General features: G+C 39.2%; 23 protein-coding genes (2 of these 23 running past the window's edge). 1 reads left to right on the forward strand and 22 read right to left on the reverse strand.

The annotated features are described in order from the left end of the window. The 3 genes from H6G69_RS03475 to H6G69_RS03485 form a co-directional block, all read right to left on the reverse strand. Positions 1–1079: the 5' portion of a diflavin flavoprotein gene (locus tag H6G69_RS03475; protein ID WP_190681627.1), read on the reverse strand. 658 nt of this gene lie to the left of the window's left edge; 1079 of the gene's 1737 nt are visible here — the first part of the coding sequence; the start codon lies at positions 1077–1079; its stop codon lies off the left edge, out of view. A gap of 89 nt (positions 1080–1168) precedes the next feature. Beyond that, positions 1169–1690 (reverse strand): phosphate-starvation-inducible PsiE family protein, encoded by a 522-nt coding sequence (locus H6G69_RS03480; RefSeq protein WP_190681630.1) that lies wholly within the window; start codon positions 1688–1690, stop codon positions 1169–1171. A 184-nt stretch (positions 1691–1874) separates the two neighbouring features. After that, positions 1875–3605 carry a diflavin flavoprotein gene (locus H6G69_RS03485; protein WP_190681633.1) on the reverse strand — a complete coding sequence of 577 codons (1731 nt, stop codon included), beginning with the start codon at positions 3603–3605 and terminating at the stop codon, positions 1875–1877. 287 nt (positions 3606–3892) lie between these two features. Here H6G69_RS03485 and H6G69_RS03490 point away from each other — a divergent pair, with 287 nt between their 5' ends. Then, positions 3893–4849 (forward strand): 1-aminocyclopropane-1-carboxylate deaminase/D-cysteine desulfhydrase, encoded by a 957-nt coding sequence (locus H6G69_RS03490; RefSeq protein ID WP_190681637.1) that lies wholly within the window; start codon positions 3893–3895, stop codon positions 4847–4849. Between the two features lie 40 nt (positions 4850–4889). Here the strand turns inward: H6G69_RS03490 and H6G69_RS03495 are convergent, their stop codons facing one another. From H6G69_RS03495 to H6G69_RS03595, 19 genes are all read right to left on the reverse strand, one after another. Then, entirely contained in the window at positions 4890–5624 is a 735-nt protein-coding gene (locus H6G69_RS03495; protein ID WP_190681639.1) for a hypothetical protein, read from the reverse strand. Positions 5625–5956: 332 nt separating this feature from the next. After that, positions 5957–6181 carry an MbtH family protein gene (locus tag H6G69_RS03500; protein WP_190681640.1) on the reverse strand — a complete coding sequence of 75 codons (225 nt, stop codon included), beginning with the start codon at positions 6179–6181 and terminating at the stop codon, positions 5957–5959. 93 nt (positions 6182–6274) lie between these two features. Then, positions 6275–7030: a class I SAM-dependent methyltransferase gene (locus tag H6G69_RS03505; RefSeq protein WP_190681642.1), complete on the reverse strand. Its 756-nt coding sequence runs from the start codon at positions 7028–7030 to the stop codon at positions 6275–6277. Positions 7031–7104: 74 nt separating this feature from the next. After that, positions 7105–8553, reverse strand: coding sequence for an aspartate aminotransferase family protein (locus H6G69_RS03510; protein ID WP_190681645.1), 1449 nt, complete (start codon positions 8551–8553; stop codon positions 7105–7107). A 44-nt stretch (positions 8554–8597) separates the two neighbouring features. Then, the gene (locus H6G69_RS33745) at positions 8598–14105 is read right to left on the reverse strand and encodes a type I polyketide synthase (protein ID WP_242071963.1); all 5508 of its coding nucleotides are present in this window, start codon (positions 14103–14105) and stop codon (positions 8598–8600) included. Between the two features lie 27 nt (positions 14106–14132). After that, positions 14133–17321 (reverse strand): non-ribosomal peptide synthetase, encoded by a 3189-nt coding sequence (locus H6G69_RS03530; RefSeq protein WP_190681648.1) that lies wholly within the window; start codon positions 17319–17321, stop codon positions 14133–14135. 15 nt (positions 17322–17336) lie between these two features. Further along, complete coding sequence (locus H6G69_RS03535; RefSeq protein WP_190681652.1) at positions 17337–18362, reverse strand: TauD/TfdA family dioxygenase; 1026 nt, start codon at positions 18360–18362, stop codon at positions 17337–17339. Then, positions 18359–19930: a condensation domain-containing protein gene (locus H6G69_RS03540; RefSeq protein ID WP_190681655.1), complete on the reverse strand. Its 1572-nt coding sequence runs from the start codon at positions 19928–19930 to the stop codon at positions 18359–18361. Before H6G69_RS03540 ends, H6G69_RS03535 begins: the two co-directional genes overlap by 4 nt. Before the next feature lie 48 nt (positions 19931–19978). Then, the gene (locus H6G69_RS03545) at positions 19979–25765 is read right to left on the reverse strand and encodes a type I polyketide synthase (RefSeq protein ID WP_190681658.1); all 5787 of its coding nucleotides are present in this window, start codon (positions 25763–25765) and stop codon (positions 19979–19981) included. A 13-nt stretch (positions 25766–25778) separates the two neighbouring features. Continuing rightward, positions 25779–30893: a non-ribosomal peptide synthetase gene (locus H6G69_RS03550; RefSeq protein ID WP_190681660.1), complete on the reverse strand. Its 5115-nt coding sequence runs from the start codon at positions 30891–30893 to the stop codon at positions 25779–25781. A 74-nt stretch (positions 30894–30967) separates the two neighbouring features. Further along, a complete protein-coding gene (locus tag H6G69_RS03555) occupies positions 30968–33778 on the reverse strand; it encodes a type I polyketide synthase (RefSeq protein ID WP_190681663.1) in 2811 nt (936 codons plus the stop codon). A 27-nt stretch (positions 33779–33805) separates the two neighbouring features. Further along, a complete protein-coding gene (locus H6G69_RS03560) occupies positions 33806–37030 on the reverse strand; it encodes a non-ribosomal peptide synthetase (protein ID WP_190681666.1) in 3225 nt (1074 codons plus the stop codon). A 31-nt stretch (positions 37031–37061) separates the two neighbouring features. Continuing rightward, positions 37062–37811, reverse strand: a complete 750-nt coding sequence (locus tag H6G69_RS03565; protein ID WP_190681670.1) for a trans-aconitate 2-methyltransferase — start codon at positions 37809–37811, stop codon at positions 37062–37064. Positions 37812–37834: 23 nt separating this feature from the next. After that, positions 37835–44713 (reverse strand): non-ribosomal peptide synthetase, encoded by a 6879-nt coding sequence (locus tag H6G69_RS33750; protein ID WP_242071964.1) that lies wholly within the window; start codon positions 44711–44713, stop codon positions 37835–37837. Between the two features lie 129 nt (positions 44714–44842). Continuing rightward, the gene (locus H6G69_RS03575; protein WP_190681675.1) at positions 44843–46288 is read right to left on the reverse strand and encodes a condensation domain-containing protein; all 1446 of its coding nucleotides are present in this window, start codon (positions 46286–46288) and stop codon (positions 44843–44845) included. An 87-nt stretch (positions 46289–46375) separates the two neighbouring features. Next, entirely contained in the window at positions 46376–52345 is a 5970-nt protein-coding gene (locus H6G69_RS03580; protein WP_190681678.1) for a type I polyketide synthase, read from the reverse strand. 63 nt (positions 52346–52408) lie between these two features. Beyond that, the gene (locus H6G69_RS03585; protein ID WP_190681681.1) at positions 52409–53281 is read right to left on the reverse strand and encodes a TauD/TfdA family dioxygenase; all 873 of its coding nucleotides are present in this window, start codon (positions 53279–53281) and stop codon (positions 52409–52411) included. 74 nt (positions 53282–53355) lie between these two features. Next, positions 53356–54612: a glycosyltransferase gene (locus tag H6G69_RS03590; RefSeq protein WP_190681684.1), complete on the reverse strand. Its 1257-nt coding sequence runs from the start codon at positions 54610–54612 to the stop codon at positions 53356–53358. Positions 54613–54664: 52 nt separating this feature from the next. Continuing rightward, on the reverse strand, positions 54665–57671 hold the 3' portion of the coding sequence (locus H6G69_RS03595) for a non-ribosomal peptide synthetase (RefSeq protein ID WP_190682035.1). The gene runs 2315 nt beyond the window's last position; only the last 3007 of its 5322 coding nucleotides appear in the window; the start codon falls outside the window, past its right edge — the gene reads right to left on this strand; its stop codon occupies positions 54665–54667.

The raw sequence follows: 57671 nt of genomic DNA on the forward strand, positions 1-57671 counted from the left end.
TCACCACTCCAGCCGTAGGAACCAAAAACACCTGCTAATTTGGTTTTGGCGGCTGTTGACAGCACTATCCCCAAGGCGGTTTGAATTTGGGTGGGTGCATGACCACCTAAGGTGGGGGAACCGATAATAAAGCCATCGCAAGCTTCGATAAGGCGAGTGATTTGGGCCGTGTCTGCTAGTTCGCAGTCAATTGATTCTACATTAACGCCATTTTGAATTAATCCTTGAGCGATCGCATTTGCGACAATTGCCGTATTCCCATAGGCCGAAGCATACAGCAAAGCAACGCTAAATTCTTGGGATTTTTGCCCTTGACACCATTGGCGATAATCGTAGGTAAAACGACTCAGGCTATAACGCACAACCGGGCCATGTGCTGGTGCATAATATCTTGCGTTTAAAGCTGTTAATTTATCTAAAGCAACTTCAACTTGTTTGGCTTGGGCTGCATGAATACACTCAAAATAGTAACGGCGTTCTGCATCTAACTTTTTCCAGTCTTCATCAAAAAGGGTGTCTTCGCAGATATGTGCGCCAAAAAATTTGTCTGTGTAGAGAATTTTGCTGGCAGGATCGTAAGTACAGAGTCCATCTGCCCAACGGGGCGTTGGTACAGTCATAAATGATAGATGATGTCCCTGTCCCAAATCTAGAGTATCTTCGGAACGTACGGCTTGAATGTGTGAGTCCCATTCGGGGAAGGTTGATTTTAAAGCATTGGCCGCTGGACGAGAACAAATTACTGTCGCTTGTGGTGCATAAGACAACAATACTTTGAGTGTGGCGCGGCGGTTGGGGTTGACGTGGTTGAGAATGATGTAATCTAGCGTTGTTAAATCTAGATGTTGTTTTAATTCGTGAATGTAGATTTCGGTAAAAGATTCACCAGGAGGGTCAATTAAAGCTTTTTTATCGGCTTGAATTAAATAAGAATTAGCTGTAGTGCCTTTTTGACGGGAATATTCAACTTCAAATTTCAGCCTTTCCCAAGTACGCGATCGCAAAATGATTGTATCTTGTCCAATTTCGGCAATCTGAACATCTCTAGGCCGACTGGGTGTGATAGTAGCAATTGACATAATAACCTCTACCAATTTTGGATTGAGAATACTAATTTCTAAGTCATTCTAGACATTTGCAAAAAGGCTATGAGCAAGTAAAAAACCTGTCACTCTTGATAACTATTTGTCTGGGTTAAATTTTGATGTGGGCGATTTTTTTTGTAGAATAAAGAGATTTTTTGTTCGGGATCGATCCCTTCAAATGTCGGTGGTAGCCAGACTCGGACGATTAAAAGAATTCCTAAAACTAATAAGAAGGCACAAGTCGCTAAAACTTGAGTCCAATTAGTTTCGAGTACACCTTTAACAATTACTTCGCGCAAGGCAGATACAATTGAAACTTCTACCGCTACCCCAATAGATATGCGTTGTTCTTGTAAGTAAATAATCAATAGTCGGAACAACTCAACTAAAATCAACAAAAACAAAATATCGGCGGTGACAACTTGGAAGTTGAGAGGAGGAAGCAAAGAGAGAAACATATCTCTCACTTGAATTGCCATGAAGCTAAATAAGCCAATACACAGAGAAATTACAATCACATCTTGAATCATCTCCAGGCTGCGCACAATCCGAATGCGATTAACTTCGTAAATGGTAACTGGGTTATTATCAACAGGCTTAAACATAGGAAGTGTGAAGTATGAAGTATGAAGTGTGAAGTGTGAAGTGTGAAGTGTGAAGTATGAAGTGTGAAGTGTGAAGAGCGTTATTAAATTAATGATTGAGGTAAATGAAACGAGATTTTATTAATTAGTAACGCTAAATGAAATCTTGCATTTGAGACTTCATACTTCACACTTCATACTTTATTTAGTAGTGATTACCAATTTTGCGGTGATGAACGGCGGTGAGTGCATTGATTTTGGCGACTCTTCCGGTTTGGACGGTGCTATAAATCACCCAATGATCGCCACAATCCATGCGGCTGGTGATTTCACATTCCATGTAAGCTAAAGCGTCAGCCAGAATGGGACAATCATTGCTAGCTGGATAGGTTTTGATCCCTGCAAAGCGATCGCCTCCTGGCGGAAAACGCTTGAGGAAGTGTTTCATATAGCTTTGGTAGTTTCCTTCTTCTAGGACGTTTAAAATAAAGCGATCGCCTATGTGCATTAAAGATTCAATGGCGCGTTCTTTCGCTACCGCAATGGCGACTCCTAAAGGACTGACGCTGGCTTGTGTCACCCAAGAAGCAAACATGGCACTTTGGATTTCGGCTTTTTTGGCGGTGATAATATATAAGCCTGTGCTAATGCGTCCAAGGGCTTTTTCTAAATCAGTGTTGATGGATTTGATTTGTTTAATGGTGCGATCGCGGTTTAACCATAATCCGATATCTGTTCCGGCTTCATCACACAATTGTTCTGTGGCTCTGGAGGGAGTTTCTTTAATTAAAATTGGGGGAAAGGCTTCTGTTAATCCAATCTCTTGAAACTTGTTACGTAAAGGATACACTGGTTCATCTTCACCACCACCTGACTCAAATAAACCAATCGCTTGTTTATGATGAGCCGCAGCTAATATGGTATTCAATGCTGTTTGTGCGGCTATAGCAGATTGTGGTGGCATTCCGATAGCTAAACCCGCAGCTTGTGAGACTAATTCTCGGATTTCTTGCGGTTCAGTGTTATTTAAAGGAACTAATTCAACTACTACTTCAGTTCTAGTAATACCATGTGCAATGTAACGCGCTATAGTCTCACTGTAACCGTAATCTTCTGTATAAAATAAAGCAACAAATTGCTCTGTTTTTGTTTGTTCTAAACTCCAAGTTTGATAGCGGTCTAGCCATTCGGCAAGATGATGCTTTAATAATGGCCCGTGACCTGTAGCAACTGTAGAAATTTCTAACTTTTCGATACGTTTTAAAGCGGCTAAAACAGAGCGAGCATTTGGCCCCATTAAGCAGTCATAGTAATAATGAAAATCTTCTTCGATGATGTCTAAATTTTCATCGAATGTATGGTCATCACAATAGTGCATCCCAAATACATCACAGGTGAAGAGAGTACCTGTTTTGTGGTCGTAAGTAAAGATTGTATCTGGCCAGTGGAGGTTAGGAGCCGAGATAAATTCTAACTCATGCCCATGACCTAAATCTAAGCGATCGCCACTTTTTACTGTAATCGATTTAAATGGCTGGTGAACCATATTCTCCAAAAATTGAATCGCCACCTTTGCACCCACAACAGTAATATCTGGTGCTAATCGCAAGATATCTTTGACTAATCCACTGTGGTCTGGTTCTGTGTGACTGATAATTAAATAATCTATATTTGTTGGCTCAATTAATCCTATTAATATCTCCAAGTACAATTGCTCGAACTTACGGTGTGAAGTGTCAATTAAAGCAATTTTTTCACCTTGAATTAAAAAAGAATTATATGTTGTGCCATTACGTAACCCAAATTCGACATCAAAACGCTCTCTGTCCCAATCAAGGCAACGAATAGCCGTAGTTTGTGTGGCAATTTCAATAGTTTGGATAGTTAAACGTGATGGATTAGAAAGAATTGAAGTATTTTCTGTAAGTGTAACCATTGGGTTTCTCCAAAAATAAATTTATCTGGAGCGAATCTGCTTACTCCTATATTGGACTGTTATCTTGATTTGGTAAAATGCCAATTTCTAAAGCCAATCATCAGAAAGATTTATTTATTATTAAGCTTGCTTTACCATTGCAATGAATCAATGTTTATCATTATGTTTATGCTGATTAATTAAAACAGTTGAGATAAAATATAGCAGGACTAAATAATTGGTTAAAAAACGTACCCCCACTTCCACAACTAGTTTATAAATCAAATAAGATTGGTATATAAGTCTTCATGACCTCAATTTTTCTTCCCCCCCCAACACAGCAAATTGATAACAACATTACTCAAAATGCTGGGGTCAAACTATCTGTGCTACGTCTCGACCTCATGCACCCGTGGGTTAACGGTAATAAGTGGTATAAGCTGAAATACAATCTGTTGGAGGCGCAAGAAAAACATTTCACAACATTGCTGACATTTGGCGGTGCTTATTCTAATCACATCTTTGCCACCGCCGCCGCAAGTAAACTATTTGGATTTAAGACAATTGGTGTCATCCGTGGTGAACAGACAAGTCCATTGAATTCAACTTTGAGTTTTGCTGTCCAACAAGGTATGCAACTGGTGTATCTTGACCGAACAACTTACAGACAACGCCACACTCAAAAATTACAAGCAGATTTGCGTGAACGTTTTGGTGATGTATTTATTATTCCTGAGGGTGGATGTAACTTAAATGGTGTGCTTGGTTGTACAGAAATACTTCAACAAGCAGAGGATTTTGACGTTGTTTGCGTTGCTTGTGGAACTGGTACTACTTTTGCGGGAATTTTACTGTCACTCACTCAAAAACAAAGAGCAATCGCTTTTCCTGTTCTCAAACATGGTGAATTTCTCAAACAAGAAATTGCCACTCTATTGCAAAATTATTTAGATGCTGATTTACCTGTACCAAATCAACCTGCGTGTGCGTGGGAATTAATTTGTGATTATCACTTTGGTGGTTATGCCAAGGTAAACAATGAATTACTAAATTTTAGCCAGCAATTTCAACAAGCACATGGTGTATCGTTAGATTATGTATACACTGCCAAAATGTTTTATGGCGTGATAGATTTATTAAAGCAGGGATTTTTTAGTAAAGGCGATCGCATTCTCCTAATACACACAGGCGGCTTACAAGGTAATATAGGTATAGAGAATCCCCAGAGAATAAAAATAGGCCCTATACCTAGCTTTAAGGATTAAATTTTATACTTGAATTAGTTGAAATATGCTGTATTTTCAATTAGTTGTTATTCATAATATTCATCATGGCTGATGTCGATAAACCGACACAAGCCGCTAATTCTTCCAAAGCTATTTGTTCTCGTGCATTACTATTAAGCATTTCGGTTGCTGCTGCTACATACTCAACATTAGCAAGACTTTGGAGCTTTTCAGGAGTTTGAGCATTAAGACTTGCTATCTGCTCATTATTAGTAAAATTTTGCATTCTATAAGCTGCGATTTGCACAGCTTGACGAGCCTGGATATAAGCCAAATATTGGCGAATAACCGTTAGTCTTTTTTGTTGTTTAGCTTCATTTAAACGAGCTTGGAATATTGGTTTTTGTTCAAAAGCACTAATTAACTTGATGGGGTCAAGGGTAATGCTTAAATACAAACTATTTTCTCTTTCTTCAGATGTATGCTCAAGCGCGTTGTAATTTGTAGTAGTTAAAGAAGGAGATAATTCTATAGATACAACGTCCTGAAAAGCACGCCATCCAGTAGCTGATTTTGCATCTAGTACTTCAGAAGAATTACGCTCGGCAATAGTTACTAATCGTTCAATAATTTTGATATCATTTTGTGTAAGATGAGTTTGGAGTAATTCTAAATTTTCTCCTGGGTTTGGTTGCTGCTCAGATGCAACTATCGGTAAACAATAACCAACAATTAATATAGAAACGAAAAAGGTAAAGTAGTAACTAAAAAAGTAATCATATTTTATATTGAATACTGCTAAAGATTGCCTCATTAATGCAGATATTTGCGTGAAATTTTTCCTGGATATGTTTTTACAAAGCATCGACCTATTTAGGTTATCGAAATAGAATACAGGAGTCAGGAGGCAGAATTTAGTATGTATTCTGTGCGAGTAGCAGATGAATAACTAGTACAACAAGGCAAAAGGAAAAAGGCAAAAGGAAAAAGAAAGAATAACGATGCCACAAGCCTTTTAGCAATCTCTTATGGTCTATAGTCTGTTTATTTACGCCGACCTGTACTAGGTTGACAACACCCAGCACATTTACAATTTATTTGTATTCAATCAGTCGGGGAAAAAGACCCCCGACTGATTGATGCTGATTAATCTTGGTTTGATGATTCTTCCATTTTCTTCCTTAAACTTAAAGGTCTCATATCAGTCCAAATTTCTTTAATGTATTCTAAACATTCTGATTTGCTGCCAGTTTTACCTGCATCTTTCCAACCAAGGGCATTTTCTCGGTAAGCAGGCCAAATGGAATATTGTTCTTCGTCATTCACGACAACTTTGTAAATTGTTGTATCTTCACTATGTTCTCTATTCATTGTTATTTACCATTAGTCAGTTAAAAAGTTTTCGGTTGTTTCTCTTGAGGAATAAGTTTTTACATCAAATAGGTTTGCTACATGCTGCTTGTTTTATCTTTTACGCGCAACAAAGTACACAAAATCATCAGATTCTGTTAACTCTAAATCCCCGTGACAATTATAGACATTGATTTCGGTAAATCCTACCTTTTCGAGAATATATTCAATTTCTGGTTGGGAGTAACCTTTAACTGGGCAAATAAGGTTTGAACGTTGCCAACCTGTTTCCAATAGATAAAATATGGCTAATTTTAAACAACTGGTGTTACTTTCATGATTGTGACTTCTAGATATGGCTAAAGCGTAGTCATCTTCAATGTAGCCTTCAACAAGAGTACCTTGCTCATCGTGTATCTGATAAGCTTTATCCAAATTTAAATCGAATAAAAACCAGCTATTTTCCTGCAAGGCTGCATACACATTTTCAAAAACTTTTTTCAGTTCGTCAATATTCAAAATATGGTTTAAGCCTGCACTTGTAGAAATCACTGCATCGAAAGTAGATGGTAATTGAAATGAACGTGCATCATCTACAATAAATTTCCCACTAGGTGCAGTCTTTCGGGCATAGTCTATCATCTTTTGCGAGTTATCTATGCCAGTTAGTTCATAGCCTTTAGCTATGAGATGTTGTGCTACTTGCCCTGTACCACAACATAGGTCTAGTATATTTGCTTGATGAGGTAGATGTTTTAATAGTAGTTTTTCTAAAATTTGTAATCTCGGACTGCAATATCTAACACCTAATGTTTTGTGATAAATCCAAGCCCAAGCATCATATTCAGAATATGTATTTAATAAAGTCATGAAAATTTTCTCCTTGTTCTCTGAGGATCGTTGCAGAATTAAACTTAAGCTGTACTATTTACATAACTACAAAGTTAAGTATTTAAAAAGCCACCTTCTCTAAGAGCATTTACACTATCTTTTACAGTTTGAACAATGAAGTCAATATCTTGTGGTGTATGTGCTTGCGAGAAAAAACCATCACCTTTGGGCATGAGAACTCCTCGAGAAATCATGTGTTTAAATATGAGTTGCAGACCTATAAAAAAGGTAGGGTCTTGAAGAAACTCCGAAGTTTCTAACAAATTAACATTGAAAAATGAGCCAAAATTTGACAATTGAATAGGTAAATTTTCTTTGTCAAAGTAAATATTCATTCTGTCTATAAATTGGGAAGTAGTTTGGTTTAACTTGTCTTGTAAGGTTGAGCCTTGAACTTTTAAATATTGCAATAAAGCACGCGCCGCAGCTAAAGAGAAAGAATGTCTACAGTAACTTGTTCCAGACCAGGTAGTTGGTACATCGGGAGAAGACATATCACCATAATTCCACATACCCCCATCAATGGTATCCAGATAAATAGCTTTACCTGCTACTGCGGCTAAGGGCATACCACCACCAACGATTTTTCCGTAGGTGGCGATGTCGGCGGTAACGCCAAACCATGCTTGCGCGCCACCTGGATGAATGCGGAAGCCAGTATTCATTTCATCGAAAATTAATGCTATGCCTAATGTTTGCGTTAATTGTCGCAGTTGGTGAATAAAGACTGTGGGTTGAAAACCTAGGCGGTGTTGCTGTACAGGTTCGACAAGAACAGCAGCTAATTCTTGCTGATAGATTTTAATGATTTCTAACGACTCAGGACTGCCATATTCTAAAACCAAGACATCTTCGGCGGTATTGGGTGTGACTCCTGGATACTCGGGAATTCCTGTAGGATGATTACTATCTGAGGTTTGGGCTTTTACTAAAGTTCCATCAAAAATGCCATGATACGAACCAGAAAATAGAGCAATTTTGTGACGATTTGTTGCGGCTCTGGCTGTGCGTAGTGCGAGCATGATTGCTTCTGTACCTACACTACAAAAAGCTACTCGTTCCATTCCCGTTAGTTCTGAGATTAACTCTGCAACTTCACCTGCTAAGGCTGCTTGTGGGCCGCTTTGTATGCCATGTTCTAGTTGCTGGGCGATCGCTTTTTTGATAAATGGTGGATTATAACCGCATAAGTGTATGCCATATCCACCAGTCAGGTCTATATATTCATTACCATCAACATCCCACATTCTGGAGCCTAGAGAACGTTCGGTCAAAATAGGATAAAACATTTCTTTTAAAAGAAGATTAAATCCTACAGCACCCCTATTATTGGCAAAAACATGACGATATTTTTGAGCCAGTTGTTTTGATGTTTTGGTGCGTTGAGTGTAACGCGTAATTAATGTTTCTAAATGCTGTTGTTGACGAGGATTAAATTCTATTTCTACAGCTTGATGTGTGGTTGCAGCAGTTGGATGATTTTTAGTTTGGGTGGTATCCATAACATCTGAATTTGTAGTGAATGTGAGGAGAATTTATAGTTGTGTTATTTAACAATTAATCCAGGCTCTAACTGACTTAGACAGTTGTTTAATTGCTCCGCTAAAATCTGCACATGAGGTTGAATCAGCATTGTGTAATGATTACCGGGAATTGTATATATTGCTAGTGGTTCAGAAGATAATTTACTCCAGCCCCAACTAGGATCATGAGGATAATCAAACCCTTCATTACTCTCGCTAGCTTGCAAGAGAATCATCCGATTTGAATATACTTTTGGTGTGTAGTTCCAAACTGCTTGCAAGTTGTTTTGATAAACTTGCAGAAACAGGTAAAAATTATCAAAACTAAAATTAGCAGGAATTACATGAGCTAGACGCAACTGCTCAAAAACATAATGCAATTGCTCTTCATAGTGCATTTGTGGAAACTGCTCGGATGATACTGATAAATTTTTACCAGCAGAACTGGCCAAATCATAGGCAAAATTAGCTAAAATCCGAGAGTTATCTGGCGGCTGCATAATTATATGTTGACTGCAAACAGTCGGTGCGGCATTATCTAATAAAAATAGTCCCGGTACTTGTTGAACTTGCTGTTGCAGTTGTTGAGCCATTTCAAAAGCAATGATGCTTCCTAGTGACCATCCGCCTAGATAGTATGGCCCTTGTGACTGTACAGTACGGATAGCGGCAATATAATGAGCCGCCATATCTTCTATTTGGTTATAGGTTTGACATTCGCCAAATAAACTTGGGGCTTGCAGTCCATAAAAAGGTTGCTCGGAACCTAAGCAACGGGCTAATTCTTTGTAGCAAAAAACATTTCCACCGATAGGATGAATAAAAAATAAAGGTTGTTTAGAGCCTTGTGGCTGAATTTTCACTAAGGCTGATTCCAGTTCTTTTTGATTAAATTTGCGAGGGAGAAAAGCGGAACTTTTTAATGGTGCAGGGGGCAAAAACTCTCCTGCTTGCATTTCTACTATACTGGCTTTGACGGCTTGGATAATATATTCTATATCTTCTTCAGTATGTGCTGTAGATAAATAAAGTGTTCTGCCTTCCCAAACATAAATGCCTTTTTCTAATAAATAGTAATAGAACAAATTAGAGAGTAAAGAATTATTCTGAAAATTAAATCGGAAAAGAGAACCAAAATTAATTACTCGAATTGGTACTTGTTGTTCGGTAAAGAATGTATTTAGTGTATGGGCTAAATTGGCTGTTTTTTGAGTTAATTCTTCTTGAAGTTTTGTCCCGGAATTTTTAATATGAGTTAAGGCAGCAAAAGCGGCAGCCATCGCTAGAGGATGTTTGAAAAAAGTACCTGCGAATAAGGTATTTTTTGCTTGGGGATAGGATTCATCACCGTAGTTCCACATCCCCCCATCTAAGGCATCCATCAAAGCGGCTTTACCCGCGATCGCACCAATTGGTAAACCAGCCGCAATTGCTTTACCATAGGTAGTAATATCTGCTTTTATACCCCACAAGCTTTGAATACCACCAGGGTGCATCCGAAAGCCTGTAATGACTTCATCAAAGATTAAGACAATTCCTGTTGTTTGGGTTAGCTGTCTCAATTTATAAAGAAATTCTTTGGGTTGTAAATCTGGGTGGCTACTTTGTACTGGTTCAACTAAGACGGCGGCTAATTCATGGGCATGAGCTTGAATTATTTCTAAGGATTCAGGAGTACCATAGTTGAGAATCATCACATTCTCTGCCATATATTGAGGAATCCCTAAAGCCTTCGGTACAGCAGAGACATTTTCATTAGTATTTATAGCAGCTTTCATCAGAACTTCGTCTAAATTGCCATGATATGAACCAGCAAATAAAGCTATTTTGGTGCGTCCTGTGGCGGTGCGGGCTAGGCGTATGGCTCCCATCACGGCTTCTGAGCCTGTGTTACATAAAGCGGCTCGTTCTGCACCTGTGAGTTCGCAGATTAATTTGGCTACTTGGCCAGCCAGGCGCGATTGGGGGCCATGTAATATACCATTTTGAATCTGTTGTTGAATAGCTTCAATCACAAAGGATGGGGAATGACCAAATAACAGTGTCCCAAATCCCATTGAGATGTCTACATATTCGTTACCATCCACATCCCAAAGTCTGGCTCCGACTCCACGCTGTCCGTGAATTGGATAAATCATCTCTTTAATATCAGGAAAAAAGCCGGTAACGGCTCGGCTATTGGCATGATAGGAACGATATTCTTGTGAGAGTCGTTTGGATTCTTGGGTTTTGTGGACAAACCGAGTAATTAATCTATCTAAATGAATTTGTTGATGGGGAGTTAATAAATTTGTGGATGCTGGCGGTGTGGGTGGGGAGGGAAAAGTAGGTTGAGGAGGTTGAGAAGTTAAGTTGGAATTTTGACTATTAGTAGAAATTTGATTAATTTGGAGTGAATTTTTCTCTGGTAATAAGTCTACTAATTTAGACATTACTTGAAGATGTTGTAAAAGAATCTGCTCAATATGATGATTGACAGGTTGTGCTAATTGCTGATTTGCTGTGGATGGGATTTGCGGTGCAATGCTGGTGAGTTCTATTGGCGGTGCTTGTGGGGCGATATATTCGGCGAGAGAAGCAATGGTGAGTGAATCTTGCAAAAAGATGTGAAAAGGAACTTGGATTTTTAATTGTTCTTGAATGGCGCGGTTGATTTGTAGTAATAAAAGAGAGTCTACACCCATTTCAATAAAAGGTGTATTTATATTAATTGCTGATAATTTTATCCCCAAAGAATGACTAAAAATTTCTTTTAATATTGATAAAGTCTGATTAGTTGGTGTAGGTTGATTGATAAGTGTTGGTTGTGACACGATAATTTCTGGCTCAGGTGATGAGGTAAAATTGCGATCGCCTAATGGATCAATCCAGTATCTTTGGCGTTCAAAGGGATATGTCGGTAAGGGAATCCGATAAGGTTGTTGATGACGATAAAATTCTGACCAATCAATGGCGATTCCTGCTAACCACAGTTGCGCAAGTGTATTGAGCAAAAATGCTCGATCTGATTGTTGGTTTTGTGGATGTCGCAGGGAAGGAAGGACTATTTGTTCTGTGAGCTTTTGCTTGTTAACTAAGGTAGTTAAAGCCTTGGAAGGGCCGACTTCTAAGAGAATTTGCGCTGGCTGTTGCCGCAATTTGGCAATTCCTTCGCTAAACCGTACTGTTTGACGCAGATGTTTTACCCAATATTTCGCGTCTGTGGCTTGTGCTGCGGTTATCCAATTACCTGTGACGTTAGAAATAAAAGGAATTTTGGGCGAATTTAGGTTAATTTTGCTCAGTACCTCCTCAAATGGCTCTAAAATTGCGTCCATCATTTGAGAATGAAACGCATGGGAGGTATGCAGACGGCGGCAGTCAATGCCTTTAGCTGAGAATTGGTTTTGTAATTCTGTAATTGCTGTTTCTGTTCCCGAAACCACACACAAATTAGGGCTATTAATTGCCGCTAAAGAAAGTTGTTCATCCAACAAAGGTTGAATTTCTGCTGCTGATATTGGCACAGCTAACATTGCGCCTGAAGGCAGTGGCTGGATTAATTTGCCGCGAGTTGCTATTAATATCAGTGCCTCTTCTAAGGAGAAGACACCAGCGATAGTAGCGGCGACATATTCGCCAATGCTATGACCAATCATGGCACTAGGTTTGATGCCCCAAGACATCCACAACTGCGCTAACGCATATTCAATGACAAATAATGCTGGCTGGGTGATGTAGGTTTGCTGTAGTTGTAAAGTTGCTGTTTCTTGCTGTTGTGGTTGCGGGTAGATGACATTGCGTAAATCTAGCTCTAGCAAAGGTTTGAGTAATTCACAGCAGTAGTCTACTTGTTCTCGGAAGATTGGCTCAGTTTGGTATAGTTCTTTACCCATATCTACATACTGAGTACCTTGCCCGGGAAACATAAACCCAATTTGTCGAGTAGATTGTGCGTGATAACGAGTTAAAACTCGTGGCGATGCTTTTACTTGTAACACTTGCACTGCATCGTCTAGGGTTTGGCAAACTACGGCGCGGCGATGGTCAAAAGTTCGTCTACCCACGCTCAAGGTATAAGCAACATCAGCTATATTCAGTTCGGGATTTTGCTGTAAATGTTGAATTAAATTGGTGGTGGCAGTTTCTAAAGCTGTACTAGTTTTGGCAGAGAGTAATAATAACTCAAATCTCCCTTGCTCCCCTGCTCCCCTACTCGATGGCAGTTGTTCCTGGGGGAACTCTTCTAAAATCACATGAGCATTAGTACCACCAATACCAAAGGAACTGACTCCGGCATAGCGGGGTGTTGTATCAGACTGCCATTGTGATAACTGGCTATTGACGTAGAAGGGGCTATTGGCAAAGTCAATTTTGGAGTTAGGTTGTTGGAAATGCAGACTAGGAGGGATTTGTTTGTGCTTTAGGGCTAAAACGGTTTTGATTAAACCTGTGACACCTGCGGCTGTATCTAGGTGTCCGACGTTGGTTTTGACTGAACCAATGGCACAGTAAGATTTTTTATTTGTCTTGGTGCGAAAAGCTTGTGTGAGTGCGGCAATTTCTATAGGATCGCCGAGAACTGTGCCTGTACCATGAGCTTCTAGATAACTTATTTTCTCTGGTGATATTCTGGCAACAGCCAGTGCTTCGGCTATGACTTTGGCTTGACCTGTGATGCTGGGTGCAGTGTAGCCAATTTTTGCTGAACCATCGTTATTAATAGCGGAGGCTTTGACTATAGCGTGAATAGTATCATGATCGGCGATCGCATCTTCTAAGCGTTTGAGAACTACAAGACCCACACCGTTACCGCTAACTGTTCCTTGGGCTTGGGCATCAAAAGCCCGGCAGTGTCCATCAGGAGATAAAATACTGCCTTCTTGATAAGCATAACCAGTTTTGTGTGGTACGGAGATGGAAACTCCACCTGCCAAGGCTATATCACTTTCGCCGTTGAGTAAGCTTTGGCAAGCGAAATGCACCGCAACTAAGGATGTAGAGCAGGAGGTTTGCACATTCACACTCGGCCCTTGCAAGTTTAGTTTATAAGAAATTAAGGTAGGGAGAAAATCTTGACTGTTGGCGATCGCAATTTGTTTACCACCTACTGATTGTATCAGCTGGCGGTTTGTATAGAGATTAGACAAAAAATAACTACTCATACTTGCGCCAGCAAAAACCCCAATTCGGCCTGAATAAGTTTCACTGTCGTAACCAGCATTTTCTAGGGCATTCCAGGCACACTCTAGCAAAAAACGGTGTTGCGGGTCAGTAATTTCAGCTTCTCTGGGATGAAAGTTAAAAAACGAGGCATCAAATAAATCTATATCAGTTAATATACCGCCAGCTTTAACATAATTAGGTTGATTTAATAAATTTGGTTCTACGCCAGCATTAATTAACTCTGCATCAGAAAAAACAGCTATTGACTCTATACCATCTCGGAGATTTTGCCAAAATTCATCAATATTTTTCGCACCAGGAAAACAACCTGCCATGCCAATTATGGCTATTGCATCGAGGTAATCAGATGGGGGGGAGTTATTCATAGTTTGAAATTGCTGAGTGATGCGTTATTAATTATTTGTTGCTCTATGTTCTTGCCTAAGTTGTCGGCGTTGTTGGCGAGATTCTCGTTGATTTTCATTGATTCCGTAATTTGGTAAATCAGATTTATTATCTGATTTTTGAGTGAGATATTTAGCAAATTTACTAATAGTTGGATACTGAAATAAGTCTAGCATTGATATCTCTCTATTTAATGCTGTTTGCAGTTTATTGTGAACCTGAACCATGAGTAAAGAATGACCGCCAATATCAAAGAAATTATGATGAATCCCAACTTTTTCGATATGCAATAATTCTTGCCAGATATTGGTAATAATTTGCTCTAGTTCAGATGCGGGAGCAACGTAGGTTTGGGTTAAATCCAGTTGTCCTTGTTCTGGTAAGGCTCGATAATCTACTTTACCGTTAGGTGTTAATGGCAAAGCATCTAATTTTATCAAAGCCGGAGGAACCATATAATCTGGTAGTTTTTCTAATAAATAATGGCGCAGTTGACTAATAGAAATATCTGATTTTTCATTAACCACAAAATACGCCACTAAATGCTTTTGTTTATCTACGTCTTCACGGGCAATTACGACAACTTCTTTTATTTCTGGATGTTGCTCTAATACTGCGGCTATTTCTCCTAGTTCAATTCTAAAACCACGAATCTTCACTTGGTTGTCGATACGTCCGAGAAATTCGAGAGTCCCGTCTGGACGATAACGGGCTAAATCACCTGTTCGATAAAGGCGTTCTCCAGGTTTGTGAGTGAAGGGGTGAGGAATAAATTTTTGGGCAGTTAATTCTGGTTGATTTAAGTAACCACGAGCCAGTCCTAAACCAGCTATATATAATTCACCAACTACACCAATAGGAACAGGTTGCCAATGTTTATCTAATACATAATGTTGGGTATTAGCAATGGGTTGACCAATCGGAATTGACCCAGAATCGCGGGGATTATTTGGTACTTGATAAATACAACAACCCACTACGGTTTCTGTAGGGCCATATTCGTTAATTAGTATCGTTTCGGGAGCAAAATCTTGCCAAAAAGTTAATTTTTCTGCTAACAAGTTTTCGCCACCGATAATAAAAGCTTTTGTCCGACCAACTATTTCTGTTGGTGATAGTTGTCCTTTAAGTAAATCTAAATGTGCAGGGGTAATTTTGACTAGGCTTAAATTATGACTGCGACGTAAAGCCAAAGCGAGTGCATCAATTCCTTGATTTTCTGGTAAAAGTTCTACTGGAGTACCTACGAGTAAAGGCGAAAACAAACTCGTAACTGTCAAGTCAAAGCCTAAAGGAGAGTGGACTATTGTACCTGTTCCTTGCTCAACATTGTAGGCTTGGGTACACCAACTTAGATAATTAACTAGTCCTTGATGAGTAATTAAGGTTCCTTTGGGTTGACCTGTGGAACCGGAAGTATAAATAACGTAGGCGAGGTTTTGAGAGTTTGTCTGAGTCAGGAGATTTTTGGTGGTTTCTTGGGCGATAACTGACCAGTCTCTATCAATACAAAGCAGTTGTACTTTATCTGTAGCTAAACCATTGGCTAGATGTTGCTGTGTGATAACTAAAGGTGTTTGAGTATCAGCAATAATATAAGTTTGACGTTCTGCGGGATAAGCAGGGTCTAAAGGTACGTAAGCTGCGCCGGCTTTGAGGATAGCTAATAAACCAATGACCATCCATAAAGAACGCTCTAGACAAATTCCTACTAATACATCGGGCCCTATACCTAATTTTTGCAGGTAATGAGCTAATTGATTAGCACGGCTATTTAATTGTTGATAAGTTAGTTTTTGGTCTTGAAAGACAACAGCAATATTATCGGGTGTGGAATGACACTGTTGTTCAAACCAGTGATGAATGCACTCGTATTGCAGTTGTGTGGTTTGAGTATTGTTGAAGTCAACTAAAATTTGCTGACGTTCTTGGTTGCTGAGAATATTTAATTGTGAGATGGTTGCTGTAGGGTTTGCAATAGCACTAATTAATAATGTGTAGTATTGATTGGCTAACCGTTGAATATCTGCGCTAGCAAAGAGATGAGCATCGTAATGAAATTCTGCGTTGATGCTTTGGTTGGGGGTACAATCGCAAATTAGTTTAACTTTAAATCGGTCAACGCAAGCAGATTTTTGATAAATCGCAAATTTGATATCACTAGCTTGATACTGATGAGTAGCTTCTGTAAATTCAAAACAGAAGGGAAAAAATAAATTTTCTGTAATTTGTTCCCAAGCAAAACTCTCTTGCCATTCGGTTAATTCGGTTGTAGAGTTGCTCAGTTTATTTAAGATATCACTGAAGCGATCGCTTTGGTTAACGTCGCGACTCAAAGGCAAATATTTAGCCAATAAACCGATTGCTGATTTGAGTTCTTCATAATTACGACCATCGCAACCTAGCCCAATAATTGGCTTTGCTTCGTCGGTCAGCCGCCACAATAAAATTAACCAACAAGTTAGTAAAAATACACTTAGAGAACATTGATAATTTTGAACAATCTCCGCGATTTTATTAATTAGCTCACTAGCAATTGACAACTTAAAATATTCAGGTTTAAATTCTGATTCTGGAGAAATTGGAGATTCAAAAGCTAATTTACAACTCTCCAGATGAGAAATATCTAGTTGTTGCCAATTCTTTCTGTTAGCCAGTGTCTCTTCTGATGTTAATAGTTCATTTTGCCAAGCAGCAATATCAGCATATTGTAAATGTGCATCAGCTAATTTATCACCACTATAACAACTGCTAATTTCAGCAACTAAGTTATTTAACGATGCAGCATCAGCACACATAGCAGGGAGATTTATCAGGAGAATGTGCTTTTCATCTGATAGCTTAATCAAAGTTGTCTGTAATAAAGAATTTTGTTCCCAGTTGATATTCTGCCAAGGAAATTCTTGCAAAAGATTCTCAATATTTGCTGCTAAAAAATTGCTTTCATCCCAAGCTAAAGAAACATGATCTTCGACAACTTGAACGGGAATTTTTAAACCTCTGGCTTGATGAAAACTAGTGCGGAGTATTTCATGCCTGTCAAGCACTTTTTGTAAAGCGGCTTTTAAAATATTCACTTGTAAATTCCCTTCAAGGAGAATGGCACATTTAGTTAAGTAAACTGAGCTATTTTGTTGTAACATCCATAGCCGCTTTTGTTGGGGAGAAAGTTGAAATCCTTGTATTTGTTGAGGCATTTTTATTTATTACCTTTAATTATTAATATCTGCAAAGCTTGTCATTTCGCCCATAGCTACTAATAACTTTCTTTCACCAATAAAGGAATTACGTGCATGAGCCGTCAACAAGTTATCTAGGAGTAACACATCTCCTTGCTGCCAGGGGAAGCTTACTTCTAATTCTTGATAAAGTTCACAAATTTCTGCCATGATTGCATCTTCAATGACAGTACCATCACCGTAATAGCAATTACGGGGTAAATCTGATGCTGCAAATGAAGAAAACAGTGATTCTCTAGTTTGCTTATCTAAACAAGCCGGATGCCAATGTTGAGCCTGATTAAACCAAGTCAGTTCCCCTGTTTGCGGATGTTTTGCTATTGCTGGACGAATAGAAAAAGTTCTTAAACTGCCATCTGGCTTCCAGGTAAAATTTACAAAATTTTGTTGACAAATTGCTTCAACTTCTGCTTTATTTTCACTTTGAAAAACTGTTTGCCAGTTTAGCCCTAAACCGTTACCATAATTACGGACATACATCACTTGTTTTTCAATAAATGTTTCCCTAATTTGGGGATTTAGGCGTTGAAAAACTTGGCGACTATCAACTATCGGGGTTTCGCCTCCTTGTTGGGCTGGTTGACGACAACCAAATAAAATCTTTTTAGGCCAGCGATGATTAAAAGAGTTTTCATTGTGCCATAATAACTTGCGATCGCTAGGATAAAAAACTGGTGTATAAACATTCCCGCTCACGCTATTCCGGGGATGTTCGCCATTTTCGTGAAAAAGTTCTGAGCAAATTGCTAAACTAAAACGTTCAAATTCTGCAGCACTAGTAATATTAAAGCCTCGAAATAGTATAGCTCCATTGAGCAGTAATTTTTCTTCAATTAATTGACGATTAGCCTCAACCCAATCAGTAATATCAATATCATTAATATAGGGACTAATGACTAGCGGTAGTGTATTATTTTTGCTGAGATATTCTAGTTTAATTAATTCATTGTGGGCTAATTGTACTGTTTGGCGTTTAATAACTTTATCTAATTTCTTCATAAGGAATCCTCTGTTGTAGGGGCAGGATGAATAATCTGACGCTTAATAGTTTTTAGTTTTGCTTTATAGGTTGCTTTGGTATTTTGATTTTGGATCGATTCTGCTTGTTTATCTGCTGCTATTAACACTTCAATTAATTCGCTTAACCTGGCTGTTGGGTTAGCAGCAACTTGATTTAATAGCATTTCAAAATGTTTGAGCATTCGCGCTATGCTAGTGCGATAAAATAAATCGGTGTTATACTCTAATGCTGCGACTATTCCCTGTGGTGTTTCTGTAATTTCCCATAATAAATCAAGCTGGGTTGTCTTTTTTTCAACAGTTAAAGGTGTGATAGTCAAATTGGAAAGTTTTAAAGCTGGAGTTTGAGTATTTTCTAAAATTAACTTGACTTGAAATAAAGGTGAACGAGCCATATGTCTGACTGGGTTTAGCACATCTACAAGTTTGTCAAAAGGCAAATCTTGATGAGCATAGGCATCTAAAGTTACCTCACGGACTCGTTCAAGTAATTCACGAAAAGAAGGGTTTCCTGATAAATTAGTGCGTAAAACTATTTGGTTAACAAAAAAACCAATTAAACCTCTAACTTCTACTTGGTTACGGTTAGCAATATCAGTACCGATAATTATATCTGCTTGCCCTGTATACCAATAAAGTAGTGTTTTAAATACTGCCAACAGAATCATAAATAAGGTAATACCTTCTCGTTGATACAACGTTTTCAATTGTTCTGAGAAAGTTTGAGATAAAACAAGACATTGCCTAGCACCATTGAAAGTTGGTAATTTTGGTCTTGGCATATCTGTAGGCAATTCAACTACAGGAAGTTGACCACCTAATTTTTGCTGCCAGTAACTCAGCAAAGTTGCTAATTTTTCTCCTTGCAAATATTGACGTTGCCAAACTGCAAAGTCTACATACTGTATTGGTAGTTCAGGAAGTTGTGCTGCATAACCACGAGAAAAGTTTTCATAAAGCTTTGTAATTTCATTAATTAATACACCTATTGACCAAGCATCAGCAGCAATATGGTGGATGGTTAACAATAAAATATGCTCAGTTTCGCTCAGTTGCAATAAACTCACACGTAGTAAACAATCTTTGCTTAAATCAAAAGATTTTTGAGTTTCTTGATTAGCTAAAGATAGAACTTCTGCCTCTCTTTGTTCTAGAGGTAGTGCTTGTAAATTGACTACTTGTAATTTAAATACAGTAGCAGGCGAAATTACTTGAACAGGTTGTCCATCAACTAAGCTAAATGTAGTGCGTAAAGTTTGATGACGGTTGACAAGTGCTTGAAAACTCTGTTCTAAGGCTGCCACATTTAGCCAACCTGACAAGCGCATAAATTGGCAGATGTTAAATGCTGGGTTCCCAGGTTCTAATTGGTCGAGGAACCATAAACGCTGTTGCGAAAATGATAGGGGGAAAGTGTTTGATTTTTGATGATGAGGTTGAATTTGGGTTTTTGATAAGGTATCTCCTTTTTTTTGGTTTAATTTTTGGGTGAGTAGTTTTAGCTTTTCTGGAGATAAACCAGCAATTCTTTGAGAAAGGTCACTCATTTGCAAATAGCCTAAACAATATATATAAATCAGTATTTTTTTAACAATTTAGTTACTGATATTTGGCGTAGTGAGGAGATTGTTGACCTCTTGATCTGATAGGTTTTCAATATCTGCTAAAGCTTGAGCTAAATCGGCTAAATCTGCTTGCGCTGCAATATTTTGAACAATCAGTTCAGCTAATTCAGCAATAGTTGGCGAATTGAAAAAGCCCTTATAAGAAAGTTCGACTTGGAAGGTTTTGCAAAGTTGAGAAACAAGCTGAGTAGCAAATAAAGAATCGCCTCCTAATTCAAAAAAGTTATCATGAACACCAATTTGATTAATGCCCAGAAGTTGTTGCCAAATTTCAGCTAAATTAATTTCGATTTCGTTGCGAGGAGCAACATAGATATTATCTAAGTTGGGACGGGGATAAGTTACTCTAGTTTGGTTGATTTGGGCTAATTGTTGTTCTAGTGATTTATCAGATTTTTGGGGTTGAATTTGACTGATTAAATCTTGAGTGGAAACAATTATTTGTGGCAAGTTAATATTAGCTAAAATACAATTAAATACCTCAATTCCCTCTGCCGCAGTCATTCCGGCTGTTAATGCTTCGCCTGTGATTTCTTGATGTCTTTGTTCGACTGCAACAGCCATTCCGACACTTTGCCATCTATCCCAATTAATCGAGGTGATGAAGTTGCTATGTTGTGCAGCATGATAGTGGGCAAAGGCATCTAAAAAGGCATTTTCGGCAGTATAATCTACCATGCCTGATGTACCTGCAAAGGAAGATAGGGAAGAACAAAGTACAAAGAAATCTAGCTGTTTGTTTTGAAAAATTTTATTTAATACTCTTGTTCCTTGGACTTTTGGTGCTAATGCTTCAGCAGCAATTTCTTGGGTTTTGAGTTGAATCATTCCACCGCCTAAAACTGCGGCTGCATGAATGACTCCATTGATTTGACCAAATTGCAAATTAGCTTTTTTAACTACTGCTGACATTTGTTGATAATCAGCAACGTCAGCACTGAATACCATGATTTCTGCACCAACAGCTTGCAGATTTTGTAATTTCTGAATTTTCTGGCTCATGACATCTTCTGTATCATGAGTTGTTAGCCATTGCGCCCATTCATCTGCTTGAGGAAAAGGCGATCGCCCGATTAAAATTAATTTAGCTGCTACTGTCTTAGCTAGGTATTCGGCTAAAACTAGCCCGACACCACCCAAACCACCAGTAATTAAATATACTCCGTTTTGTTTTAAACGCTGATTTTTCGGAATCGAGGTGTCTAATTTAACAGCTTCAAAATCTTGCACCCAACGATGATGTCCTCGGTAAGCAATCACTTGTGCAGATGGTTGCAGAGAAATTTCTGTGATTAATTGCTGAATAAGTTGCTGTTCTTGCCAACTGTTGGCTATGGGTAGCACTATATCAATACTGCTACAAGTAAGGTTAGAATATTCTTGCGGAATTACTTGACAAGGCCCCATAATTAAAGCTTTTTCGGGACACAATTGTTCAGAACCTGTGACTATTTGCAGATGGTTGCTAATCACTCGAATGTCTAAGTTAGCTTTTTGATAAAATTCTGCGATCGCTTGAGTCAAAAACAGTAAGCTGTAAAAGCCAAAATATTCATAATCTTGAGATGTGTAGTATCCTAACTGATCTGGAGTGACGCTCCATAGATGCAGAATATTATTAGGAGTTTTACCCAATGTGCGAAGTTCTTGACACAAAAATTTGTAGTCTTGTGGTTGCTTTGGGTTAATTGTATATGCGCCACTGCGACTAATATATGTTTCGCCAACTTTGACGGTAATTACATCCTCACCTGCTAATTTTAATTGCGTGGCTATTTTTTCACCCAAACCGCATTCATCTACAAACACTAACCAAGAATTTGCTTGATTTGTTTTGACTTGATTTGCTAAATTCTGGGGTAAAGCAGCACGTTTCCAAGTAGGGAGATAAAACCACTCAGCAATGTTAGGTTTTTTACCTAATAAAACTGTATCAGATTCAGGTTGTTTGCTGTCAATATACTCGCTAAATGCCCTAGCTTCAGCATCATTTTTAGTAGCTTGAGCGATGAAAATTTCTTCCCCAAATACTTCTGTTTGGGAAACTACTGCGACTTCACCAAATCCATGCGCTTTTAAAGCAGCACACCACTGATTTTGAGATAAAAATGGATTACCACGACTGCGTTGTGCATCCTCTAAAGGATTCATCAACAAACCATCGGTGATATCAAAATTTAATTGCGCTTGTGTAATTTCCCATAATAATAATAAACCGCCTGGCGCTAATAAAGAACGCACATGAGTGATAGTTTTATCAATATTACTAGTAACGTGTAAAACGTTTACAGCAATCACTAAATCAAAATCATGCAAAGCATAACCTTGTTCAGTCGGAGATTTTTCAATATCCAAAAAACGATATTCAACAAATGGATAATTACTAAATTTTTCTTGGGCTTTTTTGAGTAATAAACCACCGACATCAGTAAAGGTGTAGCTTGCTCTTTCTCTAGGTAATATAGGTAATATATCTGTGGTAGCAATGCCTTGTCCGCCACCAATTTCTAAAATTCTCAGGTTGACATTTGGTGGTAATAACTTTACTATCGCTGCCACCTTGGTCTGCATAATACCTTTTAGATAGGTATTTAAGGGAACTTCTGATTTTACAGTTGCTGTATTTTTATTGGCGGCTGTAAAATACAACTCTAAAGGTTCTCTTTCACCTGTAACAACAGATGTTAAATTAGCTCCACATTCAGCCACAATATCTAATATATGTGGTGTATTTGCTAATTTTAATCTTGCTGTTTCTAAAAAGGAGTTAAGTGCATCAATAGACAAAGGCTGAAAGTTGCTAAACAGTCCTTTTTCTTGCTGTAAATACCCATTTTCTACTAATACATCTAACCAGCGATGTAATAATTGATGGTAGCGTGGGATGATGCGGCTTTGCTCTGATAATTCGGCAAAAGTATACTTAGCTTTAGCATCGGTGAAAATATTTAAATCTTGCAAAGCCAAGTTAATATAAGCAAGGCATAAGTTATCCAAACACTGTTTATTACTTAAATAAATTTCTCTATCAAGTAATTGTGTTTGAGACTGATGATTGCCAATTTCAATCACAGATTGCCAAATTTCATCAGTGGTAATTTGTGCTTTAATTTTTTGTGGTTGCGCTTCTAGCCAATAACGTTGACCTTCAAAAGGATAACTAGGCAAAGGGATATGATAGGGCTTTTTATGGCTATAAAAACTTGACCAATCAATTTTTATCCCTTGCAACCACAAACGCCCCAAAGTATTAAATATAAATGCTACATCTGATTTTTGCTCTTGGGTATGACGGAGTGTGGTAAGCGTAACTACCTCTGGTTGTTGATGTTGTTTAACCAAGGTACTTAAAGTTTTTCCTGGCCCGACTTCTAAAAATATGCGTTCTGGTTGCTGGAGTAGTTCAAGAATTCCATGACTAAATAGCACAGTTTGACGCAGATGTTTTGCCCAATAGTTGGGTTCTGTTGCTGCTGTATCTATCCATGTACCGCTCAGGTTGGAGATGAAGGGAATTTGGGGAGGATGGAGGGGAATTTGCTGCAACAGCTTAGTAAATGGTGCAATCATTCCATCCATCATGAATGAGTGAAAAGCACCAGATGTGTGCAGTCTGCGACAATTGATAGCTTGCTGTTGTAACTGTTGTTCTAATTGAGCGATCGCATCTATTGTACCGGAAACTACACAGCTTGATGGTGAATTACTTGCCGCTAGTGCCAAGTCTACACCCAAAAACGGCTGCATGTCCGACTCTCCCATCTGCACCGAAAGCATCGCACCAGTGGGTAGCTCTTGCATTAAGCGTCCGCGATGAGCAACTAATTTTAAAGCATCCTCTAAACTAAAAACTCCTGCCAAGGTGGCGGCTACATATTCCCCAATGCTATGACCAATCATCGCTTCTGGGCGTACACCCCAACTCATCCATAATTTTGCTAAAGCATACTCAATTACAAATAAAGCAGGCTGGGTGATAGCAGTTTGAGAAAGTTCTAGAGTCGGCGTTGCCTTGGGGTAAATCACATCACGCAAATCAAAACCTAAATGAGGCTTAAGCAGTTTCGCACAATTATCAACTTGTTCTCTAAAATATGCTTCAGTTTCATACAGTTCTCGCCCCATATTCACATACTGAGAACCTTGTCCAGGAAACATAAAAACTACCGGACGATGACAGGGTTTTTGATAATGGGTAAAAACTTCTGGACTATCTAAAGATGTTAGATTTGTAATAGCATTTTCCAGATTTTGACAAACCAAAATTCGCCGATAATCAAAAGCTTTACGACCTACCGCCAGAGTGTAAGCAACATCAGTCAAATTTAACTTTCTATTTTGCTGCAAGTAATTCGCCAAATTTTGCGTCGCCGTCTCCAAGGCTGTAGCAGTTTTAGCTGATAGGCACAATAGTAAATATTCACTTTTGATTTTTGACTTTTGACTTTTAACTTGTAATGGTGCTTCTTCCAAAATCACATGAGCATTCGTTCCCCCAATGCCAAAGGAACTCACCCCCGCGCGTCGAGGAGTACCGTTACTTTGCCAGTTAGTGAGTTGCGTATTGACGTAGAAGGGGCTATTGGCAAAATCAATTTGGGGATTAGGTTGCTTAAAGTGTAAGCTGGCGGGAATTTTTTGATGCTGGAGAGCTAATACAGTTTTAATTAAACCTGCTATCCCCGCCGCCGCATCTAAATGACCAGTATTGGTTTTTAAAGAACCTATGGCACAAAAACCTGTTTTGTCGGTATTGGCGCGAAAAGCCTGGGTTAAAGCGGCAATTTCGATAGGATCGCCTAAAGATGTGCCTGTTCCGTGGGCTTCAATATAGGTGATGGTTTCGGCTGCAACTTCCGCGACAGCTTGAGCAGTTTTAATGACTTTTGCTTGACTATCAATACTAGGGGCGGTGTAACTGACTTTTTGTGAGCCATCGTTGTTAATGGCTGAACCTTTGATGACTGCATAAATGGTATCTTGATCAGCGATCGCATCTTCTAATCTCTTTAACACTACAATGCCCACACCTTCACCGCCGACAGTTCCCTGGGCTTGGGCATCAAAAGCGCGGCAATGTCCATCAGGTGAACCGATACTGCCTTCTTTATAAAAATAGCCTTGTTTTCGCATGGCGCTGATAGAAACACCACCAGCTAAAGCCATGTCACATTCGCCATTCAACAGACTTTGACAAGCTAAATGCACTGCAACTAACGAAGTTGAACAAGCAGTTTGAACGGTATAACTTGGCCCAGTTAAATTTAATTTGTAAGCAACGCGAGTACTTAAATAATCTTTGTCACCACCGATAACTATTTGGTGTAAATCAACAGAGTTGCGAATCTGCTCATTTGTATAAACATTAAATAAATAGCCGCTTAAACCACTGCCAGCATAGACACCAATTGCACCAGGATAATTTTCACAACTGTAACCAGCATTTTCTAATGCTGACCAAGCACATTCTAAAAATAGCCGATGTTGTGGATCAGTTATTTCTGCTTCTTTGGGATTAACACCAAAAAAAGCTGCATCAAATAATTCTACATCGGCTAATACACCTCTAGCTTTGACATAATTAGGGCTATTAACTACATCTGCATCTATGCCAGAGGCTATCAATTCCTCATTGCTAAAAAAAGTGATTGTCTCTACACCTGCTTGTAGATTATGCCAAAACTCTACAATATTTTTTGCCCCAGGGAATCTGCCTGCTAAACCAATAATTGCTATTTCTGAGCCTGTATTATCCATTTTCTCTAATTCCTTAAATATTTCTGATGGCTTTCATTTTTTGTAGCCGTTTTTGTTGTTGTTCCTTGGCGATTGTTATTTTTTCAGCTTGATTGTCTGGCTTTTGGATATTACTTACTTGGTGTTGTAATTGATTTAGATACTCTGCTAAAGAACTGATAGTGGGGTATCTAAATAAATCCAGCATGAATAAATCAGTTTTAAATATTTCCTGCAATTCCCCATGAATTTTAATTAACAGTAATGAATGCCCACCAAGTTCAAAAAAGTTATCGTGAATGCCAATTTGGGCAATATTTAAAGCCTTTTGCCAAATATTTGCGATCGTTTGTTCTACTTTGGTTTGCGGTAATACATAATTCGCTGCTAATTCTGGGCGAAATTTCTCTGGCGCAGGTAACACCAACTTATCTATTTTGCCGTTAGGTGTGAGAGGTAAAGCTGCTAAAATCACAAAAGCAGCAGGTATCATATATTCTGGCAATTTTTCTGTTAAAAAGCTTCGCAGTTGAGTAGTTGTAAGTGGTGATTGAGAACTGACATATCCTACTAAACGTTTATCACCCTCATCTTCCCAAACTTTAACTACTGCTTGATTAACATCAGGATGTTGATGTAATTTGGCTGCTATTTCGCCTAATTCAATCCGAAAACCGCGAATTTTAACTTGCTCGTCTATTCGTCCGATAATTTCAATTTCACCATTAGCTAAATAACGAGCTAAGTCACCCGTTTTATAGAGACGTTTTCCTATTTGCTGGCTAAAAGGATGAGGAATAAATTTTTCGGCTGTTAATTGCGGCTGGTTGAGATAGCCTCTAGCAATACCCATACCACCTATATATAATTCACCAGGAACACCAATTGGAGTAGGTTGTAAATCAGCATCTAATATATAAACTTGTACGTTATCTAGTGCTTGACCAATTGGTACTTCTTGGAATGTCAGATTCAATTTTGCTAAATTCGCTAGATTGCTGATAGTTGTACCAATAGTTGCTTCTGTGGGGCCATAAGAATTAATTAATTGGACTTTTTCACCTACACGCTGTAGCCAGCTAGCTAATCGTTGCGGTAATGCTTTTTCGCCACCAATAATCACTAAACGCAGTGATTCAGGTAAAGATAAATTATCAGCAAATTCAGCAGTGATTTGATGCCAAAAAGCAGTCGGTAAAGCTAAGACAGTTATTTTTAACTGCTGACATTTTGCTAAAAATGCTGGCGTTGAATTCAACATAGAATCATTTCGCAGCACTAATTTAGCCCCAACTACTAAACTAGTAAATATTTCTTCTGCGGCTACATCAAAACAAATCGAGGCAAATTGTAATATATAGTCGCTTGGGTTCAGCGCATATTTCACAATCGCTGTTTTTGTATAATTAACTAAAGAATCATGTTGAATCATCACTCCTTTTGGTTTACCTGTAGAGCCTGAAGTGTAAATTACATAAGCCAAGTTTGTAGCTGTAATTTTTATCTTCAGATTCTCCTGGCTTTCTTGACTAATTAACTGCCAATCAGTATCTAAATAAATATTTTGCTGCTGATTTTGAGGTAGCCATGATTGTAATTTCTGTTGAGTTAACACCAAAGCTAAATTAGCATCTGCTAACATGAAACTCAAACGTTCTTGGGGATATCCAGGGTCGAGTGGCACATAAGCTCCGCCAGCTTTTAATATACCTAAAATCCCCACAATCATTTCTAAAGAACGCTCTACACAAATCCCTACCAATACCTCTGGTTTGACTCCCTGTTTTTGTAGGTAATGTGCAAGTTGATTAGCGCGCTGGTTTAATTCTCGATAGGTGAATTGCTCATTCTCCAATACTACAGCAACCGCATCAGGTGTTTTTTCAACTTGAACTTCAAATAAGTGATGAATACACTGGTTTTGTCGATAAGCAATTGTCGGATTATTCCACTCTTCTAATAGTTGATGTTGTTCATTGGTGGTTAATAATGGTAAATTCCGCAGATGTTGTTCTGGTTGTTTAACTAAACCTGTGAGTAAGGTGACATAATGACCAATCCAACGCTGAATGGTTTGGGCATCAAAAAGGTCAGTATTGTATTCCAACTCTAACAAAAGTTGCTGTTCTGTTTGAGCAACATTTAAACTAATATCTAGCTTGGTCGTATGAGGAGAATTTTTAACGATTTCAAATTCTTTATTAAACGAAGTGGCATCAGATTCAGCTTTATCTAAATTAAACCCTACAGTAAATAGTGGTGTGCGGCTTGGGTCTCTGGGTAATTTTAATTCTTCAATTAGTTTAATAAAAGGATAATTTTGATTTTCATAGGCATCTAACAATGTCTTTTGAACTAAATTTAAATACTCTATAAATGTAGGATTTGGAATAACTGGAGTACGTATGGCTAATAAATTGACACAATGACCAACAAGATGATTACCTGCAAAAGAAGACTGTCCGGCCGCCGCAATACCAACCACCACATCTTGCTGATTAGCTAATCTTTGTAAGAACGCCATAAATGAAGCTAGCAAGATGGTAAATAGAGTATAACCATGTTGCCCACTCAAGCTTTTTAAAGCTTTATATAACGACGTACTCAGGATAATATTTTCCCTTGCACCAGTGTAACTAAATGTGGATGGTCGCGGGCGATCGCTTGGTAATTCCAAAACTGGCACTGTAGCAAATTGCTCTAGCCAATAAGCCCTGGCTTTTGTCATTTCTGGGCTTTGCTGCATCTGGAGTTGCGACAGCGCATAATCACTAAATTTTGGCGGTTGTGGCAATTGCCAAGCTACACCTTGACACTGTGCTGCATATATAGTGGCTAATTCTTTTAATAAAATACCAATTGACCAACCATCAGCAACAATATGATGATTAGTCATCACTAAAATATGGTGTTGTGCTGCTAACTTAATTAGATGAAAACGCAGTAATGGTGCTTGCTCAAGCTCGAAAGTTTGTTGAGCTTCTTGTGCTAATAAATCTGCTAGCTGTGCTTGTTTTTGACGCGGCTCTAAAATCGACAAGTCACTAATAGGAACATCTATAGTTAAGCTGGGATGAATAATTTGCTCATCCCCTTTTGAACTAAAAGTAGTTCGTAATGCTTCGTGACGATGAATAATTGCTTGAATAGCTTGCTGTACTGCCGATAAATTGAAAACTCCTCGCAGGTGGATATATCGAGATTCGTTATAGGCGCGGGAGGCTTTATCTCCCATCTGTGCTAAAAACCAAAGTTCTTTTTGTGCTGCTGTCAGAGGAAGTTTGATAATTTCTTGGGGGTTGGGCAATAACTCCCCTTGTTGCATTTCTCCGACACTTTCTTTAACTGCCGAAATTATATATTCAATATCTGCATCGGTGTGTGCTGTAGATAAATAAAGGGTGCGTCCTTCCCAAACATAAACGCCTTTTTTCAGTAAGTAGTAGAAAAATAAATTACCAAATTGCAAAGGACTAGAGGCAGTAAACCGAAAGAGCGAGCCAAAATGAACTACTTGAATAGGTACTTGTTTTTGCTGAAAGTAATTGTTGAGAATTGCGGCTAAATTTGTTGTTTTTTGTGTTAGTTCTGCTTGCAGTTGCGCCCCACAATTTTTCATGTGGTTGAGTGCAGCCCAAGCCGCAGCCATCACCAAAGGATGTTTAAAAAAAGTACCTGCAAAAATAGTGGTTTCTGCTTCTGGATAAGACTTATCGCCATAGTTCCACATCCCACCATCAAGGGCATCCATTAAAGCCGCCTTACCAGCTATGACTCCAATGGGCATTCCACCCGCCACCGCTTTACCGTAGGTGGTCAAATCTGCTTGAATATTCCATAATCCTTGAATTCCACCTAGGTGCATCCGAAAGCCAGTAATTACTTCGTCAAAAATTAAGACAATTCCCCTATCTTGGGTAAGTTGTCGTAACTGCAATAAAAACTCTTTGGGTTGCAATTCTGGATGGCTGCTTTGTATCGGCTCAACTAAAATAGCGGCTAGTTCGTGAGCCTGGGTTTTGATAATCTCAATCGAGTCAGGATTTCCATATTCGAGTACTAAAACATCATCAGCAATGTATGAGGGAATACCGATAGCTTTCGGGACAGAGTGTGGCATTCCTTCATTGCTGCTGACTCCTCTGACTAAAACCCCATCATAATTACCATGATAAGAGCCAGCAAATAAAGCAATTTTTGACCGTCCAGTAGTAGCGCGTGCTATGCGAATTGCACCCATCACAGCCTCGCTACCATCATTACAAAAGGCTGCCCGCTCTGCACCTGTGAGTTCGCAAATTAACTCGGCCACCTGACCTGCCAGACGTGACTGCGGGCCATTGAGTATCCCTTGCTGAATTTGCGCTTGGACGGCGGCGATAATAAACGAGGGCGAATGACCAAATAGCAGCGAACCAAAACCCATTGAAATATCTACATATTCGTTACCGTCAACATCCCAAAGCCTAGCTCCTTCGCCGCGTTGCCCGTGAATAGGATAGACAATCTCTTTGGTTAAAGGCAGAAAACCTGCGATCGCTCTACTATTAGCATGAAAGCAACGATAATTTTGGGTCAACCGTTTAGATTCTTGAGTCCGTTGTCCAAACTCTGTTATTAAAGCATCTAGATGTTGTTGCTGACGCGGACTCAATTTTATCTTGCTAGTAGACTCTTCTTGATTGACTAAAGGCTGAGAAATTGGCGTTGAGGTGTGAGTAACTTGCTTATCAGCTATCCCGGCTTTACGTAATAGGTCTAGCTGTTTAGACATTAACTGCAACTGCTGTGCGACAACCTGTTCTAAGAGGGTGTTGGCTTTTAATCCCTGTGTTGTTTGTACTGGAATAGAAAATTGTGGTTGATTTTCGCTCAAACTAGGTTCTACAGATACTTGTTTAGGGAATTTTTCATGTATATAAGTTGCTAAAGCATCAATTGTCGGGAAATCTTCTAACAATAAGCGAAAAGAAATATCAATACCTAATTTTTCTTTAATAGCCCGATTAAACTGCAACAAAATTAAAGAATCTGCCCCCATTTCCATAAAAGGAGTTTGGCTATTAATTACAGATAATTTTACTCCCAGTGATTGACTAAGAATTTCTTTGAGAAGTCTGATAATTTCATCTTGTGATTCTTTAATCATAATTTTAAAAATAATAGTTGGAGATTAATATTAATTACCAATAAACTCTTTCTTGGCGTACTTGGCGGTTCGTATCAAAAATTCTTTTCTAATAAATCTAATTGCTGAAACATCACATTTAATTGCTGTGAAATTACTGCTTCAACATTATTATTAGCCAAATTTTCTGCTACTACTGGTTTATCTGTTATTTCCCCCTTCCTAAACCAAGGATTATATGTATCAACTTGAGTAGGTTCTATCCAATATCTTTGACGTTCAAAAGGATATGTAGGTAAAGGTAAGCGATAACATTGTTGATTGTGATAAAAACTCTGCCAATTTACCGCCACACCATTTAACCAAAGTTGACCCAAATTGTTGAATAAAAATGCTATATCTGATTGTTGATGATGAGGATGGCGAATAGAACAAAATACCAAGCGATCGCCATCCTTACGCTTAGTTAAAGTACTCAATGTCTGCCCCGCCCCAACTTCCAAAAAAATGCAATTTGCTTGTTTGAGTAACTCAGTCATTCCTTGGTCAAAGCGGACTGTTTGACGTAAATGTTTAGCCCAATAATGGCAATCTGTAGCCTGGGCATGAGTAATCCAAGTACCAGTGACATTAGAAATAAAAGGAATGCTAGGAATTTTGAGATTGATTGTTTGCAAATACTGGGTAAATGGCTCAATAATCGGGTGCATCATCTGGGAATGAAAGGCATGAGAAGTATGTAAAATCCGGCTATCTATGCCTTGCTGGTTGAGTTGATTTTGTAAGTGATGAATTGCCGATTCTCTGCCAGAAACCACACATAGAGAAGAACCATTAACTGCGGCTAAGTCCAGTTCTGCAGTTAATAATGGTTGCAGTTGCAACTCTGATAATGGTACGGCAAGCATAGCACCAACAGGGATTTGCTGCATTAAACGCCCACGCATGGCTACCACTGCTAAAGCATCTTCTAGAGAAAACACCCCAGCTATAGTGGCAGCGACATATTCCCCAATGCTATGACCAATCATTGCCTGAGGATGAATACCCCATGCCATCCACAACTTTGCTAAGGCATATTCAATAATAAACAAGGCTAATTGGGTGATTTGGGTCTGTTTTAGTTGTGCGGTTGCTGCTGACTTTTGTTGTTCTTGTGGGTAAATTACAGTCCGCAAATCTAAGCCCAAAGATAATTTCAGCAATTCACAACAGTAATCAACTTGTTGGCGGAAAATCGGCTCATTGTCGTATAAATCTTGACCCATGCCTACATACTGAGAACCCTGTCCAGGGAACATGAAGATGATAGAGCGATCGCTATCAGCCTGTGTAATACTTTTTTGTGAGTCTTTGGCTTCTAAGGTTTGTATGGCATCTTCAATATCTTGGCAGACTACTATTTTCCGATGTGCAAAAGCACGGCGACCAACACTAAGGGTATAAGCTACATCCGCCAAATTGAGCTTTGGATACTGCATGAGATGTTGAGCCAGATTAGCACTAGCAGTATCTAATGCCGATGCAGTTTTGGCAGAGAGTAATAACAACTGATATCCCCTGCTCCCTGTCCGCTGCTTCTTTACAGCTGGGGCTTCTTCTAAAACTACATGAGCATTAGTACCACCAATCCCAAAAGAACTAACTCCAGCACGTCGGGGCGTGCCGTTTGTCTGCCATTTGGTCAAGGTGTGATTGACGTAAAAGGGACTATGAGCAAAGTCAATTTTGGGATTAGGCTCTTGAAAATGGAGACTAGGCGGTATTTGTTGATGCTGAAGAGCCAAAACAGTTTTAATTAAACCAGCAACCCCAGCAGCTGTATCTAAATGCCCGATATTGGTTTTTACTGAACCGATGGCACAGAAATTCTTTTTATCAGTACTGATGCGGTAAGCTTCTGTTAAGGCCGCAACTTCAATTGGGTCTCCTAAAGCAGTTGCCGTACCGTGCGTTTCAACATAGCCAATGGTTTCAGGCTCAACTCTGGCTATTGCCAAAGCCTCCGCAATTACTTTTGCTTGTCCCTTGACGCTTGGAGCGGTGTAACCCACTTTTTGCGAACCATCGTTATTTATAGCTGAACCTTTGATCACAGCATGAATATAATCATGATCTGCGATCGCATCTGCCAAGCGTTTTAAAACTACAATACCGACACCGTTACCACTAACTGTCCCCTGTGCCTGGGCATCAAAAGCCCGACAATGCCCATCAGGCGATAAAATTCCGCCCTCTTGATACATATAACCAACTTTTTGGGCAGCCGATATGGCAACTCCCCCAGCTAATGCTATGTCGCATTCTTGATCGAGCAAACTTTGGCAAGCTAAGTGAACAGCAACTAGCGAGGTTGAACAGCCTGTTTGAACTGTAATTGCCGAGCCATTTAAATTTAATTTATAAGCAATTCTGGTAGTCAAATTATCTGGACGATTGTTATGTCTAATTTGATCAATCCCAACTAAATTTATTAATTCTTGGTTACAAAATAGGTTGAATAAAAAATAACTGCTAATGGTAGCACCACCATAAATACTAATGCGACCATCATAATTTTCCGAATCATAGCCAGCATTTTCGAGGGACTCCCAAGCAACTTCTAAAAATAGGCGATGCTGTGGGTCGATAATTTCTGCTTGTCGAGGAGTGTAACCAAAAAACGCCGCATCAAAAAGTTCAATATCTTCTAATGCGCCATTGGCTTTCACAAAATTAGGATTATTCAGAACAGCAGCATCTATTCCGGCTGACTCTAGCTCTTGCTCTGAAAAGAAAGATATCAATTCGCTTCCCTGCTGGAGGTGATGCCAAAAATCGTTGATATTTGGGGATTTGGGAAACCGCCCAGCCATACCGATAATTGCTATTTGATTGAGAATATCATCTGTCTCTAATTCATACATATTAAGTTTCTAAATTGCATTATTTAGTTAACGTCTTCTTTGGTTTCTTGCCGCTATCCGACTTTCTGCCCGATTTTGACTGGTCGCTAAGGATGATTTTTGATTGCTATCTTGAGTTAAATATTTTGCTAGTGCGCTAATAGTTGGATAAGCAAATAAATCAGTAATTGATAAATTTTGATTAACTATTTTTTGCAGTTTGCTATGAATTTGTACTAGCAGTAAGGAATGTCCACCAAGTTCAAAAAAGTTATCGTTAATGCCAACTTTCTCCACATTTAACATTTCTTGCCAAATATTAGCGATCGCTTGCTCGAATTCTGTCTGTGGAGGCTGATAAATAGTGGCTAAATCGCGGTTGTAACTATCCGGTTCTGGTAAAGCCTGAAAGTCTATTTTGCCATTGTTAGTGAGTGGCAAAGCCTTTAAGATGACAAAAGCTGAGGGTATCATGTATTCTGGCAGCTTTTGGGTTAATAATTGACGCAAATCGCCAGTATTCATAGTGTTTTGCGGTTTGAGAACGATGTAGGCGACTAAACGCTGATGGCTTTTTTCTTGTTGCTGAAGTACAACGACAGCTTGCTGTACTTGGGGAGATTGACAAATTATCGATTCAATTTCTCCTAGTTCGATGCGAAAACCCCGGAGTTTTATTTGACGGTCAACTCGTCCGATAAACTCAATATTGCCGTTAGGTAAGTAACGCGCTAAGTCTCCGGTTTTGTAAAGGCGCGTGCAGTTGTGATTTAAGGGATTAGCAAGGAATTTTTCGGCTGTTAATTGGGGTCTGTGCAAATAACCTCTGGCTAAACCTGCACCAGCTATATACAATTCACCCGTCACGCCGATGGGTACAGGCCGCATCTGCTCATCTAGCAAGTACACTTGGCTATGAGCTAGGGGACGACCTAGGGGAACTGTATTGGTTTGAGAATCTAAGGAAAGCTGGTGATTCGGTTCGACTAAATAAGTCAATGTACCGACGGTAGCTTCTGTTGGGCCGTAATGATTGAGAATTCGACAATTTGCAGCTTGTTGCTGAATCTGTGCGATTAAATCCCAAGTTGCAGCTTCACCACCTAATATCAATAATTGACGCGGCAAAATCGATTGAGCAGGAGCCGATGCTAAAAGACTGGCCAGATGGGAAGGGACAATTTTGAGACAGTCAATAGGATATTGACAGAAGTATTCAGCCAAGGCGGAAGCATTCGTAGCACACTCAAAAGATAATAGATGCAGACAACCCCCCGTACACAAAGAGGCAAAAATCACGGTATTCCCTAAATCCGCCGCTAAAGTGGAAACGTTAGCGAAGTGCGCCGCAGGGGGAAGGTTTAATTGGGGGATGATGCTGTTGAGATAGTTAACTAACTGCTGGTGTTCAACTGCTACGCCTTTGGGTTTGCCAGTCGAACCAGAGGTAAACAAGACATAGAGCAAGTTTTCTATTGTCACTTCGCTGCTGGGATTGGTATCTTGAGATTGAGCGATCGCATCCCAATCACTATCTAGGCAAATCACCTTGCACCCTGCATCTTTTGGGATATGATGCTGCAAGCTTTTTTGGGTTAACACTATGGATACTTGAGCATCTTGCAAGCGAGCAGTTAAATTTTGTGTTGGTAATGTGGCATCTATTGGCAAATATGCTCCACCAGCTTTGAGGATACCCAACAGTCCCACAATCATTTCTAGGGAGCGCTCGACATACAACCCAACGATGAATTCTGGCTTGACTCCCAGTGCTTGTAAGTAGTGTGCTAGTTGATTGGCTTGACGGTTGAGGTCTGTATAAGTTAGTTGCTGTTGTGCAGATATTACCGCAATGCGATCGGGTGTTTTTTCTACCTGTTCTGCAAATATGTGGTGGATACACTTGTGATATTGTTGGGGTGCGATCGCTGTATGGTTAAACTCAATTAGTAATTGTTGGCGATCGCTCTGACTGAGAATATCTAAATTATTGATTGTTGCGTCTGGATGCTGCGTTACATTAGCCAACAATGTTTGCAACTGACTAGCCAAGCGTTGGATTGTTTCCAGACTGAAGTAGTTAGAATCAAAGTCAAAGTTAGTGATTAAATTGTGAGACTCAAGAATACAAGATAGTTTAACTTTAAATTGTTCAGTGCAACTATAGTGTTTATCAAGCGAAATCGCTATATTTTCGGTTGTGATTTTTTCAGAAAAATCCGCAAATTCAAAACATATTGGCCAAGCAAAATTATTTTCATTCTCTAATAATTCGGCAACAAAATAATCCTGCCATTCTTCACCATCATTAATAGATTTCTGCACTATTTCTAATAATTCGTCAAAGCGCAAGTCGGATGTTAAATGACTTTGAATTGGCAGCCACGTAGCCACAAGCCCTAATAAATCCTCTAGTTCTGCATATTCTCGGCGATTAATTGCCAAACCAATAATTATATCTGACTGACCTGTGAGCCGCCAAATTAATATTTTCCAGCAGGCTAATAGCACTACATTCAGTGAAGTATTATAATTTTTAGCTAATATTAATAGCTTGATTACTACATCAACATCAACTGTGAAACTGACACTTTCAGGTTCAAATTTGGCTGCTTTTAAAAGCTTACTTTCTAGTGGTAGTTTTAGTGTAGATAAAGCCGAAAAATCTTGCTTTTGCCAGTATTTTTTACCGAGTTGCGCCTCTGGTTCTTCTAATAATTGATTCTGCCATTCGGCAAACTGAATGTACTGCACTGCTGCTTCATTTACTTGTTGACCTTGCAAACAAGCAGTATAATAACGACTAATTTTGTCCATCAGATTTTTGATAGTCCAAGTATCTGCACAAAGCGCAGGTAAATCGACAACTAAAATATGTTGCTCAGTAGATAGCTTTAACAACGAAAAATTTAAAATTGAGCCTTGCTCAAAGTTACCTCCAAGCCTTCTGTGTTCTTGCAAAATTGCTTGAATATTTGCTGAAATTTCTTCAGATTCTAATTCACCTAGATATATATTACGCCAGGACAGCATCGGCTGATTTTCTCTGACCATCACAGGGCTTTTCATCCCTGGTAGGTAACGAAAAGTTGTCCGCAAAATGTCGTGACTACTGATGATTTGCTCTATAGCAGTTTTTAACGTTTCTACTTGGAGATTGCCTGTAATTAAAAGAGCGCATTGCGTACGATAACCTAGATTAGATTGCTGTAAGAACCAAAGACGCTTTTGTTGGGGAGCAAGTCTAAATCCTTCAATAATTTGAGTTTGCATCTGTTTGTGCTATTGATTCAAAAAGACTGAGCTATTTCCGACAAACAAAACAAGCGGTTTCGCTAATTAAATTATCTAGTCCTAAATCTTGTTGCAGGTCATAAATTTTAATTTCGCGGAAGCCAACTTTTTCTAAAGCAGCTTGAATTTCAAATTTAGAATAAAGTTTTAATAAAAAAGTCACATCAGAACGTTGCCATTGACCATTAAGCCATTGAAATCTCGTAGTTGCTTTGCGCCCTACTTTATTTTCTTGGTCGTAACTCCAAATATCAACCCACACATTATTTTCTTCCACACCACCACCATCACTATTTTCATGCCAAGAAGATTCGCAGCCTTCTTCTATATACATTTCCAAAGCAAATAGCCCATTTGTGAGTAGGGCATTATATACATTTTGCAAACTATTTGTTAATTCTTCTAAAGTCAGAAGATAATTGAGGACACCATCTGTAGAAATGGCTGCATGAAAAGTTGGTGGTAATTGGAAATAACGCGCGTCATCTACAATAAATTCGGCATTGGGAGCATTTTGACGCGCGCAGTTTAACATATCTGCAGAACTATCAATTCCCGTGACTTGATAGCCTCTATTTAATAATCTTTTGGCGACTTGTCCAGTACCGCAACCTAAATCAAAAATGTGCGCTTCTGGGGGAATTTGATTGAGGATTAATTTCTCTAGGCAGTCTATAACTATATCATGTCTTTCTATGCCTTTTAAGTCATACATAGAAGCTATAGTATCATGATTAGTATTGCGTGTGATTGAAGACATAAATTTTTACTTCTACAAATGCGTTAATTTCTGATTATTTCTCCCAGAGCCACCACAATTTTGCGCGAACCCACATAGGGATTACGAGCGTGAGCTACGAGGATGTTATCTAGCATTAAAATGTCTTGTTGTTGCCAACTAAAGCTAGTGCTACACTGGCGATAAATTTCATTAATTTCGGCAATTACTGAGGCTTCAATCGGCGTACCATCGCCATAGTATACATTGCGTGGTAGCTTGTTTTCGCCAAATGCAGATAAAAGAGATTCTCTAACTTCTGGGTCTAAATAAGAAATGTGGTGTAACTGAATTTGATTGAAAAATACAGGTTCACCTGTTTGCGGATGCGTTAATAATGCCGGGCGAATTTGGCGAGTTATTAAACTATTATTATCGTACCATTCAAAATCAATTTTATTTTGAATACAGTAAGTTTCTACTACAGATTTATCATTTGTGTGGAAGAAGTCTTGCCAACTTACATCTAATCCATCTGTGTAGTTGCGGACATACATTAATTGTTTTGTTGTGAGTATTTCTTTGAGTTTAGGACTGAGGAGTTGATAAGCTTGACGACAATCTACAATTGGAGTTTCACCACCTTGGGCTGCTGGCTGCACACAGTAAAACCAAATTTTTAAGGGAAAGCTATGTAAGTGAGAGCTTTCGTTATGAAAAAGAATTGCTTTATCTGCTGGGTAAGGGGTGGAACCATAAACTTTACCACCTTCACCAGTCCGGGGTAAGTCGCCATATTCAGCAAATAAGTTAGGACAAATTGTTTGGGCAAAGTTTTCAAATTCTGGGACTGATTTTATCTGAAAATCTCTAAATAAAATTGCTCCATGTTGGCATAATTGTGTATTTAGATAATCTCGATTATTCGCCGCCCAAGAGATTAAATCAACTTCTGGACTATTGGGCTGAATTATCAACGGAAATTTTGGGGTTTCTGGGAAATAATCTGTTTTAATTAATTGCTCTACTGATAAACTCACTGGTTGAGGAGCCACAGTCATAAATTTTTGTCTTTTAGCGACTTTTTTATTTTGTTGTTGTTGAGTTTGTTGTGTTTTTTCTGATTCTGTTAGCATTTCTAAGCTGTTGATGCGGCTTTGAGGTTGGTGAACAATGTTGTTGATTAATGTTTGCCAGTGATTGGTTAACTGAATAATAGTATTGCTGCTAAATAAATCGGCGTTATATTGCCATTTACCTTTTAGACCTTGCTCTGTTTCTTGCAGTAAAAGAGATAAATCAAATCTCGATGTTTGGCTTTCTACCTCTAATAATTGGAAGCTAATGCCTGGCAATTCTAAAGATGATTGTGGGGTATTTTGGAAAACAAATAGTACTTGAAATAAGGGTACAGTGTTGCTGAGATGCCTTTCTGGTTGTAAAGCTCTGACTAATTCATCAAAGGGTAAATCTTGATGGGCGTAAGCTCTTAATGTTTGGCTGCGAATCCGTTGCAATAACTCTAAAAAGGTAGGATTTCCACTTAAGTCGGTGCGTAAGACTAATAAGTTAATAAAAAAGCCAATCAACGGCTGAATTTCTGCGTGATTGCGGTTAGCAACATCTGTGCCAACCACAATATCATCTTGCTGACAGTAGCGTTGCAGTAAGATTTTAAAACTTGCTAGCAGTGTCATAAATAAGGTTACACCTGCTTGCTGAGAAAGCGATCGCACTTGCTTGACTACTGATGCAGGAATCACAAAACCATAACTAGCACCTTGGTTAGTGGTAACTTCTGTGCGGGGACGAGTTGTCGGTAGTTGCAATACAGGTAAGTTGGCTAATTGCTGTTTCCAGTAGGTGAGTAAAGTTTCTCGTCTTTCGCCTTGCAAATATTGACGTTGCCAAATGGCAAAGTCTACATACTGCATGGGTAATTCTGGTAAGGGCGAGGATTCACCCGCAGTAAAGGCTGCGTACAGTGTGGCTAATTCCTCTACCAACACCCCCATTGACCAACCATCAGAGGCAATATGGTGAATGCTAAATAAGACGATATACTCCTGTGTATGGGTATGTATCAGTGTGCATCGCAGTAATGGCCCTTGTTCAAGGTCAAAGGGGGTTTGCGATGCTTGAATCATCAAACGCTCAACTGCTGTTGCTTGTTCACTCGCTGATAGATGTTTTAAATCTATGATGGGTAATTTTAGCTTGATATTTGATGCGATCGCCTGAAATGGTTGCCCGTTATCTTGATAAAAACTAGTACGCAAAACTTCATGGCGACGCACAATTTCATTCAGGCTTTGCTCTAGCACTTCTACATTTAATAAGCCCATTAATCGCAGGGCAAATAATTCATTATAAGTAGAGCTATCTGGTTGTAATTGGGCTAAAAACCATAATCTTTCTTGAGCAAATGAAAGTGGTAATTTATCTGGTCGATGACGATTTGTTGGCTCGGCAATTGGTAATTCTCCTGGCAAAACTTGGCATACTTGCGATATCATTTGTGTAGCTAAGAGCGATCGCAATCCTGCCACCATCCCCTCAGCTAGTTGTTCTACAGTTTCTTGGCGGTGTAAGTTGCGGCTGTAAAACCATTGCAATTGCAACTGGCCATTAATCACCATTCCCTCTACTTCTAGCAAATGTCGCCGCTTACCGCGTGGGCTATGGGTTGGGCCGATTGATTCGGTTGCGGGGCTAAATAAAGTTAAATTGGGCAGGATTTGGTCAAATTGCCCTAAATAATTAAAAATTACTTCTGGCTGTGGTTGTGCGGGTAATTGATGATTTAGGTAACGCAATATACCATAACCCAAGCCGCGATGAGGAATACTCCGCAGTTGCTCTTTTATCTGTTGCACTGCCTCTATTAAATCGGCTGCGTTGCTAATATCTAACAGTACGGGGAAAATCGTAGTCAACCAGCCGACTGTCCGGGATAAATCTACATCCTCAAAAATGTCTTCCCGGCCGTGACCTTCTAAATCTAACAGCAGAGAAGATTGCCCTGTATTTTGTTGAAAACTATACAACAAAGCAGTCAGCAAGACATCATTAATTTGAGTGCGATAAGCCAGTGGGAATTGTTGGAGTAATGCTTGGGTTTCTGCCACACTTAAGGTGCGCGATACAGTTGCTTTGCTGGCTTCTGTATTAATACCTTTGGGGAAATCTACGGTTATCTTTGGTGGTTGCTGAGGCAAAGCTAACCAATAGCTTAATTCTTGTTGGAGTGCAGCTGAATTTGCATATTCTGACAATTTTTCTGCCCAATATTTAAAAGCAGTGGTTTTGGCAGGCAAGTTAATGTTTTGACCTTGCTGAAGTTGCTGATAGCTAGTTTGCAAATCCTCCAGCAAAATTCGCCACGAAACACCATCAACGGCTAGGTGATGAATCACAATCAACACCCTAGACTGTTGCTGTCCCAAATTAAATAAAGCAACTTGCACAAGCGGGCCTGGGGATAAATTCAAACTGGCCTGGAGTTGAGTTGCTGTTAACTCGATGGCGAGTTGTTGCTCTTGGGGCGATCTTTTGGATAAATCTTCAATAGTTAGTGCGATCGCCCAATCGGTGCTAGCATTTACCTGCTGCCAGCCAGATTCACAACATTTAAATTGCAGTCGCAGTGCATCGTGATGCTTTAATAAGTGCTGTAGAGCTTGCTGAAGCAGAACTGCATCAAGTGGTTGATTGACTTGCAGTAAAACTGCTTGGTTCCAATAATGTGGTTCTGGTAAATTCTGCTCAAAAAACCAATGCTGAATCGGTGTTAAGGGCAATTTACCTGTGATTAATCCTTGTTCAGCCTCAATTGTCACATTACTTCCCACCACTGTTGCTAATTCAGCGATGGTTGGGTGGTCAAAAATTTGCTGCGGGGTGAGTTGTAGTCCAGCTTGCTTGGCTTTGGCAATCACCTGAATGCTGAGAATCGAATCTCCTCCCACCTGCAAAAAGTTATCATGAATGCCTACTTGCTCAAGTCTTAGTATTTGCGTCCAAATCTTGGCGAGAGTTTCTTCTACAGGGGTGCGGGGTGCAACGTAAGTTTTGGTGTTAACTTGTTCTGGTGCAGGTAAGGCGCGGCGAGAGACTTTGCCGTTGGCGGTGAGTGGCAAGTTCTGGAGTGAGACAAAAGCCGCAGGAATCATGTAATCAGGTAGCTTTTGCTGGAGAAAAACTTGTAACTGATGAACCGTAGTGGGTGATTCTTGCTTGTAGACGATATACGCCACTAGCCGTTTGTTTGCGGGAATATCTTCCCTAACTATCACTACAGCATCTTTTACCCCTGGTGCTTGAGCCAGCACCGCCTCAATTTCTCCTAACTCGATGCGAAAGCCGCGAATTTTTACTTGGTCGTCAATTCGTCCGAGGTACTCTAAGGTTCCATCTAATCGATAACGCGCTAAATCACCGGTTTTATACAGACGCTCCCCTGGCTCTGTACTAAAAGGATTGGGGATGAATTTCTCAGCACTTAAATCAGGGCGATGCAGATATCCTCTAGCTAGTCCAACTCCACCAATATGCAGTTCACCTACCACACCTATTGGCGTTGGTTGTCCATATTGATCTAATACGTAAAGCTGGGTGTTGGCAATCGGCTTACCGATAGGAATTGAGCCGGAAAGAGATTGTCCTGGTGGTACTTGATAAACACAGCAACCTACTACGGTTTCTGTCGGCCCGTATTCATTGATAAGTATGGTATCAGGGGCTGCTTTTTGCCAAAAGCTGATGTTTTCAGCGAGTAAGTTTTCCCCACCGATAATAAATGCTCGTGTCCTTCCGGCTGCTGCTGAAGGCGAGAATTGACCTTTGAGCAGTTCTAGGTGAGCAGGGGTAATTTTTACCAAGCTGAGGTGAGAACTGCGATGTAAGGCGTTGCTGAGACTTTCGATGTGGTGATTTTCTGGGAGTAACTCTACTTGAGAACCCACTAGTAAAGGCGAAAAAAGACTGGTAATTGTTAAATCAAACCCCAAAGGAGAATGAACGATTGTACCGTTGCCTTGGCTGACTTGATAAGCTTGGGTACACCAGCTTAAATAATTGACTAATCCTTTGTGGGGAATTAATGTGCCTTTGGGTTTACCTGTGGAACCAGAGGTATAGATAACGTAGGCTAAATTTTCAGAGTTAGTTTGGCTGGTTGGATTTGAGAGAGTTGGAGTCGATGTCCAATCTCTATCTAAGCAGATGACCTCAGCATCATGTTGCGGCAATATTGCTAATAGACTTTGCTGAGTTAGCAACACGGGTGCTTGAGTATCTTGCAAAATAAAGGCTAATCGCTCTTTTGGGTAGGTTGGATCTATGGGTACGTAAGCTCCACCCGCTTTGAGTATACCTAGTACCCCCACCACCAAATCAAGCGATCGCTCCACACAAATTCCCACTAACACTTCTGGCCCCACCCCTAGCTGTTGGAGGTGATGCGCTAATTGATTGGCTTTGTGATTGAGTTGAGTGTAGGTTAATTGTTGATTGGCACAGACAACCGCAATGTTATCGGGTGTAGATTCTACTTGAGATTCAAACCAGTGATGAACGCATTCATATTTTGGTTTAGCGGTTTGGGTGTTATTAAATTCTAATAATAATTGCGATCGCTCACTTTGGCTAAGGATATCAAAACCTGCGCTCTTTTTCTCCGGATTTTGTAGCACACTGGCGATTAAAGTTTGAAATTGGCTAGCCAGCCGTTGCATATCCTCAACTGCAAACAAATTAGCATCGTAGTGAAACTCCGCAGTGATTTCAGCCCCACGCCGAACACAAACTAATTTCACTTGAAATCTGTCAATACAAGCATACTTTTGCTCAATAGCAAAACAAATATTATCGGCAAAATATTGATTTAAAATAGATTCAAACTCAAAACATAAGGGAAAGAATAAAGGCTCTAAACTATTCTCGGCAAACTCTTTATTTTTGTCCCAGCAGAAACTTTCCTGCAATTCTAATATTTCCTCTGTCTGCTGTTGCACTCGCCGCCAGATATCATAAAATTGCTCATCATCTTGTAGATGAATATCTAGCGGTAAATATTTTGCCAGTAGCCCTAATGATGGTTGTAAATCTTCATAATTACGTCCATCACCAGCTACACCAATCATCAGATTTGATTGTTTAGTTAGTCGCCCAAGCAAAACGATAAAGCAAGTTAACAAAAATCCATAATCTGCTAACTTTTGACTTTGTGATATGGCATCTATTTTTGCTACCATATCAGGTGCGATCGCCACACTTAACCATTGCGGTTGAAACTCTGAATTAATAATAGATGGTTTTGACCAAGGTAAATTTGCAGTTTTCAGCACCGATGGGTCTAACTGTTGCCAAAAATCAATTGCACCTGCTTCTGTTTCTAGTAATTCATTTTGCCATTCAGCGATATCTGCATATTGCAGAGGTTGGTCAACTAAATCCTGTTTGAATAAGCAGGCTGTATAACATTGGCTCAGTTCCCGCACTAAATTATTCAGGCTGACCCTATCTGCATACAAAGCAGGCAAACTGATAGATAACAAATGTTTTTGTGGCGTGATAGCGATTAAAATAGCTTGTAAGATTGCTGTTTGCTGCCAATCAATTTCCTGTCTTTTTGACTGCAATAATTTGTCTAACTCTACCTGTAAATTCTCATGATTAGTCAAATCATATTCACTAAACGATAACAAAATGCTATCGTTGACAACTTGAAGGGGAATTTTTAAACCCTGAACTTTCTGAAAATGAGTGCGGAAAATTTCATGTCTCTCAACTAATTTAGCTAAAGCCTGTTGCAAAACTGCTTTTTTTAGTTCTCCTGTCAATGAAATTGTGCAGTAAGCTTGATAAACTTGACTACTTTTTTGTAAAAGCCATAGTCGCTTTTGTTGGGGAGATAGCTTAAAACCATTAATTTGTGTTTGCATATATTCTTAATAAATTGCTGAGTAACTAATACCATCACTAATATAATTTGCCTTTGCGCTTTCCTCGGCGTTCCTTGGCGTTTTTAAATATTGATTCTGTACATCACTTCAGTAAGAATCACTATATATTTACTCTGTTTCCGGCAAAGCATATATGACTTTGCGTTTAATATTTTTTAACTTCTGGTTATGCTGTTCTTTTTGCTGTTGTTTTGCTTTATTTCTTTGTTGCTGATCAATTTCGGGAATTTTGTCTAATAACTCGTTTAAAGTAGCTTGAGGTTGTAAGAGCAAGTTGTACAAAATGATTTCAAAATGTTTGACAACTCTAGCAACAGTAGCTGCCTCAAAATAATCAGTATCGTACACAAAGTACATTGATAGTTGCTGACCAGGCAAGGCATCTATATAAAAGGGATAGTTCATTTTGCCGAAAGACCGACACTCATCAAGCTTGATGTTTCCATCCCCTCTTTCTGGTGCAGTCAGATGTTGCGAATAGTTCTGAAAGTTCAAGACGCTCTCAAATAAAGGCTGTCCTAGAGGCATATCACTCCAGCGTTGAATCTTCACTAGTGGTGTATGTTCGTGCTGCTGCATCTGAGTTTGTTTAGCTTGAAGCTTTTTGAGCCAAGGTATAAGCAATTCCTCAGCTTCTATTTGCACTCGCATCGGTAAAGTATTCACAAAAGGGCCTACCATTGCTGCCACACCGGAAAGCGTTATTGGCCGTCCAGCAAAAACGACTCCAAACACAACATCATTCTCGCCGCTATCAAGATTGAGGAGTAAAGCCCAAGCCCCCTGAACTAAAGTATTTAAAGTCAGTTGTTGCTGACGAGCAAAAGACTGTAATGCGGTGGTGGTGGTTTGGGGTAACTCTAATAGTTGTTGCTCGTAATTGTGATTTTGCTTGAGTGAGTTGTTCGGCTTTTGGTTTGAGTTTAAACAAGTGACTGTGGTAAAACTTCTCAGCCATTCTTGCCAGAATTGCTCCGACTGGGAAAAATCTTGCTGCTGTAGCCAAGCCACATAATCACGATAAGGGCGAGGTTTTTCTAACTGTAATGTCTCGCCTTGTTTTAATGCTATGTAATAAGCAAAAACCTCTTCTAAAAGTACCGCAGAAGACCATCCATCCATCATTAAGTGATGACCACTCCAAAGAAATTGATAGCTGTTTTCAGCTAACTGAATCAAAGTTAAGCGCATCATAGGTACTTGAGCAAGTGAAAACCCTTGCTTTTGGTCGGCTTTAAGTAAAGCCTTAAAACGCTCTTGTTGTTCAATAGTTGATAGCATTCGCCAATCTTGTTGTTGCCAAGGCAAGTTGATTTGCTGGTGTACTACTTGAACAGGTTCTTTAATACCTTCCCAAAGAAAAGATGTTCGCAAAAGTTGGTGGCGTTGGGTAACTTTTTCCCATGCACTCTGAAAAATCGCAGTATTCAGGTTGTCGTGAATGGTACAACTAAATTGAATAAAATACACTCCTGAATTTGGCGCAGCCAGGGTGTGAAATAGTATGCCTTGCTGCATTGGTGAAAGTGGATAAAAATCCTCAATGTTCTGCATAATTTTTGGAATTTCAGATTGTAGTCATGGGCTAGTACAACAAGGCAAAAGTAAAAAGGGACTGCTTGAGGCATACCCGCATCATAATTAATTAACCTGACTTGCTATAGCTTGATTAATTGCTGCCAAAATGTGATCAATATCGTCTTGATTCCATTGACTTAACTTAAATTCGGCAAAGTCTGAAGGTGTAAAGTTTTTGGCTGAGGAAGATTGACTATCACTAATTAGTGCTTGCAGTGCTGCTTGAAAATCTTGAGCTAACTTGTTGATTGTTTGTCGGCGGTATACATTATGACTGTAAATCAATTCAACTTTGAGTTGATTTTGAACTATCAAGGCATTAATTTCTAAAAGATGACTGCGTTGTGCGCGAGAACTGCGGGATAAACCAGCAAATTTTGGTGATAACTTAAATAAAGCAGACTCTGGTACAGTTTGTTCGTAGTTGCCAAGATAAAGAAAAAGTACCTCAGCAGGTTGTAGCGATCGCAATTTTTCTGTAATAATTTCATCACTACTCAAATAGCGCAACACCCCATATCCCAAACCTTGATTGGGAAAACTCCGAATTTGCTCTTTCACTTGTTTTAAAATTGCCGTAGTTTCTTCAACTTCCCCAATTTCCAACAGCATAGGGGCAATATTCGTAAACCAGCCAACTGTACGGGATAAATCAACATCATCAAAAATTACATCTCGACCATTTCCTTCTAAGTCAACTAAAAAGGCAGAAGTTCCCGTCCATTGTCTAAATGCTTGTGCTAAAGCCGCAAGTAATAAATCATCTGTTTGCACTCGATAAGTGGCGGCAATTTCTTCTTGTAAAGCCTGTGTTGCTTCTACACTCAAGGTGACAGAAATTGTTTCAGCAGATGCCACAGTATTAGCACCATCTGGATAATCTACTGGTAAAGGCGATACCCAGTCACGTTCGGCTGCTAACCAATAAACCTGTTCTCTTTGTAATTCGATAGATTCGGCATACTGAGTTAGCCGCAAAGCCCACTGTTTAAATGAAGTGGTTTTTGCGGGTAGTTTAATTAATTTTCCTTGGCTGAGTTGTTGGTATGCAGTTTCTAAATCTGCCAATAAAATTCGCCAAGAACCAACATCAATGGCTAAATGGTGAATTGCTAACAGTATCCGGCTTGGTTGATGACTACCTAAGTTAAAAAAGACAACCCGCACAATGGGGCCAGATGTCAGATTGAGACTTGCTTGTATTTCACTAATTAATGCTGTAAATTCTGGTTCTTGCTGTTGTAATGATAGTTCTGATAAATCTATCTCTTCAAATGGTACAACTTCATCAGAACTAGCATTAATTTGTTGCCAACTTGCTGCTGTAGTTTGAAAACGTAGCCGCAAAGCATCATGCTGAATCAGTAAATTCTGGACTGCTTGTTGCAAGAATCTTGGGTTAAAAGATTGTTGCACTTCTAACACCACTGTTTGATTCCAGTGGTGTGCATCAACTAAATTCTGCTCAAAAAACCAGTGTTGAATCGGTGTTAGGGGTAATTCTCCTGTGACTAATCCCTGTTCGCTCAAAACTGTTTGTGTTCTGCTAGCAATTTCGGCTAATTGGGCAATAGTGGGGTATTCAAATAAATGCTGATTAGTAAACCGCAAACCTGCTTTGTTAGCTCTAGCGGTAATTTGAATACTCAAAAGCGAATCGCCGCCTAATTCTAAAAAGTTATCTTCAATTCCTACCTGTTCAATACCTAAAATTTCTTGCCAGATGTGAGCAATGGTTTGTTCTATTTCATTTCTGGGGGCAACATAATTATTTTGTAAGGATGGTCTAGCGTGTAATGTCAAGTCATGAGGTTGAATATTTACTGAAGGCTTAACCCACTGGGCGATTCTAGCTGCTAAATTAGTTGTGGAAACAACTATTTGATTAACTTTATTTAAAGATAATACTCGTTTAAATACCTCAATGCCTTGATGATTATTCATGAACAATTGCGTCGATATTTCTGGTTTAGCTGCCAATTCTGGAGCGAGTTGACTAGTTAACCAGTTATCCCAATTTACACTTATCCAAGGTGTAGAATTTGTTTGGTTATGTTGATAAACAAAAGCATCAGTAAAGTGATGGGCTGCGGGATAAGCTGCCATTCCCAATGCACCTAAAATAGATGACAAGGAAGATATCAAAATACAAAAATCAAGCTCTATTTCTTGTACTAATTCTGCTAAAATATACAGCCCATATCCATTAGCTTTGAGTTGTTCTTCGCATTCGCTTCTAGATATTTCTGCAACTGTTTTAAATAACTTAATCCCAGCAGCATGAATCACGCCATTTATCTGACCAAAACAAGCTGTAGCTTGAGTAATAGCTGTTTGCATTTGCTCAGAATCAGCTACATCCGCACGCAAAACGAGAATTTCTGCACCTAGTTGTGCTAGTTCTTCTAACTTGCGGATTTTACTGCTAATTTTATCTTGTGCGTCGTGATTTATCAGCCATTGTTGCCATTCATTTTGGCTAGGAAAAGTTGAAGAACTAATTAATATGAGTTTTGCTTTGAATGTTTTTGCTAAATACTCTGCAATTTCTAAACCAATACCACCCAAGCCACCAGTAATTAAATATACTCCTGCTGTCCGTAATTTGGGTGTTTGGTCATGATTTAGCCGTAGTGGTTGATAAGATTGTACCCAACGATGATGCCCACGATAAGCGATCGCACTCTCAAATTCCTGAGCAGAGAACTCGGCTAAAATTTGTTCTACAAGTTGCTTTTCGGCCACTGTCCCAGCCGCAGGTAACACAATATCCAGACTACGACAGGAAATATTTGCATACTCTTGCGGAATGGTTTTACACATTCCCAAAACAGTTGCCTTCGCTGGATTTAATTTTTCTACACCTGTTACATCGTAGATATCATTAGTCACAACCAAAATATCTACAAGTTGAGTAATATTGTATTTATCAAAAGACTGTGCCAAAAATAACAAGCTATAAAAACCTAGATTTTGGCAATTCTCAAAATACTCAATTCCTGATGTTGTTAATTCCGCAGGTGTGACACTCCAAAGGTGAAAAATTGCATCGGGAATTTGACCGCAAAATTGCAATTGTGCGATTAAAGAATCATAATCATCCATCTGGCTGGGATTGATACTATATTCCTGCTCACTGAGTTTATTAAACTGCTCTCCTGGGTAAACGACAATAACGCTGTTACCCTCATCAATTAGACATTTGGCGATTTGTGAACCGACTTGGCAAGTATCTGCAAATATCAACACCTGTTTTGCCGATTTCACAGTTTGGGGGGTAATTGCTTGTTGCCAAACAGGAAGATAAAACCAGTCGGCAACGTCAGGCTGCTGCTGATTAACCGCAACAGACTCACTAGCTGGTTTTTGAGGTTCTAGCCAATAACGTTGACGTTCAAACGGATATGTCGGTAGAGGCAGGCGACAACGACACTCACAATTGTTCAAGCTAGACCAATTTATGGCGACTCCCCATAACCAAAGACGACCAAGTGTATTGAGTAAAAAGGCTACATCTGCTGATTCTTCTTGGGGATGGCGTAAGGAAGACAGTATCGCCTGTTGAGTTATGCCTGCTTGTTGTTTGGCAAAGGTACACAAAGTCCGCCCTGGCCCGACTTCCAGCAAAATTCGGTTTGGTTCTAGCAATAACACAGAAATGCCATCGGCAAATTGTACTGTGTGCCTTAAATGACTTGCCCAGTAATTTACATCAGTAGCTTCACTAGCAGATATCCAAGTCCCGGTGAGATTAGAAATAAAGGGAATTTGCGGTGGCTGTAATCTGATTTTTTTAACTTCCGCAATCAACGCCTGCAAAATCGGTGTCATCATCTGGGAATGGAAAGCATGGGAAGTATGCAGGTGGCGACATTCTATGCCTTTGGCTAAGAGTTGTTCAGACAATACATCTATCGCTGCATGAGTTCCTGACACTACACAAGAAAATGGTGCATTACTCGCAGCTAAAGATAAGTTTTCGTTGAGTAAGGGTTTAACCTCTGCTTCTGATAAGGGAATCGATAGCATACTCCCGCTTGGTAATTGCTGCATGAGTTGGCTACGCACAGCCACAAGAGTTAATGCCTCTTCCAAAGACATCACACCCGCAAGACAAGCGGCTACATATTCTCCAATGCTATGACCAATCATCGCACTAGGAAGAATACTCCACGACATCCACAACTGAGCCAAAGCATACTCAATGACAAATAACGCAGGTTGGGCAAAGGATGTTTGTTTGAGTTGTTCTTGTGCAGTAGTTGTTTCAGGTTCACTAGGATAAATAACTGTACGTAAATCTAAATTTAATAATGGTTGAAGTATCCAACAGCAACGGTCTACAGATTCACGGAAAACTGACTCTGTTTGATAGAGTTCTTTGCCCATGTTGACATACTGACTACCTTGCCCAGGAAACATAAAAGTAATTGGGCGGTCTGATGGTTCTTGGTGATGGGTGTAAACTCTTTGGGTAGTTCTATTTTGCAGAGCATTGACGGCATCTTGAATATCTGTACACACCAAGATACGCCGATGATTAAACTCTTTGCGTCCTACTTGCAAAGTGTAAGCCACATCCGCCAAATTTAAGTCTTGATTTTGCTGCAAGTAATTCGCTAAATTCTGCGTTGCCATCTCCAAGGCTGTAGCAGTTTTAGCTGATAGGCACAATAGTAAATATTCACTTTTGATTTTTGATTTTTGACTTTTAACTTGTAATGGTGCTTCTTCTAAAACAACATGAGCATTCGTCCCTCCCATCCCCAAAGAACTCACACCAGCACGACGCGGAGATAGTACTGATTTCCATTGGGTGAGTTGGGTATTGACGTAAAAAGGACTATTGGCAAAATCTATTTCGGGGTTGGGACGTTCAAAATTTAAGCTGGGGGGTATTTGTTGATGTTTGAGGGCTAAAGCTGTTTTGATTAGACCTGTGATTCCGGCGGCGGCATCCAGATGACCGATGTTTGTTTTGACAGAACCTATGGCACAAAAATTTTTTTTATCGGTACTGGTGCGAAAAACTTTGGTTAAAGCTGCAATTTCAATGGGATCACCTAACGTTGTACCCGTACCATGCGCTTCAATATAGCTGATGGTGGCGGGTGGAATTCCGGCTAACATGATGGCTTCAGCTATCGCTTCTGCTTGTCCATCGACGCTGGGCGCTGTATAGCCAACTTTCATGGAACCATCGTTATTAATTGCCCAGCCTTTAATGACTGCATAGATGTGATCATTATCTGCGATCGCATCCTCCAACCGCTTCAGTAAAACAACTCCCACACCATTACCAACGGTTGTGCCTTGGGCTTGGGCATCAAAAGCACGACAACGACCATCAGGAGATAAAGTGCCACCTGGCTGATACAAATAGCCTGTTTTGTGCGGCACTCGAATCGATACTCCTCCGGCCAAAGCCATATCACATTGATAATTCATTAAACTTTGACAAGCCAAAGTAACAGCTACTAACGAAGTAGAACAAGCTGTTTGTACAGTCAAACTCGGGCCAGTTAAATTTAATTTATAAGAAACACGAGTAGCTAAAAAATCTTTATCGTTGCCAATTAATTTTTGATAAGACTGTGCTGAACCAACTTGGTCACTATTTAAATCAAAAGATAAATAATTATTTAAACTCGCACCAGCATAAACTCCTATGCGGCTATCACATCTATCAGCATCATAACCAGCACTTTCTAAAGCTGACCAAGCACATTCTAAAAATAACCGATGCTGTGGATCTGTAATTTCTGCTTCTTTAGGATTAAACTCAAAAAAAGCCGCATCAAATAAATCAATATTTTCTAATATACCACTGGCTTTGACATAGTTACTATCTTCTAAGCAACTAGGATTAATCCCTGCTGATAATAACTCCTCATTTGTTAGCTGAGAAATTGATTCGATGCCCGCTTGTAAATTTTGCCAAAATTCGGCAATATTATTAGCACCAGGAAACCGCCCTGACATACCAATAATTGCTATTCCTTCCATTGCTGTTTCAGATTCTATATTACCCATATCTGGTTACTTGGGTTCAATTAAAATAAATTTTTGACACAGAAATTCCAGCGAAATTTTTGGTTATTTCATATAACTCAGAAGAGAGTAAATTCGGCGTTTTCGATCAGTAAAGGAACGCCGACCATGTAAAAATCTCGAATTATCAATCATGACTAAATCGCCAGTTTGCCAAGATATGACTTCAGTTAAATTATTCATCACTTGTTGAATTTGATTAATCACTGGTGATGGAATAGGTGAATTATCATCAAAAGTGACTACGCCTCTGGGATTTTTGTACTCAGCAATTAAACTATTGGCAAACGCATCTTGATGACCATATTTTGTCTTAACTACCGCCGAACAAACATATTCTAAAGAGATAGACTGGTCTTGATTAATTGTGTAACTTAATCCAGAAATATCACCGAGCGTGCGTTTAACATCAGCTAAAGTGGCACTACTTCCTAAAAAACGCTTCCAGTCAGCCGCCGGAAACTTCTGCCAGAATTTGATTTTTGTAGCCAGAAATAACTGTTGTAATTCTTCACTTAATTCTTGCCAGACGCGCACACCATCCCAATATAAAGTTTCACCGCCTTGAGCAGCAGGTACACCACAACAAAACCAAATCACATCAGGCCGAAACGGAGAATTAGCATTTTCACAATGAGGGCTAACATAGTGCATCCCTGGGTCTACTAAAGTGACATATTTATTTCGGGAATCAACTATTGGTCTATCTTTATCTAAGACAAACCTAGAACTGAATTTTTCAGCAAATACTTTCATCTGTTCATAATTTACCTGAAACCCTCTAAAAAGCAAAATGCCAGTTTCTTGAAATGTCTCTAAGATATAACTAACAGATAAGCTTTGGATATCTTGAGTTTGGCTACTATCATTCAAAATTGTCGGCAGATTATTTTTAGGAATTAACTTTGCTTCAGCCACTTTTTTCTCCAAAATTACATACTAGTAAATATTCCTCAAACAATTTGATCACAATTGTTAATTTCTTTAAGCTTTTAATTGTATTGCTCAGTTAAACTAGGAGATTGAAAATAATAATTCAATATCTCAACAGCAGAATTCACACCATTTTCGGCTCTGATTTTTGCGCCCATAGCGGCTGCATTTCTTTGGATATTTTTATCGTTGATGGCAATTTCAATAGCCTGCGCTATGTTGGCAGCTGATATTTGCTTTTGTAAAACTGGTTTTGGCCCTAAGCCTAGTTTTGGCACTATATATGCCCACAAAAACTGATCTCCTTCTAAGGGAACTATGAGCGTTGGTACACCAGAACGCAAACTACTCATGGTTGTGCCTGTACCACCATGATGTACTATGGCAGCCATTTGAGGAAATAGCCAATCATGAGGTATTGACTCTATAGAAAAAACCTGATGTGCTAAATCTTGGTTGTCAGTTTGATTAAAACCCATCCCTCGAACTACGGCGCGTCTTTTTGTTTGTTTTAAGACATCTAAAATCATCTCTTTTGTGACTTCTGAATGTCGAATTTCAATATAAACAGGCGGCGCACCAGCAGCTAAAAATTCAACTATATCAGCAGGGGGTTGCCAATTACTAGGACGGTCTAAAAACCAGTAACCAGTAACGTGTGCTGTATCAGGCCAGTCAGCAGGTTTAGGTAAAACAGCAGGGCTATAGCTATAAAGAAATGGCAAGTTTTGTTCCTGCATTCGATGGGATATTCCTAACCAAAATGGCAAAGATGGCAAGTTTAATGTTTCTTGTCGCCATTGATTAATGGAGGGACGTACAGCTTGCCATAAAAATTGATCAAAAAACTGATAACTCAGCTTATTATATAAACCTACCAAAGGCTGAATTATGGGCATATAGGGATTAGGAAAATCAGCGGTGGCATGATGTGGTTGTACACAAGCGGCATAGCATGGAATACCCAGTTTTTCTGCTATGTCATAAGCAGCAAAAGCATAAACATTAAATATAATAGCTTCTGCATCTTGACATACATCCCATAATTGATTTAGATAACTACCTTTAAATGGGTTGAAGACAACTTTTTGAGTTTCTATGATATCAAATGGGTTATGACCAGGACGTAACTCTGCAAATTCAAAGTTTTCACAATCTATTGTCTTGAGTGGAAATCCATAACTACTAACTAATTTTTCTTCATCGGGTGTAATAACAAACCTGATTGCATGACCAGCTTTTCTTAATCCGACAGCTAAGGCTACATAGGGGCGAATGTCACCACTTCCACCCCAGGCGACAATTGTAATATTCATGTTTTTTAGGGCTACTGAGCTAATGTACTGGTTGCCAAAATATAGCTTTTAATCATAAATTTTTACCTCTATTTGCTAATTTTTTATGTTTTTGCAAAGCTAATTTTTGCTTTTGAATGCGATTGTTTAAAGTTGCGAAATCAGGGTCTTTTATATACCCTAAATTTAGGTAATTAGCTAAGGATTTGATAGTTGAATTCTGAAACATTTCTACAATAGAAACGTCACTATTGAGAGTTGCTCGTAATTTATGATTTACCTGCACCATTAAGAGTGAGTTACCACCTAAATCAAAAAAATTATCATTTCTGCCAACTTTTTCTAGATGTAATATCTCTAACCAAATTTTAGCGATCGCTCTTTCTAATTCAGAATTTGGTGCTTCATAAACCTGTTTTAAACTAAGGTGGTGATTTTCAGGGATAGGTAATGCTTGACGGTCTATTTTACCATTAGGTGAAAGTGGTAATTTACTTAATTCCACAACAACCGCAGGAACCATATAATCAGGTAGTTTTTCTTTAAGATAATCCCTTAATTCTGAGGAATCAAATGTTATATTTAAGGGAACTACATAAGCTACCAATCGCTGATGGTTGGGGATATCTTCTCTAGCTACTACTAACGCTTCTTTAACTTTGGGGTGTTGTCTTAATAAGGCTTCAATTTCTCCTAATTCAATCCGAAAACCTCGCAGTTTTACCTGGTAATCTATTCTGCCTAAATATTCAATGTTGCCATCATCACGATAGCGTGCTAAATCACCTGTTTTATATAAAAGTTGTCCTGGTGTAAAAGGATTAGCAATAAACTTTTCTTGGGTCAATTCTGGTTGATGCCAATAACCACGCCCCAGTCCTACACCACCAATATGTAACTCACCACTAACACCAATGGGAACAGGTTGTAAATATTTATCTAAGATATATATCTGAGTATTGGCAATCGGACGACCAATAGGCACTATTTGATTATGGCTATTTGCCTGACAAGCCCAATAAGTTACATCTATTGCCGCTTCTGTGGGGCCATAAAGGTTGTGTAATTCGGCGTTTAATTTTTGAAAAAAGCTTTGTTGTAGTTCAAAAGATAGTGCCTCACCACTGCAAATTACTCGTTTGATACTAGTACAAGTTTGAAGTTCTGTTTCTGCTAAAAACACTTGCAACATTGAAGGCACAAAGTGAAGTGTCGTAATTTTTGCTTGGGCAATTAGTTGCACTAAATATTTACTATCTTGATGTCCGCCTGGTTGGGCGATAACTAAACTTGCACCTGTTAACAAAGGCCAGAAAAATTCCCAAACTGAGACATCAAAGCTGAAGGGTGTTTTTTGCAAAACCTTATCAGCTTTTGTGAGTTGGTATGTATCTTGCATCCACAATAGACGGTTACACAAGCCTTTGTGAGTGTTCATTGCCCCTTTGGGTTTTCCTGTAGAGCCAGAGGTGTAAATCACATAAGCTAAGTTTTCTGCTGTCACTTCACTATTTGGGTTTTCCCCACTATATGCAGCAAACTCTTGCAAGGCTTTGTCTAAACATACAATTTGCGCTTGATTTGTTGGTAGTTGTTGGCGCAGATGTGGTTGCGTCAACAACACCGATACTTGAGCATCTGCCAACATAAATGCTAAACGCTCTTGAGGATAAGTAGGATCTAAAGGCACATAAGCACCACCAGCTTTGATAATTGCCAATATGCCAATTACCATCTCAAAAGAGCGTTCCAGACAAATACCAACTAATACATCGGGTTTAACACCCAAAGTTTGGAGGTAGTGAGCGACTTTGTTAGCACTTTCGTTTAACTCTTGATAGGTAAGTGTTTGATTGTTAAAAATAAGCGCAATATCATTAGGTGTGCGCGTTACTTGCGCGGCAAATAATTGATGAATGCACTGGTTTTGAGGATAGTTTGTTTGGGTATCATTCCATTCAACTAATAGCTGATGTTTTTCACCGGTTGTTAACAACGGTAATTCTGCAATCACAGTTTCCGGCTCGGTGACTATACTTTCTAGTAGTGTCTGGAAATGTCCTAGCATCCGATGGATAGTAGCAGTCTTGAACAGATGAGTGTTATATTCTAAAGTCGCTACTAAACCTTGTGCTTTGTCCTCGATAAACAAAGATAAATCAAACTTAGCCGAGCCGCTATCACCTTCACAGAAAGATAGGGAAATATCTGATAGCTCTGGATTCGGAATTGGGACATTTTGCAGCGCAAACATAACCTGAAATAGCGGGTTGTGGCTAAGATGCCGTTCAGGTTGTAGTTCTTCTACTAATTTATCAAAAGGTAAGTCTTGATGAATGTAAGCTTCTAAAGCTGTAGATTTGACTTTTGCTAGTAACTCTTTAAAACTCGGCTGTTTTGATAAATCAGTCCGCAATACTAAAACATTGACAAAGAGTCCCATCAATGATTCGACTTCTACAGAGTTACGATGAGCAACTGGCGAACCAACTAAGATATCTGTCTGCCCTGTATAGCGGTACAGCAAGGTTTTAAAAGCCGCTAACAAGGTCATAAACAGAGTGGCATTTTCTTGATGGCTCAGTTGTTTTAATGAGTCTGTCAGCTGTTGGGATAAGGATATTTGAACTTTCGCACCTTTGAAGGTTTGTACAGGCGATCGCGGATAATCACAAGGTAAATTTAATATGGGCAGCTGACTACCTAAACGCTGTTTCCAGTATGCTAGTAGAGTTTGAATCCGCTCTGGATGCAAATTCTGACGTTGCCAATGGACAAAATCTACATATTGAACAGGCAATTGTGGCAGTAAAGAAGGTTTTTGATGAGCGTATGCTTCATAGAATGCTGCCAATTCTCGCATGAAAACGCCAATAGACCAACCATCCGCCACGATATGATGCAAGGTCATCAACAATTGATATTCATCATCAGTCAAGCGTAGCAACAAACCACGCACGAGCATTTGACTAGATAAATCAAACTGATGTTGTGCTATTTCTTGTGTTATACCTTCTTTTGCATCTGGCAGATTTCGTAAATCTTCAACTGGTAAATGAAAGTCAACAGTCGGATGAATA

The organism is Nostoc sp. FACHB-110 (assembly GCF_014697425.1).
Lineage (GTDB): Bacteria > Cyanobacteriota > Cyanobacteriia > Cyanobacteriales > Nostocaceae > Nostoc_B.

Bases quoted from the DNA above. Each gene is read 5' to 3' on its own strand.
- H6G69_RS03480 (WP_190681630.1), bottom strand. From the start codon at position 1,690: ATGTTTAAGCCTGTTGATAATAACCCAGTTACCATTTACGAAGTTAAT.
- H6G69_RS03485 (WP_190681633.1), bottom strand. From the start codon at position 3,605: ATGGTTACACTTACAGAAAATACTTCAATTCTTTCTAATCCATCACGT.
- H6G69_RS03490 (WP_190681637.1), top strand. From the start codon at position 3,893: ATGACCTCAATTTTTCTTCCCCCCCCAACACAGCAAATTGATAACAAC.
- H6G69_RS03495 (WP_190681639.1), bottom strand. From the start codon at position 5,624: ATGAGGCAATCTTTAGCAGTATTCAATATAAAATATGATTACTTTTTT.
- H6G69_RS03500 (WP_190681640.1), bottom strand. From the start codon at position 6,181: ATGAATAGAGAACATAGTGAAGATACAACAATTTACAAAGTTGTCGTG.
- H6G69_RS03505 (WP_190681642.1), bottom strand. From the start codon at position 7,030: ATGACTTTATTAAATACATATTCTGAATATGATGCTTGGGCTTGGATT.
- H6G69_RS03510 (WP_190681645.1), bottom strand. From the start codon at position 8,553: ATGGATACCACCCAAACTAAAAATCATCCAACTGCTGCAACCACACAT.
- H6G69_RS33745 (WP_242071963.1), bottom strand. From the start codon at position 14,105: ATGAATAACTCCCCCCCATCTGATTACCTCGATGCAATAGCCATAATT.
- H6G69_RS03530 (WP_190681648.1), bottom strand. From the start codon at position 17,321: ATGCCTCAACAAATACAAGGATTTCAACTTTCTCCCCAACAAAAGCGG.
- H6G69_RS03535 (WP_190681652.1), bottom strand. From the start codon at position 18,362: ATGAAGAAATTAGATAAAGTTATTAAACGCCAAACAGTACAATTAGCC.
- H6G69_RS03540 (WP_190681655.1), bottom strand. From the start codon at position 19,930: ATGAGTGACCTTTCTCAAAGAATTGCTGGTTTATCTCCAGAAAAGCTA.
- H6G69_RS03545 (WP_190681658.1), bottom strand. From the start codon at position 25,765: ATGGATAATACAGGCTCAGAAATAGCAATTATTGGTTTAGCAGGCAGA.
- H6G69_RS03550 (WP_190681660.1), bottom strand. From the start codon at position 30,893: ATGATTAAAGAATCACAAGATGAAATTATCAGACTTCTCAAAGAAATT.
- H6G69_RS03555 (WP_190681663.1), bottom strand. From the start codon at position 33,778: ATGTATGAATTAGAGACAGATGATATTCTCAATCAAATAGCAATTATC.
- H6G69_RS03560 (WP_190681666.1), bottom strand. From the start codon at position 37,030: ATGCAAACTCAAATTATTGAAGGATTTAGACTTGCTCCCCAACAAAAG.
- H6G69_RS03565 (WP_190681670.1), bottom strand. From the start codon at position 37,811: ATGTCTTCAATCACACGCAATACTAATCATGATACTATAGCTTCTATG.
- H6G69_RS33750 (WP_242071964.1), bottom strand. From the start codon at position 44,713: ATGCAAACACAAATTAATGGTTTTAAGCTATCTCCCCAACAAAAGCGA.
- H6G69_RS03575 (WP_190681675.1), bottom strand. From the start codon at position 46,288: ATGCAGAACATTGAGGATTTTTATCCACTTTCACCAATGCAGCAAGGC.
- H6G69_RS03580 (WP_190681678.1), bottom strand. From the start codon at position 52,345: ATGGGTAATATAGAATCTGAAACAGCAATGGAAGGAATAGCAATTATT.
- H6G69_RS03590 (WP_190681684.1), bottom strand. From the start codon at position 54,612: ATGAATATTACAATTGTCGCCTGGGGTGGAAGTGGTGACATTCGCCCC.